The organism is Bacillus sp. 123MFChir2 (assembly GCF_000383235.1).
Taxonomy (GTDB): Bacteria; Bacillota; Bacilli; order Bacillales; family Bacillaceae_G; genus Bacillus_A.
Genome location: NZ_KB910932.1, coordinates 1 through 57,671 on the forward strand (window position 1 = coordinate 1; position 57,671 = coordinate 57,671).

A 57,671-nucleotide genomic window follows, 5' to 3' on the forward strand; every position below is an offset into this window, starting at 1 on the left:
TTACTCATATCTTCTTGAATTTCTGTAATTAACTTTCCAATCTCATTTGAAGATGAGCTCGATTGTTCTGCTAATTTACGTACTTCATCTGCAACGATAGCAAAGCCTCTGCCATGTTCTCCTGCCCTTGCTGCTTCAATTGCAGCGTTCAATGCTAATAAATTTGTTTGATTTGCGATATTTTGAATGACCTCTAATATATCCCAAATTTGCTTCGATTTATTATCTAACAATTGGATGATTGCATCAGATTCTGCAACTGACTGATGAATCGATTGCATTTGATTTACTGTTTGCACAACAAGCTTATCACCATCTTCTGCTTTTTGACGTGTATATGCAGATGAAGTTGCGATAACAGATGAAGTATCTGCCACACGTTGAATTCCGTCTGTCACTTCTAGTAGCAACATCGCACCTTGTTCAACACCTTTTGTTTGTGTAACTGCACCACTTGACACTTGATCAATTGCCATTGTTATTTGTTTAGTAGCTTCACTTGCTTGTCTTACACTTGCCGTTAATTCTTCTGATGCAGCAGCTACATGTCCCGCTGAAGAATTAATTCTTGAGATTAACTCGCGAAGCGACTCAGCCATTTCGTTAAATCCTTTTCCAAGCTGACCAATTTCATCGTTTGAACGAATTTCAATTGTTTCTGTTAAATCACCTTTACTAATTTTATGAGAAGAAACGACCAGTTGTTTTAAAGGTTTCGTAATAGAAAGAGTGATAAAATAAATAATTACTCCCCCTATAATAAGAGCGATTATTGCAATAATTAATGTATTGTAAAATATAGGATTTGCCGCAGTAGCGACTTCATTTGTGTACATCGTACCGCCAATTTTCCAACCCGTTTTCGTATTTGTCGCAAAAACCATTTTCTTCTCTGAACCACCATTTGAATATGTGAACGTACCATGCTTTTCTTGATACATAGGTTTCGCCCAAATATCTGGTGCTTTCGTACCTGATTTTTCTTGTGGATGAGCTATAATATTTTGACTTTGATCTAAAATAAATGCATAGCCTTCTTTACCGATATTGATCATTTTTGTTGTTTTTAATAAACTTTCAAGCTTTAAATCAATTGCAATAACACCACTACCATCATCTAATTTTTTAGAGATTGTAACAACAATATTCCCGGTAATTCCGTCTTTATATGGGGATGTTATTACAACTCCACCGTTTTGCTTCATTGCATCGATGTACCATGGACGCTCCTTCGGATTAAAATCTGCCGGCATTTGTTCGTTTGGTTCTTGAATATATGCCCCATTATCAGTTCCTACATAAGTGTATATAATCTCAGGATGCAAATTCGCATACTCTATAAATATTTTCCTAATACTTTCTCCATTTTCAGTCTCATGCATATTACGCTGAATTACTTTAGAAAAATGTGTAACGTCATGATACTTTGCATCGATCATTTGATTAATTAAACTATCTAGCACTTTAATATTTTGACTTGCACTACTTGTAATTTGACTATCAAAATTCTTTTTTGCATTTTGATAAGACATAGTACCAATTACAGACACAGCAGAGATTAAAATAACCAAAAATGAAAATAGGAGTTTTTTTCCTACATTCATATGCTGAAATGATTTAAACAACTTTGACATATAGCTCACCCCTTTATGTTCTATCAAAGATGATACTTTGATAGAACATATAGTAAACAAAATACGAATTCGTTAGATGTAAGACATTTTAAAATTATTATATTACAAATTCTATATAACTAAATTATTTTTGTCTATATACAAAATGTTACATTTCAATGTTCTAATATAAAATTTCAAATACATAAAAAAACTCCAAAAGCGTATATGCCCTGGAGTTTTCTTTTTTACTTTTTCTTCTTTATTTGTTTTGTTATGCTCTTCCACTTATTTCGCTCTGCACGAGCCAAAAGAGCATCCTGCTTTCTCATTGCATAAGCAATTTCTCTTTGTAATTTTTTATAATTGAATAATCGAGCTTTCTCCAATGTTCCCTCATCAATCGCAGCCCGAATTGCACAACCAGGTTCATTTTCATGTTGACAATCTCGAAAGCGACATTTTTGAGCAATTTCTTCAATATCAGAAAAAGTTGCGTGCATTGCGCCGCTTCCTTCCCAAAGTTGAAGTTCTCTCATTCCCGGTGTATCAATAACAAGTGCACCCGTTGGTAATTGAAACAATTCCCGATGTGTTGTCGTATGCTTTCCTTTACTATCACTCTCACGAATTCCACCTGTTTTGGCCACTTCATTTCCCATTAAAGCATTCAGTAACGTAGATTTCCCTGCTCCCGAAGAGCCAATGAGCGCAATCGTTTTTCCTCGTTGTAAAAATTGTTGCAATCTGTCCATCCCTGTTTGCTGCAAACTATCAACTGCAAAAATAGGTACTCCAATTGCAACCGTCTCTGTTTCCATGATTTTCTGCTCTACATTTGCACATAAATCACTCTTTGTTAAAATAACGACAGGCATCGCTCCGCTCTCATATGCTAACAATAAATAACGCTCAATTCGCCTTACATTAAAATCAGCATTTAAAGCATTAACTAAAAAGAGATAATCCACATTTGCTGCAACAATTTGTTCCACTGTTTTCTCTCCAGCTACTTTTCTAGAGAAAGAGCTTTTTCTTGGAAGCACAGTATGAATCATTGCTTTCTTTTCTTCTGGCAATTTCGTTATACTTACCCAATCACCTACTGCAGGATAATTACCCTTCTCAATTGCCTCAAAACGAAATTTCCCTGTTAATTCCGCTACATATTCACCATCTTCACATATAATCCGATACGTATGTTTATGCTCTAACAAAACACGTCCTACCGCATATTGCTCCGATAATTGATCTTCAAAATGTAAATCCCATCCAAATTCCATTAAATTATTATGATTCAATCTCGAATCCTCCCTAAAATGTTTACTGCGGAAGGATATAACGAATCTTTATAAAGATTCGTCCGTTCCTTCCTTATTTGTATTAACTGTATACATCTTATAAACAATTGCCATAATACATCACTCCGTTCTTAATAGACTTAATTTTATTATATGAAATTTCAAATAAAATATCCACTACATATGACGGAATTATCAGACTAAATCCCACTTAACAAAAATATTTTTAAGACAAACTTTCTCAATATACACATATACATTTTAAAAAGGAGTAAGTAGGTCAAAAACAGAATGATATTTACTAAAAGGAGTGGATTTGATGGATATGTATTCGTGGCTAACGGCTCTTCTCGTTGGTGGAATTACCGGTTTTGTTGCCCATCTTATCAATCATCAAGGCAAATTATTGCTTCCACGCCGATTAAAAACATTTTTTCATCTTGGCTTTTTAGCTGATATTATCACAGGTAGCCTCGCTGCACTACTTGGCCTTGTTTTATTCGATGCAACAACTTTAAAAGAAATCATTAAAGTTGCAATCGTCACTGCAATTTCTGGGCAAACATTTTTACTCCATCAAGCGCTTGGAGGAGAACAAGCAAAGAATATACAAGTGAATAAAGCAAACGAAAAAATACAAGAAATTGACAAATTATTAAAGCGTTAACTGTACTATAACTTGTGATTTGCTGATATAATGAAAAATAAAAATTCTGAATGAAAGCGTCTGTCAGAAGAAAGGGTGTTTCTTATGACAAACAAAAAGATAGAAAATTTCTTAACAGACTCTGAAAAAGAGGAGTTGATAGAAAATTACAAATGTTTACAAGAAGCCCGCACAAAGCGAGAAGCAAACTATTTTGGCGAAGCAGTAAACGATTTGTTAGATAAAGCAAAGCAACGTATTATTCAAGAAGCCGGCATTAAAGATGAAAATGCTGCAACAATCCAATCCAAGCGAAAAGCACTGTTTTAGTATGTATAAACAGTGCTTTGTTTTTAAGTTACCTGTTTGAAATAAGAAATAAGCGAAAAATAATGGTACTGTTTTTGATATATGTAATAACTGGTTATAACGACTAAAAATTGTTTGTTTATGAGATTCTTGTTGTAACGTTTGTAAATGAGGAAGTTTAAAATATATGAGTATCCCTAATATAGCGGAACAAATTCCCATTATAAAAAACGGAGTAGAGTAATGTATAGTTGCAAGATAAGTACCCTTTCTATTTATACATAAAAGCAAGGTATCGGCATTTATCTTATTCATCTTCTAAAATAGATTGAATCGTTTGTAAATCTCTTTTGAGTAAAGAAACTTCATTTACTTTTACATTTTCTTTTATTTGCTCTATGTGTTTTCCTCCTGGAATGACAAGATCAATCCCGTCTTGTGCAAGCAACCATGCTAACGCTAAATTCGGCAAAGTCGTACTTTTTTCAGTTGCAAATTCCTTTAGTTTTTCTACTTTCGCAAAATTCTTCTTGTATACAGCATTTTCAAATAAAGAAATACTTCTTCTCCAGTCTCCCTCACTCAATTGCAAATCTTCAGGATATTTCCCACCTAAAATTCCAAAGGCAAGTGGTCCATATGGAATAAATGAAATATTTTGTTCTATACAATACGGAATTAATTCTTTTTCCGCAGTTCGGTCTAACAAGTTATATGGTGATTGCAAAACCGCAATATCCCCATGCTGATTTGCTTCTTTTAACTGCTTAATATTTACATTTGAAATACCAATCGCTCCTATTTTTCCTTCTTCTTTTAAACGCACTAGTTCCCCCACTGACTCTGAAAATGGAGTTTCGGGATCTGAAAAGTGCAAATAATATAAATCTATATAATCTGTCTGTAACCGTTGTAAACTATTTTCTACAGCGGCTCTTATGTAACTAGGTTCATTGTTTATACGAGTAGTAGCTCCTGATAACTTTTGAATTCCACCTTTCGTAGCAAGTACAATATCCTTTCGTTTATTTCGTAACCCTTCTCCTAATAACTCTTCTGAACGCCCAAATCCGTATACATCTGCTGTATCAAAAAAGGTAACTCCTTGATTCAAAGCTTCTTCTATCATTTGCGTTCCTTCTTTTTCATCAATATTTGCAAATAAGTTATAGCCTCCAACCGCATTTGTTCCAAAACCAATTTGTGAAACTTCCAATTTCGCCTTCTGTAAAGTTACTAATTTCATTTTTCCATCCCCTTTATATTTCTATTGTTCGAATATATTCGAACAATAGAAATATATCATAGTGTATGTTATATTGCAAATAGAATACACCTTCTCATGCAATAAGAAACTCTCACCAATTGAACTTATCTTATTTCATTTTTAATATTGCGATGTGGAGTTTTTTATCCATAAATAGAACAGAAAATACGTTATGAAAAGCAGGTGAAAAAATGCGAACTCTATATCATCCAAATCGTGAGGAAATTCAACTTTCCTCTGTGTTATATGCACTTAGTGATCAAATCCGATTACAAATTGTAAACGATTTACTGACATGCGGCGAACAATCTTGCGGTGCTTTAAACATCCCTATTGCAAAATCTACACTCTCTCATCACTTTAAAGTATTACGAGAGTCCGGTGTTATGTATACGAGAATCGAAGGAACACAGCGTTTCATTTCTATTCGAACAGACGACTTAGACAAGAGATTTCCAGGGCTATTAGACGCTATCTTACAAGCAACAGAACCTTATTAATAATAAAAAAGAGCATCCTTTATTAAGATGCTCTTTTTCGCTATTAATATGAAAATGTAATTGTTAACAATGAATAACCATTTTGCGCCTGGTAAGGAGTTACCTGATATGATACTCGTTTCGCTCCTTTTGGCCAAGCAACTTCATTCAGTACTTTTTTAACATCATTCATCGTGTTATTAACTGTTTGATGATAACGTAATTCTACCTTTTCTTGTTTCGTTGTAAATTTTTGCTGTAATTTTTGTTTTAACTGGCTATAATTTTCAGCTCCAAATTCTGCCGCTAAATAAACAAGATTTGTATCCTTTAAGATTTGTTGATAAACAGGCGCTTTCTTATTTCCTGCTTTAATTTTATTTGTTAACTCATTATAATAACTTGTATTTGCAACTGGATATTTACTACGATCCCATTGATGATCTTTACTCATTTGTTCATCGGACATGTTAAAATAAGAGTACGTAACACGGCCTTGTTTATCCGGAATTGGATCATCGAATGTCGTATCGAGGTGATACCATTTTCCATCAATATTTACAAGGTTCCATGCATGACACTGCCCATTTCCAGTTCCCGTTACGATCTGAGATTGAATCCCCGCTTCTTTTAATAATTGATAGGTTAATAGTGCATATCCTTGACAAACTGCCGAGTGTTTTGCTAGTGCATCATATGCAGTGTAAGAACGAAGTGATGTGTCATATGAAACATTTTTCACTACATAGTCATGAACAGCTTTTACTTTTTCATTTTGATCCATTCCAGCTGTAATGATTGAATTTACAATTGATTTTGCCTGCTTCATCACGTACTGTGATTGCTCTTTCGTTTCTCGGTATGAAATATTCACTGTAAATGAATAATTCCCTGGTACACCACGAATCGAAAATTTTGTACCACTTACATTATATTTTAAATATTGATCTTTTTCTAATGTCTGGTTATAAGCTTGCACCAGTGTATTCAAAACTTCTTTTATGTTTGAATTCTTTGTCTTATAGGCAATCGTAATATTTGTTTCATGATTATTTAAGTGCTGTTGTAATTCTTGTTGAAATGCTGCAATTAGTTTCGCATCACTTACAGAACCATTATCTGTTACTTGTTTTGTAGCAGCATATGAAACTGAAGGCATATGAAGAGTTCCACTTATAATAGACGAACAAAGTGCTATAGTTGTTATACATTTAATAGATTTCTTCATTTCATCACATCCTCATAATATTAAATTAAATTACATTTACTCTATATATAAATATACATTAATTCTATTGAAAAAGAAAATACATTTTTTTATATTTCGACGCATTTCCGAAAGAAATCCACACACAAATAATGCTAGACAGTCCGAACCCATTACCCATTAATACCACCTAAAATGTATTTGCTTAATCGTAATTCAAACAACAGTGAACTATTAATTTGAATTTATATAATACATCTATAAGAATCCATTTTAGTTTTTCGACATATGAGATTACAGTTATGCAGAAGAGCCCGCACTTGCTTCCTCCCTTTGTTTAAACCTTGCATGTGGCAAGAAAGGGGACTAACCGCTTCTATGCATGGCCAGATGCTCTCGCCCACCGAAAAAGAATCGTTTTTTAAAATTTGGATTTATATTACTTCATTACTCAATAAAAATTTAAAAAGCAATTTCCATTCACACATGAAACTGCTTCTTCTTCACTTATAAGCTTTGTAAAATACAACAAGCATTTTCAAAACGGCGTTGCTTTATATCTTCATTTGCAATACAGAAATATAACATTCCCATATCTCCCCACATCATGTTCAAATGTTGCTCATCAGAATCTACTTGAAATAATAATGTCATCTCACTGTGATGCACATTCATATATTCTTGTGCTTCCTCAAACACTTCTGTTTGAACGGAAAATGGTGTACCCAAAATTTGATGATTGTCATAGTAATCTGGGATTAATTCTTCTAATAGTTGTAAGAAACGATCTGAATCGTCCTCGTTTTCAATAAACAACTCAGGAAGTTTTTGCACCTTTTCAAATGTAATTTTACACTGAGAATATTGACCATTCATTTGATCGGTTTTTTGTAACTCCTCTGTTGCTCCTTCATAATATAAAACACGCCATCCTTCTTTTATGTTCGTATTTCCATACACTTCATAAAAGTCATCCTGCTCGTCATCAGCAAAATAAAAGAAATATAACATGCCCTTTTCAGGCAAATCATTTTTTATACCTACAGCTTGAATTTCAGCTAAATGAAACTGGGCAACAAAGTGAAGAGGCCGCCCTTTATAAGTAGGATATGCCAACTCTGCTGGTAAATCAGGTGATCCTCCCATTTTTGAACACCCTATCGGCAATACCTCTTCTTGTGTTGGCACTACTTTTATACATTCAAATGCTGCCATTAACAATTCATGTTTTATATGATTCAGTTGATACTTTTCAATTAATTCTTCAATATGTTTCGTCATACAAACTCCTTCTTCTACACGATTATCTCCATCATATCACAAATTGTAATTAAGCTTCTTTTGTTTTTTCTTTGTCTCTATCTCACTGCCCATTATGAAAAAGGGCTTGTTCAATATAATCGAAATGCCTTCCTAACACATAATATACAGTGTTCCTACAAACATGCAAACTTATCATCCTTTGTAAGACATCCTCATGATTCCCACTTTGTTTACCCAAAATTTTTATAGCTAGGAGGAAATTAATATGGGTTATGGATATGGCGGTTGTGGATATGGTTACGGCGGTGGAGGATATGGCGGTTGTGGATTTGGCGGCTTTGCTTTATTAATCGTTTTATTTATCCTTCTTATCATCATTGGAGCGAGCTGCACCGGCGGCTTTTTCTGCTAAGTAATCTTTAACAACTATTGTAAAAAAGCACGCATTTGTCGTGCTTTTTTATTTTCATTAACTTTATAAATTATACATGGATGGGCGGTACTTTTATGAAAATAGATGGTGTCTTTGAAGGAGGCGGCGTTCGGGGAATTGCACATGTTGGAGCAATTTGTGCATTAGAAGAAAACGGTTATACATGGGAACGAGTTGCTGGTACATCAGCTGGTGCTATAATAGCAGCACTCCTCGCATGCGGCTATACAGGAAAAGAATTAAAAACCATTATAAATAACGCTGATTATACAAACTTCCTAACAAAAACATGGTTAGATAAAATCCCCCTGATTGGAAAAGGAGTAAATGTGTGGTTTAAAATGGGCATATATAAAAATGATTTCATAGAACAATGGTTAGAAGATTTATTATCCAAAAAGGGAGTTTCTTGTTTTAGTGACTTACCTAACCCCGATAGTTTAAAAATCATTGCTTCTGATATCAGCAATGGTAACATGGTAATTTTCCCCGACGACTTACCGCATTATGGATTTTCAAATAAAAAATTCTCTATTGCAAAAGCAGCAAGAATGAGCAGTACGATTCCTTTCTTTTTTCAACCTGTAAAATGGAAAACTCCTAAGTGGAAGCAATCTTGTTATATGCTTGACGGGGGCATTCTCAGTAATTATCCGATATGGATTTTCGACACACCAAACATTCCACGCTGGCCTACTTTTGGATTTCATTTCATAAAAGACGAAATTCAAGCAGAACCTATGCATTATGAAGAACCTGTTTCCATGTTTAAAGGATTATTTAAAACAATGATGCAAGCCCACGATTTACGCTATCTCAATACAGAAGCAAGGGCACGCACAATTAAAATCCCTACTGGAAATATTACAAGTACAAACTTCAATTTAAGTGATGAAGAAAAAGAATGGCTTTTTTATTCTGGCTACCAGGCAGCTGAAAAGTTTCTAATCTCTTGGAATTTCAATCAATATATATACCGATACCGTCGTGACTCTTCCGCTTCACATAACCAAAACAAACAATAAAATTGTTAACTCAACTTCTTTTTTCTTTCAAAACTTACTTATACATGTTCAAACTTTTTTCTTACACAAAAAGTAATTGCTTTTGTCCTTAATGAAACGGGCTGCTCATCCCTTACAATCCGATACTCTAGCGGTTTTACTACTACATGTAATTCTTCCCACCCTTTATACACCCTGCGCAGCATACAAAGTATTTCTTCTGTTGAAAGATTTACTTCAAATAAAGGATCCAATCTTACATTTGTATCCATATCCATTTCTTCCACACTAGAATTTATTACAATATAATTAACTCCGTTATGTTCCGTCCCTATTTCCATATGATTCAATACTTTTTCCAGCTCACTTTTAGAGGGTACATGCTCTAAACTAGATATTGCCACAATATAATCGTATTCATTTGCTGTGATAGAATAATCTTCAATCGTACTTTCTACAGTTTGAATCCGATCTGCAACGTTAAATTCATAACTATATCGCTGTAACCGTTGCAATGCGAATGAAAGCATGTCTACACATATTACCTTTCCTGCTTTCATTCTTTGCGCAATCGGTATACTATTTCTGCCAACCCCACAGCCTAAATCTAATGCCGTAACACTTTGTTGGTCTTGAAATACATTCATTATCTCAATAACACCCAAAACTGGCTTATGTAACCATGATCCTTCTTCAAATAACTTATGATTAGCATAGCAATGTTCGTGATACTCTTTTTCTTTCTGTCTTATATGTTGAATTCGGCTCATTTTCCTCTCCCCTTTGGCATCTATTCTTCTATGGATAGTTAATATCTCCGTCAAAATTCAACTTCTCTTCGTACAAAAAAATTTACTCATGGTTTCTAATTCATTTTCACTAAAAAAACAAATATCAAATCCTACTAAGTAATATCATGGAGAGGACTTTCATAACACCTTTTATCATGGTATTGGGTTTAACATCCAAGCTAACATAAATGAGAAAAAGATAAATATAAGCATAAACGCATATAAACTAAACGCCCATATCGCACGTTTCCAACTCTTTTACTTTGTAATCATTCCTATTACGGAACACACTAATCCAACTTGGATCATCACATATGCATATTCTCCTATAAATACATCTTCTAACATCATAGTAATATTTATATATAATAAAGTCATTAACGCTAACAACAAGGAAAATGTTCCTAACCACGTTTCTTGTTTATATATACCTGGTTTTCGTTTTCTTAAGAATGCCAATTCCATCCCCCTTTCACATATAACACGTTCTTACATCACGAAAAGTTGCAGAAAATACAAAAATTTTATGCGTAATCTTCCAAATAATAACTATTTATTATAATATCAAAAAATATTTACGTAAGGAAAAGTGCTACTTTCGTTAATAAGGGCTGTACAGACAATTGTTTCCTTTACCTTTCATCATAGGAGCCTTACTACAAACAAATAAAAAACGGTAGCCATAATAGCTACCGTCCTGTTACGGATATTGCAATCCCTCTGCTTCTTCCTCCGTAATAACAATATAACGTTCTCCAGTTCTTAATCCTAACAGTTCTGCTTTTTCAATTGCTTCTTGTTTTGTTTCTGCATAAGCAGCTAAATATTTGGTTCCATTTATCACTTGGCAAATGACATAGTGTTTCATTTTCTTTCTCCTTTTATATATAAATCCAACTTGACTTTCCAACACACAAGTTGCCGCCATGCTGAACAAAAAATAACCTGCTACTCTTTCTCTCTTTGTTTGAACTTCGCACGTGAAAGAAAAAAGGTCCTGACATGGCCAGATGCTCAGGGCCATCTAAAAAGAAAGGGGATATGTCAGGTTCTAAATTTGGATTTATATATTATCGTATTTATTGTTTTATTTCTTGTATAATTCGTGCAAGTTTTTCAATTCCTCTTTCAATGTCGTGCAGCGATGCATAGGAGTAGGAAATTCGTAAATGTTGATTAGCATGCCGATCATACAAATTTCCTGGATTAAGTAAAATCCCTGCTTGTAAAGCCTTATAAAATAGTTCCTGCATAGAAAACCTCAAATTTATATGTAACCAAATGTAAAAACCACCTTCTGGTACATTCCACGTTGCAATATGTGCAAAATGTGTTTCCAATGCATGCAATGTAATATCCCTACGCATTTGTAATTGTCGGCGAATACGCTCTAAATGTTCTTCGTACAATCCGCTTAAAAACCACTGAGCAGCAACTCGTTGTGACAAAGAACTTGATCCATAATCTGTTTGCATTTTAATATCTGCTAATCGATTAATAACGGCCTCTGGTCCTACAATCCAACCAATTCTCAAACCTGGACTAATTGTCTTAGACATACTTCCTATGTAAAGGACACTCCCACTTTTATCATATGCTTTTAATGGCTTTGAAGATGGCAAGTCGAACCACAAGTCTTGATACACCCCATCTTCTACTATAGGTAGTCCACTTTCATTACAAGTTTCTACAAGAACCTTTCTTCTCTCTTGACTCATCAAAGTCCCAGTTGGATTATGAAAAGAAGGAATGGTATAAAGAAGTGAACCATCAAATTGCTTTTTATATTTTGAGATAAGTGTTGGTTGTATTCCATCCTGATCCATTGGAATACCAATTAAGCGTATCCCTGCTGACTGAAAAATGTTAAGAGAATATAAGTAAGAAGGTTTTTCTACTAAAATTGTTGCTCCTTTTTGTAATAGCCCCATAGAAATTAACTGTAAAGCTTGAATGCCACCTGAAACAACTAAAATAGTTGAAGAAGATGCTTGTATACCTAATGTTTGTAAGTACTTTGTTATCTGCTCACGTAGTAAAATATCTCCTTTTGGTTCTTCATATCCTAAAGGTATATCCTGCCCTGAAAGCATACTCATAATATGTTTGGTCTTCTCTTGCGGCAAAAGTTCTGACGAAAGTTCACCTGTCCCTAATCGAATGATATTTGGATCAAACTCTGCGCGGTTAATTTCTCGAATTATAGGTAAATTAGGATAATGCATGCTAGTATCAACATAGGAATTCCAATCTAGAGGTTCCGAAGAAGTTAATAACCCCCATGTATTATTTATTACTCTCGTTCCTTGTCTTCCTTTTCCTTCAACTAATCCTTGAGCAGCTAATTCATCTAGCGCAGTGACAATTGTACTTCTATTAACTTTAAATGCATCAGCTAACGCTCGTTGAGACGGTAATTTCGTCCCGATTGTCCATTCTCCATTTGCAATTTTCTCTTTTATATAATCTTCAATTTGCTTATATAAAGGAATTGGAGATAAAACATTTGGTTGCCAATCAAACCGTTCCATAACACCACTCCAATTATGTTTTTACAATTGTAGTATACACTTTGGTTGGGCTGCTATCCATCCATATGGATGGATACAATTGATATTTCACTTTTTATACTAGACACCAATAGATAATTATTACACGCAAAAACATACTTTTACGTAGGAGGCGAAAAAAATGAGTGAAGCATTTCTTCACGGCATCATTCTTGCATTTGGACTTATAATTCCTTTAGGCGTTCAAAATGTGTTTGTGTTTAATCAAGGTGCCAGTCAATCTACATTATTAAAGGCTGCTCCAGTTGTTATAACGGCGGCAATCTGTGATACTATTTTAATTTTAGTTGCTGTGCAGGGCGTATCCCTTGTTCTATTAACATTTTCCTGGTTAACAACGGCGCTCTACACAATAGGATTTTTCTTTCTTCTTTACATGGGGTGGGCGATATGGAAAAGTGAACCGACCGCGTCCCAAAATGAAGAGCAAACAATTACAATAAAAAAACAAATTGTATTTGCAGCTTCTGTCTCTTTATTAAATCCACATGCTATTTTAGATACCATTGGCGTGATTGGAACAAATTCCATTCAATACATAGGGGCTGAAAAATGGGCATTTACCCTGGCAACAATTTTCGTTTCTTGTCTATGGTTTATCGGATTAGCTATCGCGGGACGAATGCTAGGGAAAGTGGATTCATCCGGAAAACAAATACAACTATTAAATAAAATTTCCGGTGTTATTATTTGGACAGTTGCATTTTATATGCTTTTCCAACTCATATAAACTCCATGTAAAAAAAACCATGAAAACATTATTTTATAGCATGTTTTCATGGTTTTATTCTTCAAAAAACATTACAAATCACTTACATATTTTTATTCTCACGAACTATCTACTCTCAACTTCCACTGAAACAATTCGTTCTATCTCTTTTAAAGAACTATACAAATCCGTTGTATATAGCTTTTCAGGAGCTGATATCATCATTTCTAATTGTTGATGCCCTTTATCTATATCTTTAACTTTCACACGTTTCACTTGCAAGTTTAATTCCTTAATTTGTTTAAAAATCCGATTAAGCTCTTGATGTTTATTAACGATTATTTTTACTGCTAAATCCCTTTGTCTTAAAGAATAAGGGCCTGCTAATTTTACAAGATACGGAAATACATTAATCGCCAAAATAATTAAGATCATTGCTACAGTTGCTTCCGCGTAAAAACCAGCACCAATTGCAATTCCTAATCCTGATGCCGCCCAAACCATAGAAGCAGTTGTTAATCCAGAAATCACATCGTTATTTCTCCGTAAAATAACACCTGCCCCGAGAAAACCAACCCCACTAACAATTTGCGCTGCAAGACGCATAGGATCCATGTTCGTATGCCCCGGTGAAGAGTATACATTTACCGATTCAATAGAAACAATTGTAATTAAACAACTTGCTACTGAAATCACCATACTCGTTTTCACACCAAGTGGTTTATTTTTCAGCTGTCTATCAATTCCAATTAATAGTCCAAGAAAAAGCGCAAGGCCTAATTTGAGTAAAAATTCAAATGTCATGTTCATTTCCCCTTACATTTTTAATTGTTATTTTTTTATAATAAAGTAATAACTATAACTGTTTTATACTTTCATTACTAGGCCTTTTTCTTCCCTTCTAACTTATTTTGTCAAAAATATATATCGAACTTTTTTCACGGGCGGTGTTTGATAACTTCCGTTCAAAATACGAAAATTCGGTTGATAGTAACGCATAACTAAATTGAAGTTTCCTTTTGGAACTGGTAACCAATTTGATTCCTCCCCTTTATTACTAACAATGGATAACCATAAATATATAGATACAAATTGAAAAACTAACATAAAAACCCTTTTCTTTTTATGTGGGCGAGAGCAACTGGCCATGCATAGAGGCGGTCAGTTCCTTTTCCTGCCACATGCAAAGTTTAAAACAAAGATAGACAGCAAGTAGCGGCCATGTTTTGTTCTGCATAGCAGCGACTTAGATGTTAAAAAGTCAACTTGTATTTATATATAAACTTGTAGGCCTATACTATAAGCTAAATTTTCAATAGAGAACATGGTCCCCCTCCTAAATAAACTAGTTTTATACCCATTATTCTTTCCGTATTCCATACCTTTATAAATATATTACTTATGATGTATAAATAATCATGACCACACTGTATTTTCTAAAGTTCGTATATAATGGAGCATTACTTATGATCATAACAAATAAAAAAGGTTAGCAAAAAGCCAACCTTTTTTATTACTTATTAGATTCTGATTTCTCAGCAATTCCAAGATGATCATTCAATTGTTTTGATATTTCTTTTACATTTTTCTCATCTGGTTGATAATAATAAATACCTTTAATACGTTTGTCTGTACCTTGTACTTGTATTTTTTCTAACTTCAAGTCAGTTCCTGCCACATTTTTCGTAATTGCCATCATATCATTGAATGTTAAGTTTGTTTTCAAATTTTGATCCACTGCATCTAATAATGAACTAAGTTTTGTAATGGCATTAACTGATACTGCTTTTTTGATAATTGTTTCGATTACAAGTTGCTGTCTTTGACCACGCATTGCATCGCTATCAATTTTCCGTGTTCTCGCCAATGCAAGTGCTTGTTCTCCATTTAAATGTTGGTATCCTTTTTCAAGGTGGATCGCACCAGCTTGGTCTTTACTATCTTGTTCCGTAAAAGTAACCGGGACATCAATATCAATCCCACCAAGTGAATCTACTATTTTAATAAATGATTCAAAATTAAATTTCACATAATAATCAACAGGTACATTTAAAAAGCGTTCAACCGTCTCACGTGTACTTTTCACCCCGCCAAAAACGTGCGCGTGCGTAATTTTATCTAATTTCTTTTTTGACGGTATATATACACGCGAATCACGAGGAATGCTCACTAACTTTACCGATTTATCATTTTTATTAATCGTTGCCAATAATAACGCATCCGTACGCACCGCTTCACCATATTGGCTTTTTCTTTTCTCACTTTCATCTACACCCATAATTAAAATAGAAATATTATCTTTTAACGGCGCCACCTCTGTATCACGTTTATCAGATTTATCTATTTCTGCATAAGAATTACTAACAACTGCTTTTGCTTTGCTATATATAAAGGAACTGTAGCTTATTCCTCCAATGACAAGAAATAGCACAGAAATCATCAAAAACCATAAAAAAACTCTTTTTTTGGAGCGCTTCTTTTTCTTTTCACTTCTACTTGTTGCTTCCATCTCCATTTCACTTCCCCCTTCAAAACATCTTCTATTAGTTTAATTGAAATGTAACATCTATAGAATCTAATTACATTTCACTAACCTTACATTTTCGTAATAATTTCCAATGCATAAATAATAGCTTTTTGCTACAAAAAAATCACAATATATCATTGTAATATAATCATATTATAATATAAAAACAAATATTTTTTAAAATCATAAATAAATATTCTCTCATTGACATGATTTTCGCCATTCTTTTAGAAAGGCATTTCCTACATTACCTTTTTCCTATACAAAAAAACTAGCCTTCAAACATTTGAAGGCTAGTTTTTTTAACTTACTTTAAAGCCGCCACCTAATACATCTCTTACATCATGAATAACAACAAATGCATTTCTATCTTTTCGGCTTACAACTTGTTTTAATTGAACGAGTTCTTGTTTATTAATAACAACATATAAGACTTCCTTATTATTCCCTGTATAACCGCCTCGTCCTTCTAATACCGTTACACCACGTGTCATATTTTGCATAATGGACTCTCGAATAGTATCCGGATCATTTGAAATAATTGTCACTGCTGTTTTTGTATCTAATCCTTCCACAATAAAGTCAATAACCTTCGCACCGATAAAGACCGCTACAAGTGTATACATTGCTTTTTCTTGTCCAATAATAAATACCGAGCCAGCAATAACAACGATATCAATAATGAGTACACCTTTCCCAACACTCCAGCCTAAATATTGATTTGCTAACCTAGCAATAATAGCTGAACCACCTGATGTACCACCTGCACGAAACATAAATCCTAAACCAATACCAACAAAAACTCCTGCAAACAGAGCAGCTAATAATGTATCATGATTTACCGGGCTTGCCACACCTTCTGTGATATATAAAAAAAGAGAAGTAGCTATAATACCAAGAATTGTATATACCATCGTTTTCTTATCAAAAAATTTATAACCAATTGCAAGTAAAATAGCATTCATTATAAGGTTTACAGCACCAGGAGACCAGTCAAACAAATAATAAGTAATTACCGTAAGACCGATAATTCCTCCTTCTGATAATCGGTTCGGGATAGCAAAAAAGTTAATTCCAATCGCGAATAATAACGATCCAACTACAATAAGTATAATCTCTTTCATACGTTCATTCATTACGTTTTCCTCCCGTCTATTCCTATATAAATCCAAATTTTTTTACATATAGATTGCTGCTATGAAAAAAGGAACCTGCACTTGTTTGCTCTTTTTGGTTTTTACTGCGCATGTGGCAGAAATAGTCCTTGACCGATTCTATGCATGGCCAGTTGCTCTCGCCCACATAAAAAGAAAAGGGTTTTTATGTTAGTTTTTCAATTTTCATCTATATATCCTAGGAATTTAAATTGTCTCTCTCCATTTCTCCGCATGTTTCTCGATCATTTCTATTAGCTTCTTCATCGCTGGAGTCAACCATTTATTTTTATGGTACGCTAGTTCAGTTGTAACAAAATCCTCACTATGCATCCATGGCAGGGCAATTAACTTTCCACGCTCAATTTCTTCTTTAACTGTAATAAGCGGTAAATACGATAATCCTAACCCGCACATAACAGTTTGTTTAATTGCCTCTATACTCCAAAAATGGATACGTGAACAACTAATCCCTTCTTCTTTTAGCCATTTTTCTAGTAAGTCTCGATAACTTCCTGGCTCAGTAAGCAATAACATTTCTCCTTCTAAATCAGCAGGAGTAACAATTTTTTGCTTCGTTAGCGGGTGCCCTGGCGGAGCAACAAGCACAATGGTTTCTCTAACAAGCGAACGAGTGATAATGTCTACACCGAGTTTTTCTGGATTTGTAAATAAAGCAAAATCAAATTTCCCTGACTTTAATTCATTATGTAACTCCTGACTCTCTGATGGCTGTAAAATGATATGGACTTGCGGATACTTCTTTTTAAATTCATATAAAATAACAGGTAATCGATATATCATTAAAGACTCATTTGCCCCAATACGTATCGTTCCTGATGGTTCACCGTTCATTTGAGATGATTCCAATGCTTCATTCGATAATGCTAATATTTTTTGCGCATAAGAAAGCATATGCTTTCCTACTTCAGTTAAAACTATCTTTTTACCGAGGCGATCAAACAATGGACTTCCAATTGCTTCTTCCAGCGATTGAATGTGATTTGTGATTGTTGATTGTGTATATCCGAGCCTCTCTCCAGCCCGTGTAAACCCTCCGCTCTCTGCTACAATAATAAAAGTTTTCAAATAACGCAGCTCCATAATAATGCCTCCTGTTGTACAATCATTATTTCATCCTCAATAGCATAAATTACGGTTTATGTACGTATAAAGATTACAAGATTTTCGTACCATCAATTTATTGTTATAAATACATTATTATGAAAAGTAATATTAAAAATATATATCAAATAAAGTCTTTTCTAAAACATTTACGAAGCTAACTATTCTGAAATAGTTAGCTTCAAAGGTAAACTTTATACAGTCTTAATTTTTCAAATCTAAATTAAAAACAAAAAAAAACGATAATAGTCTTATACACTCACCTAATCGCTATTATATATTTTTAATAAGAATAAATAAAATGAATTATTTTAATAGAAACCATTAGAAAAAATGATGGATAGATTGAGCCCTATACTTTTCAGCATAATTCCACGAAAATTACATCAAAAATTCAGGATATTCTCATTCATACTCACTCCATCAGTAATTATCAGTTCCAAGTGTATTTAACTTTCCAATATATCTAAATTACCATATATACCCAAATTAAAAACCGATATAAAAACCTCTTTCCTTTTAGGGGAGAAGACGAGAGCATCTGGCCGTGCATAGAAGCAGTCAGGGCCTTTTCCTGCCACATGCAATGTTTTCGCAAGCGAGTACAGGTCGTGTTGCAGTCTGCATAACAGCAACTTATATGTCGAAAGATTAAAATTGATTTATATATTTCTATTTTAGAAAGTTACCTTTACAAACTATACAATCATCTGGTATTATTACCTGGTACTTAATATTAGTTATACTAGTCTAGTAAACATTAAAAATAACTTAATTTATATAATTCCATGATTATGTTCTGACCATAATCAGCGCCTAAGCTTACTTGTGAAAACAACATTCTAGTAGAATTTACTTTCTTTTTACTACGATAGATTTGAAAGGGGCATACTTTTGCAAACAAAAAAAGATTTTGAGAAAAAAACGATTATATTCATTCATGGATTAGTTGGAAATCGTCGTGCATTTAAAAAAGAGTGTAAACTATTTTCATCATCTTATAACATCATCACGTATGATTTACTTGGCCATGGTGATGATAAAGGACAAGCCATTGATTTTTCTTTAGATCGACTAGTAGATCAATTGTCAGATTTATATGAAAAAGAAGGGATCCAGCAAGCTCACATTTGCGCCCTAAGCTATGGTTGCTATATTGCCACTTTATTTGCTCATAAGTACCCAGAAAAAGTATTAAGTCTTTGTCATATTGGCGGTCATTACAATAACCCATCTAAGTTGTTTAATGTCTTTCAAAAATTTTGGGACAAACGAAATCATGAATACTCTTCTTGGCTTTATCAATATGCAAATACTATATTTCCAAGTGGCATTCTAAAAGCAAACCCCTTTGCGATCGTTTCCAAAAACATTTACTATCGATTTGGATTACAATTACACTCATCTATTATTCGAGAGTCACTAAGACATCGTTTGGAATTCGATTTAAAATCCCGATTACGAGAACTTACACAACCAATTTTATGGGTAATGGGAGAACATGATCATCTATATAAATCTTGTTTATTTGATTTAAAATCCATTCTTCCAAATGTTTCATATAAAGAAATCCCATTAGCTGGTCATGCTGCAAATATCTTTCGACCAAATTATTTTCACAATTTATACTCTCAATTTTTACAAAATACACCATCATAATATAAAAAGAGAGTCGCATACTAACGTGACTCTCTTCTCATTTGGAAACTCTATTTAAGTCCTACCTCAACCGTTTGTTTTTAATGTCAATTTTCTATTCGTTTACTTATTTATACTCTTCACTACAAGCGAAGTATAGGCCTCTTCTCCCGCTTTCGTCAAATGAACTCCATCTGGTTCAAAATATTCCTTCTTTCCAGCACTTGCTGAATACCAATCAACAAGCATAATATTTGAGAATTTTGACGCTGTTTCCTTTAACTTGTTATTCACCAATGATTCCCATGGACGCGGCACTCTTGTATTTACCAACATAACTTTACGTTCATTACCTATTGATTGCATTAATGATGTTATTTGCCCAGTAGTAAATGCTCCGTTCGTACCCAATCCAATAATAACAGACTGACCTAAAGTACCCTCTTTTTTCATTCTTTCTACCGCAGCAGTCGCTTCAGACATTTGCCTACCAATCTTCGCATCAATATTAATATTAGGAAAAGCTTTTTTAAAATGAGGAGTGACGTCGATCATAATTGAATCTCCAATAGCTGTAATTGTCTCAGATTCTTTAGACTCCGTAGAATGACCTTCCTCTGTGTCTTCGGTTGGTTTTTCACCTGGCTCTTCCCAAGTAACATCTGGATGGTTAGGTTGATCTTTTCGCTCCGTTTGTACCGACTCTACTTTATTACTAGTATTCTCTTTTGCTTTACCTGCTGTTGATAAACCAAAACTAGCTGTAACCGTAACAAATATTGCAAACGCTAAAACGAACTTACCACCTAACGCTAAGTTTCTTAATCTAACGTTACGCAATTGAAAATTCTTCAATGCGCCTTTGCGAATTGGATTTTCGATAAATTTCCACGAAATTTGCGCCATAAACAAAATTAGAAAAAATTGAAAAATAGCTCTTGTAAGCTGAAATTCCCCAGCACTTCCTTGCGGGTTTGTTAGTGTGATAATCGGATAATGCCAAAGATATATCCCATAAGAACGAACACCAATCCAGCGTAAAGGTCTAAACCTTAAAAAAGTACTAATACGGCTAGCTGGGTGAGCAAGATTCGCTACTAGTATTGCAGTAGCAATCGATAAAAGGAACATTCCTCCGCGGTATAAGAATGAATCATATTGATTCGTTTTCCAAAACATAACGAGAATAACAATAAGAGCTATTCCTCCAATTACATCAAGAACGAATCGAGCCTTTGGAAGAATTTTATGAGCCAATCTACTGCTTGGCCAAATGAAAGCAAGTGCTGCACCAATTAGTAAGGAAAACGCTCTTGTATCAGTACCATAATAAACCCTACTTGGATCAGCGCCTGGTTCATATATCATCGCCATCGCGACAGCTGAAGCAATTGCTCCAATAAAAATATATAGAGTCAAACGTGATTGTTTTTTTACACAGGAAAGTCCTAAACCGATGATAAGTGGCCAAACTACATAAAACTGTTCCTCAACAGCTAATGACCAAAAATGATTTAGCGGCGAAACTGTACCGAAACTTTCAAAATATGACAATTTGTGATAAATATACCACCAGTTACTAAAATAAAATAAAGCTGCTACCGAATCTCCACGCATTTTCCAAAGTAATGAGCTATGAGAAATGGTAATCCACGCTAAGGTTATAACGAGCATGACTAGCATTCCTGGAAGCAATCTTCTCACCCGGCGCAACCAGAAATTTTTCAAGTTAATGCGCCTTTTTTCCTTCCATTCAACAACAAGAATATCCGTAATTAAATAACCTGAAAGTACAAAAAATACAGTAACACCTAAAAACCCTCCAGGTAACCAGTTAAAATTGATATGATATAGAACAACAGCTAGTATGGCTAGCCCTCTTAAACTATCTAATCCAACCATATAACGGCTATTTTTCTTTACTGGTGTGGGCATTCATAGTCACCCCCATCTTTCTCTAAAAAATATGTAAATGTTTACATTACGAAATTCTACTAATTTACACTTACCAAGTATAAACGAAATTCATAATAAAAGGTTTACAAAAATAGTACATTATTATATATAAAAATATCCATCTTATATAATAACGCACACAGCACATAAAATTTTACCATATCATCCATTATTATAAAATTGTTTAGGCAAATAAAATTGGACAATTTATGATACTTCTTTCCTCTTAAACACAATGGTAAATAATGGAATATATTATTAAACCCTTTAAATAATCCTTAACAAATAAAAATAGTCTAAATCAAATTACATGACTTAGACTATTTTTGTATAAACAATACCTTACTGATTTATTTCACTATACTTCTTTTTTACAATTAAAATAAATTGCAATCCAATCGCTACTACTAATATACTTGCGTAATTCGAGGTTCTTTTTCACTCGTGTTTTTATCATTGGCTTCCTAACCTATGAAAGATGCTATTGTCTTTACTTATGATTGACAATATTGTTGAATTTGCTTTACACAGAGTTCTCTCATATTCATATTATAATTTTTATACCATTCCATCGTACTGTCTAATGCCTGTTGAAGAGACCACCTTGGACTCCAATTCAGTTTGAATTTTGCTTTACTAGTATCAAGATTCAATAATGTTGCTTCATGGAACTCTTCCTCTTGTGCATTTGATATTTCCCAACTACCAGAACCCCAACTCTTTATGATCCCAATAACAACTTCTTGTACTGGGACAATGCTGCTTAGTTTGGGGCCGAAGTTCCATGCTCCCGAAAAACTAATTCCCTCTGTTAAAATCTTTTCCGTTAAAAGCAAATAACCACTTAACGGTTCCAAAACATGTTGCCAAGGGCGCACTGCATGAGGGTTTCTTATTATAATTTTTTGATTCGCTTCCAACGCACGTATACAATCAGGAATGATTCTATCTACAGACCAATCGCCTCCACCAATTACATTGCCTGCTCTAACACTGGCAATAACTTTCTGATGACGCTCATATTTTTTCTCTCGAAAGTAAGAATTTCGATAAGAAGAAATTAAAAGTTCACAACAGCCTTTACTAGAACTATATGGATCATGCCCACCCATAGAATCATTTTCTCGGTATCCCCAAACCCATTCTTTATTTTCATAGCATTTATCACTAGTAACCATAATACATACTTTAACCGATTCATGTGTTCTAACTGCTTCTAATATATTTAGCGTTCCCATAACATTTACGTCGTACGTATATTTTGGATGATGATATGAATAGTTAACAAGTGATTGCGCAGCCATATGAAATACAATTTCGGGTTTATATTTACTAAATACATCATTTAATTTATTAAAATCTCTAATATCTCCCCGTAAGTCAATTATGTCTCTTTGGAGATCTGTTACAACAAAATTATCCTTTTTATTTTTAGGGTCCAAGGAGTATCCAATAACGGTCGCACCCAGTTCCCTCAACCATATCGATAACCAAGAACCTTTGAAGCCTGTATGTCCTGTAATGAGAACCCTTTTTCCATGAAATACATTATTAAAATTATGATTTAACAAACGGTTCACACCTTTAAACTATAAATTTGGATATAAATGAATGTTATGTTTATACCATCTAATTGTTCTAATTATTCCTTCTTCAACACTTATTTTCGGTTCCCAGAAAAGCATTTTTTTAACTTTATTAATATTCGGCTTAGGAACCCACCTCTCATTTTCTCTATAAGGAAGCGCACCATAATTTGGTTTTCCATCTGTCTGTAAGTGCCTAAAAAGTAATTCTACATAATACTTTAATTGATGCACCTCACCACTCCCAATATTAAAAATATCGTTCTGCACAGAATCATTCTCAATTGCTAGAATACAAGCGTCCACAATATTATCGATATAACAATAATCTCTCAATTGATTACAAAGAGTTAAATCCACATTCCTGCTTTGCAATGTTTGTAAAATGATGTGAGCAAAAAGTTTATTTGGTGCTTCCATTTCTCCAAATATGCCAAAAGGTCTAAGGGTTATTATGTTAATATTATTTTCACGAGCAATTTGATGAGCTATTATTGTAGCCGCCGCTTTACTGCTTCCGTATATATCTACAGGAGTTAATACCATGTTTTCATCAATCCATTCACTCTTATCTCCATATTCTGAACTACTTCCTAAATTAATAATTTTTTTACAATCTACTAACTTAGCAGCTTCAATAACATTTATAGTCCCTATAACATTCGTTTCAATTGCACTCATATAGTCTTTATGAGTCGGATTCACACCGTATGCAGCAAAATGAAAAATATAATCCGGATGAAATTTTTTTATTATATTTTGAACTTGCGTTTTATTTCGTATATCTGCCTTATACACTTCCACACTACTTAATGCATTATTAAGCCGCCATGAATTTGATGATTCTCTTGTCAAAATACCTACATTTGCCTGAAGGTTTAATAACCTCTGTATTAAATGGGAACCAATAAATCCATATCCACCAGTAACAAGTACCTTACAATCTTTAAAAAGGATATTCATTATTATTTTCTTACACCCTTTTTTATAGTTTTTATATGAGCTAACGTCATATTTTAAAATTTCAATTGTAGTTTAAATTTAGTAGGGAAGTATACTGATAATAGTTTTTCACTGAAAATTTATGCAATGCTTCAACATATAATGGGGTGAGGTGCATTATAAGACTACTGTAGAGTATATGGCATGTGTTTCTTATGCTTTCGATGTAAGGAACGTAAATTTCTTTTAAAATTAATGGGTCAATTTTAAGATGTTCATGCTTCCATAAATCAAACTCATTCATATTAAAAATTTGCATGCTTCCAAAATGAAAGGCAATTAATTCATCGTTATTTACAAAAATCTTTTTGTTTTCCATCCTTATCGTATCTTGATTATTTAAAATTACATTCCACGGGGCTGCATTAATCCCTTTTTGATTTATGATTTTAATATTAGAGTATATATTAGGAATATGGTTTAAATATTTTTGGTCTCCCCATCTATTAAATTCAACATCATACTTATCTTCGCAATACTCAAGACACTTATCTCTCCACCATTCTAAAATTTCCTTACCATTTTTATCATTTTTAAATCCAATTAAACCGGCTTGATACATACCATGTATATTTTCAAGTTCTGTTGTGCCCCTTTGCGGGCATAGAAAAACGGAATATTTCCACCATTCACGCAAAATTATGTTAGGGTTAGAAAAAAAGTACATATCTGCATCACAATATATAATGTGATCCACTTCGGGGTAATGTTGCAATATATGAAGACATAATGGGGCTTTTAACGTCCAGCAATACTCTTTCAAGCTTCTTTTATTTTTTACATTTAGGAATTCTTGATTTTCTACCTCCTTAACATGAATAAGAATAGCATGTTTTAACTGCAACTTTATTAAAGCTTGGTAAGTGAAATCATCCATACAACAAATCCACACATTAAAGTTTTCTACCTGGTTTACTAGTGAATAATAACAGGTTAGCCCTTGAATAATATACTTTTGACTTATAATGAATGAAAAATTCAAGAAATTATCCCACTGATTCATTTTTCTTCTTAAATTTGAATTCTTATATGGGGTCATTGCTTCATTAATATGTTTACTACTTAAAAGTTTATTTGATTCTTCACCAATTTTTAATTTTAATTCACTAAGAATGGAGTGTAGTCGACTTAAATAAGGAGTGTAAATACAATCTAGTATATTATTAGGTATGTCAATTTTCCCTAAAGACCAAAGATCAAATTCATTTTCACTAAAAATTGTAATACATGCAAAATGATAAACAACTAATTGATCCGCTTCAATATATACTTCATTTAAATTTTTAGAAATACTAAAATTATTATTGTAAATACAATTCCATGGGGCTGCGTTTACTCCTAGATTTTTGGATATCTTTACCCTCGGAAAATAAATGGGAATATAATCCAAATATTTTTGATCTCCAAATCTTTCATTGTCAGGATTTGAACTACACCAATCCAAACACTTTTCTTTCCACCATCTTACACTTTTTAATCCGTAAGAATCATTTTTAAAGCCAATTAACCCTGCTTGATATTTACCATATGCTTGTTCTACCCAATCACGATCCCTCTGCGGACAAAGAAAAACAGAATCCCCTCCCCATTCATCAAATATAACAGCAGGATTAGAGAAAAAACACAAATCACCATCACAGTAAAGAACGGATGGTAATTCAAAATTCACAAGTAAATATTCTATGAAAACAGGCTTCAAAGTCCAACAATACTCATTAACTTTTCTTTCTGCCTTAATACTTTTTAAGCGATTATCCTCCAGTTCTTCTACCCGTATAAGCATGACTTGATTCAAATTCATTTTCTTCAATATTGAATAAGCAACTGAATCAATACAACAAATCCACAATGTACACTCTTTGGTGTTCTCCATTAAAGATTGTTGTAAAGCAATTACTTTTAAAACATATTCTGTTCCTACTATGACGCAAAGATGATTTCCGTGTCTAACGTTCTTATTAGAATCTAATTGAATATTTGTATTCACTGTAGAATGTGTAGACCTATTTTTGGAAGGAAGTTTTCGAGATAGTTGAAAATTTATTTTTTCTTTAGAGGGAATAAATGGACGAGGTACATTCTCTTTTCTATCATTAGAGTTCAATATCTTTTCACTCCTTTGAATTACTTTTTATGAGGATCCCAATTTTCATTTACATCCTTCAAATCTTTTGGTGTATCCACACTAATCCAGAAACCATTATATTCGTAAACTGCTAGTTCGTTATTTTTTATTAAATTGTGCAATGGTTTTTCCTCAAGAATACACGTATCTTCATCACTTAAGTAATTAAATATCGCTTTATTAAATACAAAAAAACCTCCATTTATTAAACTATCAAGTAAGGGTTTTTCCTTAAATTCTGTAGCAATTCCGTTTTCAACCTGCAATAAGCCATACTGACTATTTTTCTTAATGCCAGTCAGTGTTGCAACTTTTCCTTTTTCTTTATGAAATTTTATAAGCCCATTAATATCTATATGTGCTAACCCGTCACCATAAGTTAATAAAAACAGTTCATCCTGCACATGATTTTCAAGCCTCTTCAGCCTTGCTCCAGTCATTGTTTCCATTCCTGTATCAATGAATTTTATATTCCACGATTTTTGTTCCTCAAGCAATTGATACTGATTTTTTTGAAGATCTAAAACAAAATCAGACTCTTTCCAATTATAATTCATGAAATATTCTTTAATTTGTTCCCCTTTATATCCTAACGGCAATATAAATTCCTGATGTCCAAATTTACTATACCAATTCATAATATGCCAAATGAGAGGCTTTCCCTGTACCCGAACTAATGGTTTGGGTACACCTTCTAAAACCCCCTGCATCCTTAGTCCTTTCCCCCCACACAAAATTATAACTTTCATAAAATCTCTCCTGACACGATTGGTTTATACAGTTATTTTAAGATATGCGACCAATGTATAAGCTGTATACACTTATGTACCATAAGGACAAGTTTCACGTTTTCTTTTTATCTGAAACATCTCATGTTTAATTTAATTCATCCCCCCTTACCTTTTGGATATTATCATTACAAATGACGAATTGTACTTAAGTGCGACACCTAAAGAAAAACAAAAAAGCCCACCTCGCTCTATTGGGATTTTTACTTGAAGCTTTGTTAGACTAACTAAATCTTTGTAAACATATCATATACAAAGAAAGATTTTTCTATTTATTTATAGCGAATGTATTATTAACATCATGATAGGAATTTATAACAGTATCCTTTTTCGTATACCTTATGCTTTCTTATCCAAATACACTCTATATAAGGTGCCCTATTGGTATTACTAAAGAAGGTGTTTACATACAGGCACTCTTTAGTTTCAAATCACATAATATAATGTAAATCCACCGAAATTTCCGTAACCATTGCTACCATTTTTTGTTTCCTCACTTAAAGGAGGGCTAAATTATGGGTTTTGGATCTGGTTGTTGTGGCTTCGGTGGCGGATTCGCCTTACTGATTGTGCTATTTATCTTATTAATCATAATCGGTTGTAGTTGTTTTGGAGGTGGATTTGGCTGCTGATGCTAAAAGAATGGCACTCAATTTGAGTGTCTTTTCTTATTGGATTCACCTGCATAACATCTAAAATTCTGCACATACTACAAACAAGCTACCCTTTAAGTGATACACCTTTCCTAATGTATTTGATGTTTCTATTAATCCCAGAGCACTACTTACTTGTTTTTCATTCTGAAACATATCACCTACACAAGGAATGACAACAGGCATTGCACCAGCCGAACCAATTCCTTGAATAATTCTTCCAATCAAAATCCACACATAAGGATTTTCAAACCTCCATGATACCCACCCTGTAATAGTGCCTTCTATAGCTGCTATTAATAAATTTGGGATAATCACTTCCCCCCATTTATCAGATAAATAACCGGCTATAGGGATTAAAATAATAGCAACAACAGAATAAATCGTGATAATAAGAGAAACCTGAAATCACTAATTTTTAATTTTTTTTCGATTAACGGTAGCACTGGATTTAACATTGAATTCCCTAATGTATAATATATGTATCATAAACCTATATAAATCAAGGCACATAATCTACTTCATCTAAATATGAACAACATTATTTCATTAAAAAGGAGAGACATTTACTATATAAAATTAGCGAGTAAATCCAATACCAATCTGTTGTTCAGCCATTGCTACTAAACGTTTTGTAATTTCTCCACCAACAGAACCGTTTGCACGAGCTGTTGTATCTGCACCAAGTTGTACGCCGAATTCTTATGCAATTTCATACTTCATTTGATCAACTGCACTTTCAGCACCTTGTACTAATAATCGATTACGACTTCCGCTATTAGCGCCGTATTATTGATGATATTAGGTATATTCCAAAACATTTCACTTTCTAAAACATTACTGATTTCATTACTAATTACAGGAACAGCCTACTTAATAGGAGATTTATTTGTTCTACCTAAGTATGGAAATATGATTGCTACAATTGCAGATTTCGGGTTAAATTTTTTAGGAATCTGGGTATTGGCTTATCTTCTTACAGAGGCTGATTTCATTCGCAACATTTTCGCATCCTCATTTTGGGCGGTACTTCTTATCGGTGTGATAGAAGTATTTTTTCACATTTATATGAAAAAAGTGGTTTTACATAAAAATAATGATCTACGAGAATCAACTAACATACATCAGGATAGATATGCTATGGAGATCTCACATGAATATTTAGTTCTGAAATAGAAAAAGTAAGATCCATTCAAAATGAAAATGATACAAAGAATAAAATGAAATAAAAAAAGTGGCTTCTGCCACTTTTTTTATTAAGCTTGTTCAGTATTTTTAACATGTAATGGTGGAGGAACTATCCAGCCTTTTTTCTTACTTAGACGTAGTAAAGTTGCTCCAGCTTGTGCCTTTTTCATATGAAATTGTCCAAAAAGCATTCCCACATCTTCTCGAAGGCATTTTCCCATTACTTGACTACAAATTACTAATCCTGCGGCTAGACCTGTAGAAACAGCTGCTGCAATTTCAACATCATTGATGCGTGCTCCAGGAGGGATATCTTCGATAGATGCAACCGGTCTTTCTGGAGGTGCTGGTGGTAAAGCTACTCCATTTACCTTTAAAAGAGCTTTTAGTTCTTCTATTTCAGAAGTCATATCATTCTCAATTAGATTTTCTAAGAACTTCTTTAAATCTTCATCACCCGTGTGGTTAATGTAAACCTGGTGGCCAGCAACTGCTCCTTGTGCTGCAAGCAAATAACTCCAAATATCAAATATTTCTCCATAATGTAAAGGTTCATTTTGAGGATTTCCACTTAATACACCCATTTTAAGATGCCTCCCTTTTATAAATATTATAGTCAGTATGCTTTTCAATACTGAAAATAAACTTTTTAGTATATTTGTTCCTATAAAAGACTTTTTAATATTCATGGGAAACACCTTCCCCACAAGATATGTGCTTGTAATCTAGAAAAGAAGTTTTTCAAATAAAATACCCAAAGATTATTTATTTACAATAATCAAGAATCTTTGAGTACAAATGCATTTTATGAGAGTTTATTTTATAAATTGAATACAGACCATATAGAAGAGCTAGATGTGTTAACTACTGTAACCTGCTATACTTCCAATAATCAATCATATCGTTTGCCCTAATCTTTTCTATTTTAGGATGAAGTTAACGAGTAACTCCACCACCCAATTGTTGTTCAGCCATTGCTACTAAGCGTTTAGTGATTTCACCACCAACAGAACCGTTTGCACGAGCTGTTGTATCTGCACTAAGTTGTACGCCGAATTCTTGCGCGATTTCATATTTCATTTGATCAAGTGCACTTTCAGCACCTTGAACCAATAATTCATTACGATTTCCGCTATTATTATTTGCCATATTGTATCACCTCCTATGTTTTTAATATGCTACTAATCCTAAAAAATTAATTATTCCTTTTTATGGTATTTTATTCCACCTGAATTTGAGTATACGTTTTATTTTTCTACTTAAAATATGGCTGAGAAAGCCAAGAAGAGGCACTTTTCTAACACCATTTCATAAAAAGGTTTGTTTGAAATAATTTTGTTATTCCTCCTTCTCTTCTCCTCTTCTCTTATTTGAATTCATATGAAAAAGGAGTGATAAGTAAATAGAATCTAATACAAAAGGTGTTCATGAAGTGAATGAGTTACATGAAATGTTAACATTTAAAAATGTATGTATGACAAAATCAGCTGTTATGGCTGGCGTAGCTCAAGATCCGGCTCTACAAAGTTTATTACAACAAGATGTGAACATGGCTATGAAACATTGCCAAGACTTAAAAAACTTACTATCTTAATAACAAAAAGGTGTAATAAATGAATGAATCTATACAAAACATTACAGGTATGGGACCTATGACAGATCAGATTATCGCAACGGATTTATTACTTGGATCTAAAACAGCTGTAAGAAATTATGCTTATGCGATTACAGAAGTTACTTCTGATCAAACTCGTGAAGTATTACGTCAACATTTACAAGATGCAATTGATACACATAAGCAAGTAAGTCAATATATGATTGATAAAGGATATTATCATCCAACTAATGTACAAGAACAACTACAAGTAGATTTAATGACTACACAAACAGCTCTAAATGTAGCACAAAATCAACAACACCCTCTTTAAAAACTAAAAAATATACGGAATTCTATCTGCTACATAAGAACATACCCTGCTTTTTACCAAAAGCAGGGTATGTTCTTTATTAATTATCTATTTTAAATACAGCATTAGAGTATAAAAAAATATACAGGAATAAATTACCTTAATTTAGGGGATTTTATAATTGTTGTTTATCTAAAAAAAGAGAGGTATTTTCTATGTATTATTACAAAGAAGAATTGATTAATATTATTAAGCCAGACAAACCAGATCCCGCCGCTGCAAAGGTCTTACAAGAAATACTTGGTGGCCATTTTGGTGAAATGCGTACGATGATGCAATATTTTTTTCAAAGTTCAAACTTTAGAGGAAAAGCGAAGCAATATCGTGATTTACTTCGAGGGGTTTTTCTTGAGGAAATTAGTCATGTAGAGCTTGTTCAAAATACAATTAATCAATTACTAAATGGAGCTGGTGAACCTACGCCAGGTAATGCTGGTAAGGATAGAGCACCGCTTGATGAGGCGGTTAAACATGCAAATCCTCACCATTTTATTGTAGGCGCTCAAAGCTCATTGCCAGTAGATGCAGCCGGTAACCCCTGGAACGGCTCTTGGGTATACAGTCATGGAAATCTAATAAGTGATCTAATGGATAACCTAGTTCTTGAATCAACTGGAGTACTTCAAAAGACAAGGATTTATGAAATGAGCTCAAATCAAACTTTTCGTGAAACACTTGCCTTTTTAATTGTGCGTGATAATGCACATCAAAATGCATTTGCAAAAGCATTAGAAACTTTAGGCGTTGAATGGGGAAAACTCTTCCCAGTACCAAACTACGATATCAATAAATATCCTGAGTGTAGAAAGTACGTAGAAATGGGATTTCATAATACTCAATTTAATTTCAGGTTAGATGAAACAAGAATCGGAGAGATCTTTCAGGGTGAATCACCAAGTAGAAACAAAGGAGTCTTAAGTGTAACGGAGCCACCAAAAGGTTTTCCTGTTCCAGAACTTCCTGAAATGCCAAATGAGCATAGTCCGGGATTAAGGGATATGGAGCTTTGAGATTATTGTGACCAACCATTTATAAAGGGTTGGTCATAAATCTAAATTAGAAAATCTTTATAAGGTGGATTAAAGTCATGCAGGAGCTTTCCTGTATCGCAAAATCTTTTTGTCCAAAGTCAATTTCACAAGCGGATTCATTTTTAAGCATTTGTTGTACTTTTGTTTCAATAAGGACTGATACAAAATACTTACCACTCGTTTACATCGAATTATTGCATACAAGATAAGTCCTTTTAATTCATGAATTTTGGAAAAGCGAACTAGAACAAATTTGGATAATTTCATTTTGTTATCTATAATGGCAATGTTTCCGTTCATTTTCGGTCGTGTAAGATTAAACTTTATTCTATTTAGACTTGAATCGAAGAATAGCATTTGCGAGGTTTTTCGATGTTGATTGAAATGTAACACTATCAACTTCTTTTAATCAAATTGTATCCGCTTGCTTCTTTAATTGAGTCAGCGCAGCAGGACATGTATTAATGATTTTAAATATATATTTACATTTAAAATTTATTCAATATTTACTTTTCAAAGTAAAAAAGATAAGATCATCGGAATTGAATCTTATCTTTAGTATAAAAAATAATTAAAACGGATTAATGAGAAAGGACGAATTTTTAAGGTTTCAAAATAACTTTTATACAATTATCCTCACGATTATTAAAAATCTGATAACCAAAACTCGCTTCTTCAAGAGGGAGTTTGTGCGTAATGATTTCCTTTGGATCAAATTCATTTTTTGTTATTTTTTCAAACAGTTCAGGCATAAAATGAATGACCGGAGCTTGTCCCATTCTAAGGTTAATATTCCTACTCCAAAATGCACCTAGTGGAAATGCATTATAGTTGCCGCCATAAACACCTGTCATTTGAACCGTTCCATATTTTCGGACGGCTTTTGTAGCAATTTGTATAGGACCAAGGGTTCCTCCTTGTAATTTTAATTTTTGTTCAACAAACTCCAAAGGCGATTTTTTCCCGTCCATACCTACACAATCGATGACAACATCCGCTCCACCATGCGTGATTTCTTTTAAATGTTCTCCCATATCCGGGTATTTTGTAAACTCAAATACCTCAACATTATTAATCTTTTTTGCATAATTTATTCGATAATCCAAATAATCAACTGCAATTACACGCTTGGCACCCTTCATCCAAGCAAATTTTTGTGTCATTAATCCAACAGGTCCACAACCAAGCACGATAACAGTATCGCCTGATTTTACACCTGCATTTATTACACTCCAATATGCTGTCGGTAAAACATCGGATAAAAAAAGTAATGACTCATCCTCAAGCTCGCATGACTCTGGTATAACAAAGGGAGTGAAGTTACCAAAAGGAACTTTTAAATATTCAGCTTGACCACCTGGATGGTTACCAAATTTCTCTGTATAACCAAAGTAGCCACCAGAATCATAATGAGGATTTGAGTTATCACATTGACTTTCCATTTCATGTTGGCAATAAAAACAATGCCCACAAGCAACATTAAAAGGGATGACAACACGATCTCCTTTTTTTACTTTAGTGACATCAGGACCCACCTCTTCCACAATCCCCATTGGTTCATGACCGATAATGTATCCTGGTGGTAAAGGCATATTACCTTGGTATAAATGTAAATCGGATCCACAAATAGCAGTTGAAGTAATTTTTACAAGAATATCATCTTTTTTTTCTAATCTTGCATCATCAACTTGTTTAACCTGTACTTGATTTGGCCCTTGATAGGTTACAGCTTTCATATTCACATGCCTCCTTTTTTAACATTTCTTCAAAATATCTTTCATATTTATGATACAAAAATTATTTTCTAAGTTATTAAAGAGAGTCAGGAGGAATGCATGACCTTGTTATGAAACGTTTTCATAATGCCTTCTCTTCCCTATGTCTTTTAGCTATATTTTAAGACGAAAATCAATATTTATGCATGTTAAAGCGAATTAAATTTTCATATAAAGGAAGAACAAATCGTCTCTTCTTTTAAAAATATTTAATTTATTAATAAATTAAATATTTCTACTGTAAATTAAGAAAAAATTAGACGTTTAGTGTTTTATATAAGGATTACTGTTAAATATATCTTCCGTAATCAGGAATAGCTACTTTATCAAAATTCTTCACTAAACGACGCAATTCATTTCTTAATTCTTCCCCAGTCATAGGTAGACCGTGCCCTGTCACTACAAATTTAGGATTTAACTTCTCAAGTGTTTTTACAGACTCCCAGGCGCTCTCCCAATCGGTCGTAAGATATCTCGGTGGACCATTTAGTTCTTTTTGTTGAGTCAATACTTTATACAACGAATCTTGTCTGACAGTAACAAAAGCATCTCCAGCTATTAAGAAATGGTCTCTCTTTCGAAACAAAGATACATGCCCACGAGTATGTCCAGGAGTGTGTATCCAACTCCATTCAGGCATATAGGGAACACTGCCATCCAGTGGTAATTCATGTATGTATTCCCCTAAATCAATCCCCTGATTTGGAAACAACGGGGAAATTTTTGCTATAACTCCACCTTCTACGGTTCCATCTGGATTTGGATAATCTTGTTCACCATTTAAGTAGGGTATCTCTAGCTTATGCGCATAAACCGGAACATTCCATTGCTTAACTAATTCAATTACAGAACCAACATGATCAAAGTGACCATGAGTCAATATAATCGCTTTTGGTTTACTATGCTTACCAAACTTCTCTTCTGCCAATTCTGTGATAAGATCCACTGATTTGGGCATTCCTGTATCAATTAAAACCCATTCATTTTGTTTTGTAGGATTACCAACGAAACATACATTTACAATTTTTATACATAAACAATAAATATATGGCGCAACTTCCAGACTACTTCCACTACTAAGTGAAGTTAAAGGTAAAATTGTATCATCTAAATTACTTTTTAAGTTTTGATTCATCTTCTCATTCATAAGAGCAAACCCCTTTTTCGATTATGCTCTTTAGTATGTAGAGTTACTAAAAAATTATTATCCTTATAAAATTCTGTATCCTTTCATACAGCGTGATTAAGTTTCCTACCAAACCTCACTTTACAAAAAAGGAAATTATCTTTAAATAATTATTTATATTACTTCGTTCTAATCACTTAATCGTAATGGTTCGTATCAAGAGAAAAAATAGCAACAGGAAACTTCCAATTAAATTCCAAAAACATTGATTTATTATAATGATCCTAAAAACATAAATTATAATCTAGTCAGTCACCTATTCTTCAAGTGATTAATACGCTATATATCATTGCTCTTGGAGGGAATAAAGTATGATTACACTTTACGATAAAAACTCTCTACAAAGGGACATTACTACTCTTCCAGCTTGGCAACAAAATGTATTCCATTCTTTCATTTTAAAAATGACTGACAAAGGTAGGCCTTTTCCTTGTATCCCTGCACAACATGGTTTTACATTCAATCACCTTAGATATGGATTTATAGATGATCCTAGAACACCAAATGCTAGCGAACAATTCGCAAAGTTACTCAAGGAATATACAGAATGTTCTAAGAAAACAGGTAAATACACCTCTCTTATTCTTTTTATCGAAACACCAACAGAGCTTGTTGAAAAAGCTACAGTTCAAAACTTTGAACATATTTATTGGTCGCTTCTTAATCAAACTAGCATATTAGACGAGAAAGAATGGCCCAAGCATATCCCTAATGATCCTTTGGAAAATACATGGGAGTTTTGTTTCCATAATGAATCGTATTTTGTTTATTGTGCTACTCCTGCCCATGTTAAGAGACAGAGCAGACATTTCCCCTGTATGATGCTTGCTATAACTCCTCGATGGGTGTTACAAGAAATTATGAAATCTCAAAAATATAGTCAAAAACTAAGAAGCTTGATACGCCAACGTTTAACTACCTATGACAAAGCTCCCATTCACCCCTCTCTTAAAAGCTATGGCCAGCAAGAAAATTATGAATGGCAGCAATATTTTTTGCGTGATGACGAAACAATCCCATCAAAGTGCCCATTTTTCCGAATCATAAATTTTTTGCAAAAAAAATAAATCATAACCACAAATCCCTTGATTAGGTTTATGAATTGCTACATTCGTTTTAAATTAGGTAATTACTCAATATTTCGAGCTCCTGTAAACTGCAAGAATTATATGCTTAATATCAAGACATTTATTATTTAGTTGTACAAACATTGACTACTGAATAGATTAAGTAATAGATAAAGATTTAGTGGGAGGAGCTTGTTATAAGTGGGCATATTTTTAAGCTACGTTTTCTTAGGGTTATCATTATCTGCTCCAATCGGGCCGATTAACGCTGCACAATTAGAAAAAGGTATTAGAAGTGGGTTTTTTCACGCATGGATTCTTGGCATAGGTGCCTTAATAGCAGATATTTTCTATATGATACTTATTTATTTAGGTGTCATTCATTTTCTTGAAGAAAATATTATCAAACTCTTCCTATGGTGTTTCGGAGCTTTTATTTTGATTTATACAGGTATAGAAAGTTTGAGGGGTGCTAATGAAATTAGTATCACAAGATCTCAAAATAATGATTCCATTATTAAAACCTTTTTTTCTGGCTTCTTTATGTCCTTATCTAACCCACTAACCATTTTATTTTGGCTTGGGATTTTCGGATCTATATTAGCCAAGGCTGCTTCCTCTTATAATAAAGAACAGCTTTTGTTATACAGCATAGGCATCATTTTAGGTATACTTTTATGGGATCTTACCATAGCAAGTACTTCTAGTATTTTCCGTAAAATGTTAGATGCACGTTTGTTATCTATAATTACAGTCATATCTGGAATTTCACTTATTATTTATGGCATATACTTTGGTTTTCAAGCATTTCAAATTATTTTCTAATAAATTGAGACTTCCATCAGCGGGGGTTCTTTAGCCTCCACTGATGGAAATCCCACCCAACCGGACTTTTCCGGGCATTTGTCCTCCTACCAATTTCCTTCGTTTTTCTTTAAATTTTGAGGTGGGAGTCTTACTGCCTACGAATAGCGGGATAAGTAACTAATTGTATGTGAATCGTTTAAAGAATAAAGAATCGATACATATGTAAGCTACTCGCATTTAATTATGAATATAACCTAATATAATTATTACTTTGAAAAAGAAGACGACTAAATCTACACTGCTGTATAATTCAACATCTTATCATTTCATGCAAACTACACAATTCCTTTTCTCTTCCATAAAAAATGCATGAAGATTGTCGCTCCTATGATAATAGCTAGGAACAGAAAACTGACCATAAAGCCTAACCGGATTGTTTTTTGAAATATTGTTCCACTTATAGCCAATACAATAACAGTTAGAGCTATGATGCTTTTGAACCGTCCCCATCCTTTAGGATTCATTAACTTCTTAAAAGATAGGAGAATTAAAATCCAAGTATACAACAACATCAAACCAGCCGCTGTTGTTATGTACTCATATATACTTTTTGGAAGCAATAAAGCTGTAATAATTGAAGCTCCTAGCCCAATTACGATAAGTATGAAAGCAGGTAAAGAGATATTCCTCTTCCCCTTTTTGGAAAATATAGCTGGTGCATCTCCTTCTTCAGCTAGATTTATTAATACACTATTTACCGCAAACAAAGAACCAACCAATGTTGAAAATCCAGCTAAAATTAAAATGATATTAAAAATGAAAGGAATATACGGTAAATTATAGTCCTGTAAAGCTATTACAAAAGGGCTCTCTTTCATATTAAATTGATTAATTGGCACCATTATTATAGCCAATCCTATAGATAACATATAAACAATTGTCAAAAGGAACAACATTACCTGTCCTGATTTAGTTGCATCTTTAGGATCCTTAAGTCTCGTTGCCATTAGCCCCATAATTTCGACACCTCCAAATGCATAAAAAGCATAAATCAGCGCTGACCAAGAACCTAGCACACCTTTTGGAAAGAATTCCTTTATATTTTTAGGAAATTGTGGCCTATGAATTCCGCCATGAATGAATCCAAAGATAAGCATAATTGCTATTATTATAAATCCTACAATAGCTACCACCTTGATTATTGCAATCCAATTTTCCAAACGTTCAAAAGCTTTAGTACCAATAAAAATGACCATTAAAGCCGCTATTCCATAAATAGAAATAAATATCCAAAGTGGAATATTAGGAAACCAATATCGCGAAAATATTCCTAATGCACTTAGTTGACTACCCATGATTAATAGTTCGGAAGACCAATATGTCCATCCGTGTGAAAATCCAGCCCAATGTCCAAATGCTTTTCTGGAGTATGTACGAAAAGAACCTTTTTGCGGATCTGCTATTGTCATTTTTGCTAAAGCTTCAAATACAGTATAGGTAGTAAACCCTGCTAAGATAAGCACGAGTACAATTGAAGGTCCACCTAGTTTAATTGCTATACTTGACCCTAGAAAAAAACCCGTCCCTATTGTACATCCAATGCCAATAAGAGATAGCTGCCACCATGTTAAATCTTTCTGCTCTTTCACTCCATTCTCACTATCATGACAAGCCATTTTTTATCCTCCTCGAAAATACCTACTCATTCTCCCCTTATATTTCATAAACATCGCACCCTTTATACAAACTCCTCAATATTCAAATTTATCCAATATAATCTTATCTTTATCTAAATATTTTTTTGAAAGTTTTCTAATGACTTCTTCAATATCATGAGCCTTAATATTATGATTTACTACTAATTCAGTACCTACTAAAATTTCAACTGTATATACTGCTTCATATTTCATTCATTTCACTCCTTACTATTTCAATTAATAAACATTTTTGTCCTATATTCATTCTAACTTTATAAATTGTACAAAATTAGCTTTGACACATATATTAAGTTCTCCATGGCTATATCTCTTATCTAGACTTTTGCCTCATCCTAATTTAAAGGTTGCTTTAAATTAAACTCTTTGTTACGAAAAAGACATACATAGCAAGTAAGTAATCAACGGAGTTAAATTAAAGCACATTTAATGTGGCGTTATAAACTGATGTTTATTTCTAACACCTATATATTGTTGTAACAGAGTTGGCATTATTCTATGTGAAATATTCTAGCTTTGCATTGGGAAAGAACTTCTCCATATAAGAATAAAGATAATTTTTTATATCTTCCTCTTCTTCTTTTTGATAAATGTATTTTCCAATTCCGTATTTTCCCCATTTATATCTTCTTTTCTCTTCATCTAATTCCAATTTCGTCATTGGGTAATTTTTTTCAATCACTCTCTTCGCAGGCTTTGTAAAACGATGTTGAATAAATTCAAACGTGATATCCTCACGTGCATCACGGGGTAATTCAGCATCAATGCGCTCAAACATCTGATAGTATCCATCTTTCCAACCTTCATGAAGATAAATAGGAGCAACAATGAATCCAAGGGGATATCCTGCTCTTGCCACTTTTCCAGCTGCCTCAATCCTTTTAGCTAATGGAGAAGTTCCTGGCTCAAAATTTTTAATAACATAATCAGCGTTTACACTAAACCGAAATCTTGTTTTTCCATTATGTTTTGCATCAAGTAAATGATCTACATGATGAAATTTTGTAACGAACCTCAATTTTCCATATTCAGATTCTCCAAAATGCTCAATTGCACGTTTGAGGGTATGAGTCAAATGATCTATTCCCACAATATCGGATGTACAGGAGGCTTCAAACCTTGTCAGTTCAGGTGCACGTGCCTCTATATATTTGTCAGCAGCTTCTAGAATTTCGTCGACATTTACATAGGTACGGATATATGGCTTACTCCCCATTGTTGTTTGTAAATAACAATAATGACAATGCCCCATACAGCCTGTTGCAAACGGAATAGCATACTCTGCTGAAGGCTTTGAGGTATCAAATTTTAGTGTTTTTCTAACGCCCACGACAAGGGTAGATTTTGCTACTCGATATTTTTGAAAATCGTTTTCTCCTGGGAGATCTCTCACTTGATTATGAGAAGTAGTATGCCGAATTTCAACATCCATCTTTGCAAATTTTTCATGAAGCTCTCTCCCTAATGGATAATCCAGTGCTTTGGGTTCAAAGTATACAAGTTTAGGCAGAAATGGATTATTCATTCTAGCATCCCTTCTGAAGCATCTCCATAATAGTAGTTGTAAGCTTGGTTTGCCTCTTCTTCTGTAGAATAAACAGCCATTTCATGTGAAAGTGGATAATAAGTTTCATAAAGAAACAATGCTAATTCATTAGGAGTATTAGGGTTATTTACAACAGCTGCGGCTTGTATATTTGCTACATCCTGAGTGTGGGGGTTGCGATAAAAAACATAGACAATATCTCCAGCACGATAAGTTTTACTTTCGTTAGACAATTCCATTCCATCACCTTTTCTTTTTATAAAATTTACTGCATAAAGTTATTCATTAATAAAACTTTCCCTTTAAGGTTTAGAATTATGTCATCTTTATTATAGAAAAATTAAATGAAGTCAATTAATTTTGGATTAAAGTCAATATTTTGGACGCAAAAAAGTTAAATCTAAGCTACTTTTTTAGTTAGATCTTCTATCGCTTGTGTTTAGTGCAAAATAAAAGTGGTTCTTACGCTAATTTGGAGAAAGTTGATATAACACTTTAGAAATGTAATCCTTGTTTTTTACAATAGGTAATTAGAGTTTACATAATTTAACAAATAGCTTGTTAATCTAAATTTAAATAAACGCTTACTGAGGATGGTCTTCCCTTATCAGGTAGTCCTTTTCATTAAGCAGCCATACCTTTCTGAATATCACATACATATTGACCTATATTTTTAATATCTTTATAACTAATCTAATAGGTATAAAAAAGAGGATATATGCTCAAACATAGAACATAATATCCTCTTATTAGTTTAGTCTATTTAATAAAATTGCCATATTTTTTATCATATATTTCGTAACAAAATTGTATTAGTCTGCAACTTTTTATAACTATACAACAATTCATTCTTTTGCTTACTGACTTTTTTATATTTAAACAATGTGATTTATTCTTATCGCTTCTTTTTCCTAACTTGACATTTTATCAAAATAATAACCAAAAACTTATTATTTCCTTTTAAGTCTTTTCTAGTCTAATTAATTTTTCCTCAACACACTTTTATCCAGTAAAGAACCTTTTTGTTCAGTAAAGGACTTTTTTATTTTTTGACAATCTCACTTCTCAAACACAAAATTAATCTTATTCCCTTTCCACTCTAACTTTGCGTCAAATGTTTTATCGTTCTTCTTAAAACCTTTCATTAATTCTGTTTGTTCACCTTTTAGTAGCTTGTTCATGTTCTTTTGCGAAATCGTTTTTCCTAATATCTTTTTAGAGATTGTGAAATCACATTTCGTTGTATTATAGTTTGAACATCCATAAAAAGTAGATTTATCAATTACATCTCCATCACACTTTTTACATTGCCCTACTTTTTTACCGACTGTAAATTTTGAATTGGATCGCTCAATAGACTCAACATGTAACCCAGTAAAATCCCATTTCTCAGACATTTCAATTGCATCTTCAATAATTTTTGCTGAGAGCTTTTTCGTTTGTTCCATAAATGTAGCTGGCGAAGCTGTCCCTTCCCCTATTTCTGCAAGGCGCTGCTCCCATTTTGCTGTCATTTCTGGTGAAGCTAATATTTTATCACCAATTGCAGTTATGAGTACTTTTCCTTTATCAGTCGCATACACTTGGTTTTTCTTTACTTCGATATACTTTCTGTCTTTCAGCATTGTAATAATACCAGCCCGTGTTGCTTCTGTGCCTAAACCTTCTGTCTTTTTTAATACTTTTTCCAGTTCTTCGTTCTCTAAATACTTTCCAGCTGTTTTCATTAATGTAATAAGCTGACCTTCTGTATATCGTTTTGGCGGCTGAGTTTTTCCTTCTTTCACTTTCACCTTTACAACTTTACCTTGTTCCCCTTCCTTCACAATAGGAAGGATTGTTTCTTCATCTTTATCATCTTGAAAAATGACTTTACGCCATCCTTCTTGAATTTGCTGCTTTCCTTTGGATACGAATTCAGCACGGCCATCAACAAGTGTTGTAATAGTCGTGTAATCAAAAATTGCCGCTTCATAATGCGCTGCAATCAATCTTCTTACAATCATATCGTAAATTTTTCTTTCATCGCCTGATAATTTATTTGGATTCGTTACTTGTTCTGTTGGAATGAATAGGAATAGGTAACTTTCTACTTCGGCATTCCCCGTTAAGTTTACTCGTTTTCCCCTCCTCCACACCGTACATGAGAGTTTCCCCTCATACGGCGTTCCATCAAATACTCAATAGTTTAATTGGTTCAAGATGACAATGTCTTCGAAGTTTATTTAGCTTATTTAGGGCTTTTTTATCTTCAATGATATGTTTATATTTCTCAATCGTTTCGGTTGTTGTTGCGTGTATCAATTTATGCACATGCTTATGGACAATGCGTAGGTTTCGATAATCATCTTTTCCGCCCATATTTCTTGACAGTACATGATGACAGTGTAATTCTTCTATGGTTAACTGTTTTTCTGTTACTTCACATTTCATTTGTGTCATGGAAGCTCTTGAAATTCGATTATCATTGTATTCAGCACTTTCGTATGGATTATACATTTTAGCTAGTTGAATAATATCACCTCTTGTTTGACTCTTAAGACTCTTCGATGATTTTATTCGTCCTTCTTTTGTATAATCACAAATATCTTGACTGAAGTTCATTACTTTTTTATGCTGAACGTAGTGAATCGGATAGATACACACATTGTGGATCTTCCATGTTTTCGATGCACATTTCCCATAGAATTTCTTGTACACTGGTGACTTGTCGGTGTCAATTGGTATCAAGAATCTCCCTACTTGCCTTAGCTTATGATACATAAATAGTGTCAGCGTGAAGTTTAATCTTGCAAAATCTAAATTGCAGTAGGTGGCACAACTGTAGTATTCATGCCAACCTAAAATCATACTGTTTAGTTTTGTGACATGGGATGATTGAATGTTTTCGTGAATAATCTTGACTTGCTCTTTTACTTCCTTTTTCATTCGCTCTAACGCTTTGTCTGCAATATGCGACTGAGCCACATATCCTCCAAAGGTTTTTCCCTTCTTTACAGCTTTGATTTTTACTCCTAAAAAGTCAGAGTAGCTTTTCCGCAAATTGATGATTTTCGATTTTTCTTCACTAATATCCAACTTCAATCTAATGTTTAACCAATCTTTTACTGCACTTAATATTCTTTTGGCACTGTTGTAGTCTCGGCACATAATTTTAAAATCATCCGCGTACCTCACAATATACATCTGTTTAAGATTTGTTTTCTTTTGTTGATTGTACTGGCTTTGGTGCGATTTGTACGTCCTTTGTGTTTCGAATGTTTCCCATTGTGAAGAAATCCACCAATCTAATTCATTTAGTACTATATTAGAAAGGAGTGGTGAGAGAATTCCTCCCTGTGGTGTTCCTTTATTTGGAATACCTTCTCCTTGAATAGGTGCTTTTAACATAGCTTTAATGATACTAATTAATTTCCTATCTTGAATACCTAATGCATACATTTGTTTAATTAGTTTTGTATGGTTCACATTATCGAAGAAGCCTTTGATATCAATATCAACTGTGCAATAAAATTTCCCAATATTTATAAGGGTCATCATACGTGATATTGCGTGTTTGGTGCTTCTATTCGGACGGAAACCGTAGCTATGTGGATGGAACTTCGCTTCACATATAGGTTTCTAACACTTGTTTAATGCATTGCTGTACAAGTCTATCAATGATTGTGGGTATTCCTAATGATCTTGTTTTACCATTTGCTTTCGGAATATGAACTCTTCTTACAGTATCAGGCTTGTAATGATTGAACTTATCCTTTACTGCTTGGATGTAGGATTCCAACGATTTATCTTTCATATCCTTTATTGTGATTTTATCTACGCCAGCCGTTTGACTCCCTGTATTACTTTTGATTGTTCGATATGCCAATCGAATATTATTTTCACTTGCGATGATTTTCATTAGATTACGAAACGAATTTTTATTTTGTGACTTTTTGTATAAGTCATCAAATGTTTGTGTCATATCATAATAGTCATTGTATCTAAATTTGTTCGTCACTCTGTTGGGACAACTCCTTTACGTGAATTGTTTTCCCTTTCTTACCCGAAAAACAGAGTTGATTTTGAATCAATTAATCTTTTCATATTTGACTTGTGCCTATCCCTCCACCACTTATTATCATGGTTTCATCGGTACTGTGGCACTACTTTCACCAAGATGAAGTAGCTTATGATACCCGAAGGCTTTTCGTCTACAACCGTCCTCGACTATGAGTTTTTCTGTTAAACAGATACAGTTCTTGGTTTCCCACGTTCCAAAGATTCCCGTTGATGTAATACTTAGGTGCTTCCTTTGAGCCTGTTAGCTTGATACCGTCATTAGCTCGGTATAGAGACTTTCATAACGCAAAATCTTACTCATCTCCACTAACTTACCAGATTCGATAATACCCTATCATCCCAGATAAGATAACCACTTATAGACCCGTACATTCGGAAGTTCGTCAATACATTCGTACATTCTCACCATATATTACAACCACCCGACTACTCTAAATGGCAGTTCTGATTCCTGCTCATTTTCGCCGACTTCACCCCGCTTTAAACAGTTCCACAACAGTCTGCTTTCCTGCTTAGGGGAGTATCAGTGTGAGGGTTTCAGCACAGCATGACGGCTTTCATTCCCCTCAAGGATTCTTTAGTTTTCTAATAAATCTTCCCAACTAATATTTCTATTAGGATTTCAGATTAACGTGTCGCACTTGCATAATGATCTGTAACCTTCTTTTCATTTACATAGCGCTTATTATTCATAATAGAAGGAATTGGAGCTGGCAATACATCTTTATATTCTTCAAACTGACTTAATTTCTGTAAAATATCAGGAAACGTGGCAGCTTCGCCTTCCGTTACATAGTTTGAGTCCGAACGCGGATACGAGACAATTCCTTTTTGATATAAAGCTTGTGTTATATCAAGTGTTTTCTTTGGCGAAAATTTAAATGCTTTATTCACCGTTGCTTGTAAGGATGACAAGTTAAATAAAAATGGCGGCTGAAACTCTTTCCGCTCTGTTTTCATTTCTTTCACTTCAGCCGGTTTATTTTGACAAAATGCAGCAATTTTATTTGCCATATTTGGATCTTTTAAGCGAGATTCATTATCTTGTTCCCACTTACCATCATATTTTTTTCCTTCTATATGAAAGGTTGCAAATACTTCCCAAAATGACTCTGATTTAAAGTCTTCAATTTCTTTCTCTCGTTTCACAATTAATGCAAGTGTTGGGGTTTGCACACGCCCAGCGGAGAAAACATCATTCATTCCTTTTTTCTTTAGTAAAATGCTAAAAACACGGGAAGCATTCATCCCAACGACCCAGTCAGCACATGAACGCGTATATGCTTCGTAGTATGTATTGATTGTATCTGCTTCATCAAGTAAGTTTTTAAATCCTTGATAGATTGCTTGCTTCGTTAAAGAGGAAATCCAAAGACGTTTCATCGGCTTTTGCACATTACAAAGATGAATGATATTCCGTACAATTAATTCCCCTTCGCGCCCAGCATCTCCCGCATGAATAATTTCCGTCACTTGCGGATTATGTAACAGTTGTTTCACAACATTAAATTGCTTATACTTTGACTTTGTTACTTCAAACTGAAAACGTTCCGGAATCATCGGCAACGTATCTAATGACCATTTTTTCCACTCTGCATGATAATGTTCCGGATTACATAACTGTGTTAAATGACCAATTGCCCATGTACAATAAGCACCGTTTGGAAACAGTTCGTTCGCTTCTACTTCTAAATAGCCATCTTTCCGCCTGTATTTAAACTGAGAAACAAGCGCCAAACCTTGATCTGGTTTCTCGGCAATAATTAATTTCATTTTAAAACTCCCTATCTAAATTCCAGTATAGCTTCAATAATATCTCTTCATTTTTCATATAAACCTTTAAAGAATTCACAAATTTTCACATATAAGTATAACCTATAATTCTGTATACTCTAGACTTCTAATATTATACGCTTAATTTTAGTACCTTCACAATAAGAACTCATTATATAACATATTACATAAAATTCTAAAACAACATGAAGAAAGACGCCACAAATTAGGCGCCTTCGTTTCTTCTTATTTTGCAACAATCTGTCTATCTTTCACGTTCGGATTATGGACTCTCATGAAATCCTCAATCTCTTCAACCGTTCTTATTATGTCTTTTGACAAGTTTTCATATCCATTTTCGGTAACAAGAATGTCATCTTCGATACGAATTCCAATCGCTTCTTCCTCAATATATAATCCAGGTTCCACTAATCTTTTTCGATTTCCAATAAAAAATGATTGCTTCATAACAATCCCCTTTAAACTGACTACCCAGTTTAGTTCATTGTATTATTGTTGTAATTTTCCGTCAATTAACCGGTTTATTTTATTAAGCTCTACTTACTTTTAACATAAATACAAGCATCATCTATATTACATAAACAACGTATGGTGAAATTCACAGGTATCAGTGATATATATCACTACGTAAACTCAAATTTATTGATATTTTTAATCTAGATACAAAATTTAATTTTATGGAGGCATTCATATGGAACATGTATTTACTGAGACTTCTGTAATTGGTGATATTGTTACGAAATTCCCAAAAGCAAGCGACCTTTTTAAATCATATAGAATAGATTTTTGTTGTGGAGGTAACAGACCACTTATCGATGCAATTCATGAGAGAAATTTATCGGTAGAAGAGGTTATTACAAAATTAAATACTCTTTATCATGAAACAAAAGCATTAAATGAATCAAAAATTGACTGGACAATCGCCTCTTATAGTGAATTAATTAACTATATTGTGAATAAACATCATCGCTATTTAAATGAAGAATTGCCACAGTTAAGTCCATATGTGACAAAAGTATTCCGTGTTCATGGGTCAAAACAGCCTCATTTAGCTCAAATTCACAAGCTATTCAATGAACTAAAAACAGAATTAGAACAGCATATTATTAAAGAAGAAACAGAAGATTTCCCGTTGATTTTAGCATTTGAGCAAAATCCAACTGATGAAAATTATACAAAATTGCGCAAAGTGGTAGAACAACTGGAAAGTGAGCATAGTCATGCTGGTGATATTATAAAAGAACTTCGTAACATTACGAATGACTTTACTCCTCCAGAAGGAGCTTGCGGTACTTATCGTCTTGTCTATCAACGACTTGCATCTCTTGAATCCGATCTATTCCAGCATATTCATTTAGAAAATAATATTTTGTTCCCACGTGCAATTGCACAGGTTTAATTACAAAAGGTGAGTCTATAGATATCAAATTAAGGCTCAAAACCAACATTTTTGATCTTGAATAAACAAAAATTTCTTAAATAGATACCGCTTATACGTAAAAAATAGAACATAAGCACTTTTTGCTCATGTTCTATTTCTTATGTATTTTTCTATTATTGATGAAAGTTTCACTTTATCAGTAATATGACTTTGATCACTGCTTTATTTTTAAAAATGGTATAAATTAAATATAGAAATTTGTCTGGAATTATTAAGGAGTTGTATATATGAAAGCAAAAATGATAAAAAGGCATTTACAGGAAGTCACTCTCTTTAAAGAACTTTCAGAAGAAGAACTTCAGCCTATTGTAGATATTTCACAATTACGAACTTACAAGGAAAAATCATTTGTATTTATGCAAGGAGACGAACTTGATCGCGTGTTTTTTATCCACTCCGGTAAAGTGAAAATTCAAAAAACAGATGCAACCGGAAAAGAACAAATTGTTTCTGTGCTTCAAGCTGGAGAAATGTTTCCTCACGCTGGCTTTTTCCAAAAAGGTAACTTCCCAGCACATGCTGAAATACTTGAGACTGCACAATTGATCGTTACTCCAATCGCTGACTTCGAGAACATTTTAATTCAGCATCCTGAATTATGTATTAAAATGTTTAAGGTTCTAGGAGAAAAAATTGTGGATCTTCAGAACAGATTAGAAGAACAAATTCTTCACGATACTTACGAACAAATTATTATGTTATTGCTTCGTTTATGTAAGTCAAATGGTGTAGAAATGAATGGTACATATACTTTAACGACCCAGTTTACGAATCGGGAACTCGCCAATATGATTGGAACGTCAAGAGAAACGATTAGTCGCACTATTAATCAGTTAAAAAGAAAAAAATTAATTGCTGCTGATGAAAACGGTTGTTTCATTATTATTCCAGACGAATTAAAAGCAGAAATCTGTGACCCCTACTAAAAACAAATTGTAACTACTCAGTCACTCTATGAAAAACCGATAGAAAAGCATTTTTTTAAGTGGCCCTGAGGGACTGGCTATGTATAGTAGCGGTCAGGGCCTTTTCCTGCCACGCGCAAAGTTTGAAAACAAAGAAAGGCAGCGAAGTGTAGATTCATTTTGATCTTCATGGCAGCAATTATAGGGAAGCGTATTTTCGCTAGAATTATACTTCTTACTAAACTTCGAAATGAAATGTATGGTTGCGTAGTTACAACACATTAAAAAATGCTACCTCAAAATAAAGAAGTAGCATTTTTTGTATGAATTGTAAACCATAATCAATGTTTTTATCATGTACCACAATACGTTTGATAAGGACAGGATGATGGTTCAGGTAGCGCCGCATACTCCTCCTGTTCAGGGGTGTGTGCGTAAGGGTTTGAAAGGACATTCAGAAGGCGCTCCATCACACTGTAATCCTCATGCTTCACAGCAGCTTCTAATGCTTCCTCTACCCTGTGATTCCGAGGGATTATCGCAGGATTATTTTTCCGCATCAATAAATGTGAAGAGTCTTTTGATTCTTCCTGTCTACCTAGTCTTTTCTGCCACCGTTCATGCCACTCGGCAAACTCTGGCGTTCCAAACAAGTCCACACCCTCTAGCTTATCAAAAGTTAACGCACAGAAGGTATTCGTATAGTCCGCGCGATACTTCTCCATAATAGTAAGGAGATCTTCAATAAGGGATTTATCCTGCGCTTCTTCGTTAAATATCCCTAATTTTGCTCTCATTCCAGCGAGCCAATTTGATTGATATAACTCATTAAAATTTAAAATTGCATTTTGAGCCATTTCCATTGATTTTGCATAATCACTATGCAATAGCGGTAATAATGTTTCAGCTAATCTTGCAAGATTCCATCCACCAATATATGGCTGATTTCCATAAGCATAACGCCCTTGTATATCAATAGAGCTGAATACTGTTTCTGGATCATAAGTATCCATGAAAGCACAAGGACCGTAATCAATTGTTTCCCCGCTTATCGTCATATTATCAGTATTCATTACTCCGTGAATAAAACCAACTAGTTGCCATTTCGCAATCAACGAAGCTTGACGCTTAATTACTTCCTCAAGCAGGAAAAGATAGCGATTTTCTGCCGTCTCACCGCCGGGATAATGTCGCTGTAAAGTATAGTCAGCTAATATTTGGAGCTCTTCAACAGTCCCCCACTGAGCAGCATACTGAAAAGTGCCAACGCGCAGGTGACTTGCAGCGACACGAGTTAAAATTGCACCAGGTAGTTCCGTTTCACGAATGATTGACTCCCCGGTTGTCACCACCGCAAGACTACGGGTAGTAGCAATACCAAGCGCATGCATTGCTTCACTAATAATATATTCACGTAACATTGGTCCTAATGCCGCTCGTCCATCTCCTCTGCGGGAGTATGGCGTACGGCCAGAACCTTTCAGATGGATATCAAACCTTTCATCTAAAGGCGTTATTTGCTCGCCAAGTAGTAAAGCCCTGCCGTCACCTAACCTGTTAAAATGCCCGAATTGATGCCCTGCATATGCTTGAGCAAGAGGCAACGCACCTTCTGGAATACTGTTTCCTGCAAATACCGCTACTCCCTCACCACCCTCTAACTCCTGAATGTTCAATCCTAGAGATGTCGCTAATGGGTGATTGAGAATAGCCAATTTTGGTGCACGTACAGGAGTTGGACTCAAGCTAGAAAAAAACGATTTTGGTAGACGGGCATAACTATTATCAAAGTTCCATCCTGCTTCTATTCTTTCTTTCTTCGTCATCGTATCACCGTCTCTTCTTTTATCTTTTTATATTAGACAAAATTCAAATGGAATGATAATTATGTATTTCTACACCAATACAAAGCAATCTCCTATAATGTCTACTTCTTCCATTTTATTATACCCTTTCTACAGAAATAAGGAGAAAACAAATCATGTTTTATTCTGCATTACCCTACTATATATAAATTTAAATAAGTTTATGTTTTTATAAATAGATTTGGATATTGAAGTACACCTCTATAAAAAAAACATACAACCTTACCAACAATTACAAGGTTGTATGTTTTTAATATTATTTACATGTATTCAGGAGCAATCTGGTCCTATTTGTATATTCCCTCTTATTGGTTCTCCTATTTGTACAATTTCTTCATTTTGTGCAATCTTAGCACCTTCATATAATTTATCCGCATAATTTTTAAGGTCCTGCCAATTATCCTTCGCTGTATTCAGATCTGCTCTTATAATCTCATCAAACAGGTCTATACTAATATTGTTAACACTGTCAATCAATGATTTATATTTTTTCTCCACTGTCCCCCACCTAGTCTTTATATTTTCAAGAGAAGTAACAGCTGTACCAACTGTTGCAGCCATATGTTCCGTTTTATTTTTGGCATCAGTCAAAATAACTAATTCTGCCTCTGCTCCAGAAATTCTGGACTTTAATTGTTCTATTTCTTGTTGTGCAGATGCGATATTCTTGTCAGCAGTGACAATCAATGGTATACCAATTGGAGGCATAAATACAGATAAAGCTATATAGCCACCACGTTTATCATAGTTTTCTTTAATTGTATTATTACAATAATCGATTTGTTGTTTTAGAACCGGAATACCGGCGTTCGTACTTTCTAAAATATTCTCCAATTGATTGAAATCTTCTTTGAAATTTCTTGTATTTTCTGCCATTTCACCTTGGAACCTTTTCAAATTTTCTAACAGTACATCTAATTCTTGACTATTTTTCAAAATACTATTATACAATTTTTCTAGTTCATATTTTAATTTCCCTGTATCTTTTTGATCTAGAGCAGTTAGTAAAAGATTATAACTTGCTTGAAACGTATCATTATAACTTACAATATTCTGATTCGCTCTCATAATATGAGGTTTTAAATCCCCTGACCAAAATCCGGCATTCGCTTTTGCATCCCATTGATGCTTAATCATGTTTGCTCGTAAATCACCATTTATAGAACTTATTTTACTTAAATCTGTCTGTTGTTGTTGAAAGATTGTTTGGGCATATGAATCCATTGTAAGGATACTTGCCGCCATTTTCTCCATTACTTCTTTATAGTTATCAGGACCAAGAGAATAGCTCTTAATCTCTTCTTGTTGTTGGGACACAGTTTGTTCTGCTGCCAAAGTATGAAGTGGAATTACATTACTCGCTGCCATTCCCGTAATGATTGTTGACAAAATAATTTTCTTATATAAATTCTTATTCATCTTTTTCACCTACTCTTTCACATGCATCACATATTTTATTAAATTCATAAGCTTCTATTCTTTACTTCAAATGAATTACGATTATTGCAAATAAAACAACATATTAAAATAGAGATTCTCGTACTTTCTTATTCTATAATCTTTATTAAGTTTCATAACTATGTAGGAAGTCTCCTGCTCAAACTTGAACAGGAGACTCAGTATATATAGATGCAAATTGAAAAACTAACATAAAAACCTTTTCTTTTTCGGTGGGCGAGAGCAACTGGCCATGCATAGAGGCGGTCAGGACCTTTTCCTGCCACGTGCAAAGTTTAAAACAAAGATGGCCATGTTTTGTTCTGCATAGCAGCGACTTAGATGTTAAAAAGTCAACTTGTATTTATATATTATATTTTCCATTACTTCGGCAATTTCTTGAAGTAATATTATTATTTCAAGAAAGAAATCTCACTACTCTGAATATTTTCAGCATACTTTCTAATCTGCTCCCAATGATCCTTCGCTGTATCCAGATCTGCTGTTATATCCATAGCAAGGAATTCTGGGTCAACGGCTTTAGCACTCTTAATCAATGCGTCGTATTTGTTCCCCATTCCATCCCACGCAGTCTTTATATTTTCAAGAGAAACAATAGCTTTATCAATTGTATCTGTTAAATTTTTAATATCACTTTGCACTATCGTTAACCTAGCTGACTGTAGTTTCGCCATTGAAATACTTTGTGTTAGCTTTATAATTTCTTCTTGTGCCTTGATTATCTGCTGCTGCGATGAAACAACTCCGAATATCGAGCCTCCTAATCCAGCTGCACCAATAGGCGCAAAAGGTGAAAGAATTAAGTATACACTAAAAGCAGTTGCAACCGACGATCCAATATAAATTTTGTTATTTTCATCAATTAATGCTTTATTTGCTTCGATTTGTTGCTGAAACAGTGGAATTCCAGCTTCTTGACCAGTTAAAATATTTACGATATTTTCAGCATTCCCTTTTAAATTTTGTGTATCTTTTTCTAATTTGCCGCGAAAGCTTTTCAAATCATCCACTAATTTGGTCACTTGATCTTTATTCTGTGAAATTTCACCATTCAACTTTGTAAGCAAAGCTGTTAGTTTGACTGGATCATTTTTATATTGTAATAAATAACGAGAATAATTTTGGAATTTTGTATCATAACTGATAATATTTTGATTCGTCGTAATTATTCCTGATTTCAAATTATTCAACCAGTATGTTGCATTTTCTCTAGTAAGATTTTGGTTGGCTTTAATGTCTGTTTTTAAATTATCGTCAACTGAAGGTAAACCATCCAAATTAATATCTGCTTGTTTAAGTATAGTTAAAGCATACAGGTCCATTACCAACATATTGGATTTAGTGTCCCTCATCGCATGATCAAGCCCTGTTGGTCCAAGGTAATAACTAGGGTATTTAAGGTCTTGATTTGCATAAATAGGTGCTGGTTCCTCTGCCGAGGCATATGATGGCATAATGCCACCCGCTACGATTGTTGCTATTAATGTAGATAAAGCCATTACTTTATAAGGTTTTTTCATCACATTTTTCTCTCCTTACATTATATTATTAAGAATTATTGTTCTTCATTCTACAAATTTCATCCTGTTACTTTTATTTTTGTAACACTCTCTTGATATTCCGTTGTTTGTTTTTTCAATTCATCCGTAAACTGTTTAAGCTCTTTTAATCGTGCTTGTAATGAATTAGAATCTATTTTCGCATCAGTATTAAGACTTGTCCCCGTTTCAATCATTATGTTATTAAAGGTGTCCCAACTACTTACTAGATTGTCAAAACTCTGAGTTTGCTTTTTAACTGTTCTTGTAAAGTTATTTAATTGCTGCTCAATAAGTGTCATTTGAGTTGCTTGCACTTCAATATTCGATAAATTTTGTACCAATTGAACTAGTTTCTGTTGCTTCTGAGCAATATCTTTATTCAGTTCTGTTACTTTATCATTTTTGAGTTGTCCATATTGGTTATAAATCGCTTCCAAATTAGACACGTCTACAGTTTTCTCCTTAACTCCGTCTTTCAAAATATTAATAACCGACTTTGTAATATTTAAAGAACCGTCTAGATTTTCTTTTGGTAGAGCTAGAAGTTTTTCAAAATCTTCTTGAATGCCTGCATTAAGTTGTCCCATTTCTGCTCTTAATTTTTCAATGTCTCCGTCTGAACTCTTATAAGATTCAAACGCTCTGCTAACTTTACTAGAAAAATTATTACTATCTTCAACCAGTTCGTTTTTAAAATAATTTAAGTCTTCTGAATTTACCTTCATATTATACTGAATTTTTTGCACGTCACCTTGAAGTAAATTAAAAATACGTACAAATAATGCTTTTGCTTCCGAATCTTCATTCATTTTTCCAGCTAGTTCAACTAATTTATTGTAATAATTTGTAAATCTTATTCCGAAACTCTGTATGTCTTGATTTACAACGGATAATTTGTGGTTATTTACATCCAGGCAGTCTCGAACATGGTTTCTTACAGTACCTTGATCAGTTGTTATTCCATATATAGTATTTACATCAAGATCTGGTTGCTGTAATATGATTAGCCCATATCCTTGAATTAATGGCGTCTGTGATCCTAATTTCGTAATCGAATTTGATAACCTATCCATAGCGGGTTCAAGTATACTACTTGGTTGTAAATAAGTTGTATTACTTTCTGCAAAAGTATTTACAGGTAAGAAACAACTTGTAGATACTGCTGTAACTAATAACCCTGCGACTAACGTTTTTTTCATAGTAATTCCTCCTATCAATTGGTGTTTTCTGATAAAAGAGTTAGACTAATTTTTAAATGTTTGATTTTTATTTCTATGAAAACTAGTCTCGAAACTTTTTATCGTTATAGTTTGTTACAAAGATGTTAATTGTGGGAATCTGATCACAGATTATAAATACTTGTACCTAATGCCCTACTATAGCCTTATTCCCTAAGAAGTCACATAAAAAATACGTCGAAGTTAGACCTTGCTTATGTATCTCATACAATGTAACGATCTTATGCCCTTATTAAAACATTATGTTTTTACCAAGTAAATCATAAAATTTTGTTCATCGCCAAACAATAACCGAATATTCTCATAACATAATTTAAAAATAATTATATTAATAAAAATTTAGTAAACCTATTTATTATGGGAGTTATTAATTTTCATTTGATATTTCTATTTAAAATTATAATTATTATAATTTAATAAAGGTTTTTATTTCCATAAAAATGTTTTTGATATAACAAAATACTATTCTATTTAAGCGTTCCCTATATTTGGGTATGTAAAATTGCATGAAAATAGGGAGTAATTTGTACTGTAATAAGCTATTCTTTCACAGAATAATTATTTATATTATTATTTTGAAAGCAACGAATATATAAACTTAGCACTAAAGGAACTAGCTTATTATGAAGAACCCTCTCACCATTTTGATAACCCGTTAATACAAAATAAAGCGAAACTATGAAAATACAAAAAACCCCGAACCATAGACTTTTAAGCGTCCACGACTCGAGGTATAGTTCAATTAGAAAAAAATTTCGTTTATAATTTTCAAATCATACAATACTTATTTTAAATCATCTATCGAAAATGCACCTGGCAACAATTGTTCAACTGTTACTTCTTTTTCATCACCTTTTTGGTTCGTTAATAATACCGGCATTTGCGGATCGCAAAATTCCGCAATCACTTGTCTGCAAGCTCCGCATGGTGAAATTGGTCCATCAGTATTACCTGTTACGACCAAATAACTGAAATTACGTTCCCCTTCTGACACTGCTTTAAAGATTGCTGTTCTTTCGGCACAATTACATAAACCGTAAGATGCATTTTCTATGTTACATCCTGTATAAATTTTACCATCTTTCGTAACGAGTGCCGCTCCAACAGGAAACTTTGAATACGGAATATAAGCTTTTGACAACATTTTATTTGCTTCTTCAATATATTTTTGTTTATTCATATCAATTCCTCCTCAAAGTAAGTGTGATTATTAAGTATTAATCAGTGATAACAGTATAGATTAATTTTGGAGCTTCCGCCTTTTCTGATATAGAGATATTTTCATAAATTTTTGCTTTTACCTCTTCAACGTCCTCGCGATTTGCATAAATTGTTACTAATGGCTCTCCCTCTTTTACCGCATCGCCAACTTTTTTACGTAACATTAAACCAACAGCTAAGTCTATTTCATCTTCTTTCGTAGCTCGGCCTGCTCCTAGAAGCATCGCAGCAATACCAATTTCATCAGCAACAATGTTAGACACAACTCCTGAAGTTTTAGCAGGTACATCAATTACATATTTCGCTTGTGGTAATTTTTCTGGCTGATCAACAATAGAACTGTCTCCGCCCTGATTATGTAAAAATTGTTTGAACTTCTCAATTGCTTTACCATTTTTCATAACTTCTTTCAACATTTCACGTGCTTCTTCTAACGTATTTGCTTTTTTAGCAAGTACAACCATTTGGCTTCCTAATACAAGCACCAACTCTGTTAAATCTTCTGGGCCTTCTCCTTTTAATGTATCAATTGCCTCTTTCACTTCAAGAGCATTACCAATTGCAAACCCAAGTGGTTGTGACATATCAGAAATAACAGCCATTGTTTGACGACCAACATTATTTCCGATTCGCACCATTGCATGAGCTAATTCGATTGCATCTTCTTCTGTTTTCATAAATGCACCTGCACCTGTTTTTACGTCAAGAACAATTGCATCAGCACCTGCTGCAATTTTTTTACTCATAATGGAACTTGCGATTAATGGAATTGAGTTTACCGTTCCTGTCACATCACGCAAAGCATAAATCTTTTTATCAGCAGGTGTTAAATTTCCAGTTTGTCCAATGACTGCAACTTTATCCCGGTTTACGATGTCAATGAATTGTTCTTTCGTAATTTCAACATGGAAACCTTCTACTGCTTCTAATTTATCAATCGTTCCACCCGTATGTCCTAAACCGCGCCCAGACATTTTTGCAACTGGTACATCTAAAGCCGCCACTAACGGTCCTAAAACTAATGTTGTTGTATCACCGACACCGCCAGTTGAATGTTTATCTACTTTAATTCCTTCAATCTCTGACAAATCAATTGTTTCCCCAGATTCAACCATTGCCATCGTTAAGTCTGCACGTTCACGGTCAGTCATATCTTGGAAAAAGATAGCCATCGCAAGTGCACTTGCTTGATAATCAGGGATTGTTCCATCTGTATATCCTTTAATAAAAAATTGAATTTCTTCTGTTGTTAGTTCTTTACCGTCACGTTTTTTCGCAATGATATCTACCATTCTCATCCTGATCACCAATCCTTTTTATTTTTAGTGAATAAAAATTAGTTCTTTTAAACTCTTAATATATTAAGCCAACAATAGCCGCTGATAAAAAGCTTACTAATGTTGCTCCAAATAGTAATTTCAAACCAAATCTTGCGACAACATTCCCTTGTTTTTCATGTAAACTTTTAACAGCATCAGCAGCGTACTTTAATAATTGGCCAAATCCATCTGCAATCCCACTTATTAGGATGTTCCCTGCGCTCGTATTTAAAAGCAAAAACCCTAGCATACATTACAGAACAATCATTAGTTACAATAAGACGGAATTTTACTTTACTTCGATTATTACTAGCAAGCCAGGCGATACCTAAAATAGTAACGAGGCCTAGAATACCGACTAAGTACTTCATTACATTCTCCCGCCTTTTTGTATTCGCT

50 protein-coding genes and 8 pseudogenes are annotated in these 57,671 nt (G+C 33.6%); 16 read left to right on the forward strand and 42 right to left on the reverse strand.

The window, feature by feature from the left end; all coding sequences use genetic code 11:
- Both H280_RS0107095 and rsgA read right to left on the reverse strand, forming a co-directional pair.
- The coding region (locus H280_RS0107095; protein WP_020060424.1) for a methyl-accepting chemotaxis protein at window positions 1-1,634 on the reverse strand (1,634 nt) is incomplete at its 3' end.
- Window positions 1,635-1,861: 227 nt separating this feature from the next.
- The gene (gene rsgA, locus H280_RS0107100) at window positions 1,862-2,914 is read right to left on the reverse strand and encodes a ribosome small subunit-dependent GTPase A (RefSeq protein WP_020060425.1); all 1,053 of its coding nucleotides are present in this window, start codon (window positions 2,912-2,914) and stop codon (window positions 1,862-1,864) included.
- 319 nt (window positions 2,915-3,233) lie between these two features.
- On the opposite strand from rsgA, the gene H280_RS0107105 reads away from it, so the two are divergent.
- Complete coding sequence (locus tag H280_RS0107105) at window positions 3,234-3,581, forward strand: DUF4257 domain-containing protein (RefSeq protein ID WP_020060426.1); 348 nt, start codon at window positions 3,234-3,236, stop codon at window positions 3,579-3,581.
- Between the two features lie 84 nt (window positions 3,582-3,665).
- Complete coding sequence (locus H280_RS0107110) at window positions 3,666-3,890, forward strand: hypothetical protein (RefSeq protein ID WP_020060427.1); 225 nt, start codon at window positions 3,666-3,668, stop codon at window positions 3,888-3,890.
- 286 nt (window positions 3,891-4,176) lie between these two features.
- Here H280_RS0107110 and H280_RS0107115 read toward each other — a convergent pair whose 3' ends face one another.
- On the reverse strand, window positions 4,177-5,115 hold the full coding sequence (locus H280_RS0107115; protein ID WP_020060428.1) for an aldo/keto reductase: 939 nt from the start codon (window positions 5,113-5,115) through the stop codon (window positions 4,177-4,179).
- Window positions 5,116-5,327: 212 nt separating this feature from the next.
- Here H280_RS0107115 and H280_RS0107120 point away from each other — a divergent pair, with 212 nt between their 5' ends.
- Window positions 5,328-5,636: an ArsR/SmtB family transcription factor gene (locus H280_RS0107120; RefSeq protein WP_020060429.1), complete on the forward strand. Its 309-nt coding sequence runs from the start codon at window positions 5,328-5,330 to the stop codon at window positions 5,634-5,636.
- Between the two features lie 43 nt (window positions 5,637-5,679).
- On the opposite strand, the gene H280_RS0107125 is transcribed toward H280_RS0107120, so the two are convergent.
- Window positions 5,680-6,843: a transglutaminase domain-containing protein gene (locus H280_RS0107125; RefSeq protein WP_028411138.1), complete on the reverse strand. Its 1,164-nt coding sequence runs from the start codon at window positions 6,841-6,843 to the stop codon at window positions 5,680-5,682.
- A 486-nt stretch (window positions 6,844-7,329) separates the two neighbouring features.
- Window positions 7,330-8,103: a YwqG family protein gene (locus H280_RS0107140; protein ID WP_020060433.1), complete on the reverse strand. Its 774-nt coding sequence runs from the start codon at window positions 8,101-8,103 to the stop codon at window positions 7,330-7,332.
- Between the two features lie 247 nt (window positions 8,104-8,350).
- On the opposite strand from H280_RS0107140, the gene yjcZ reads away from it, so the two are divergent.
- Both yjcZ and H280_RS0107150 read left to right on the forward strand, forming a co-directional pair.
- Entirely contained in the window at window positions 8,351-8,497 is a 147-nt protein-coding gene (gene yjcZ / locus H280_RS0107145; protein WP_020060434.1) for a sporulation protein YjcZ, read from the forward strand.
- A gap of 95 nt (window positions 8,498-8,592) precedes the next feature.
- Window positions 8,593-9,543 (forward strand): patatin-like phospholipase family protein, encoded by a 951-nt coding sequence (locus H280_RS0107150; protein ID WP_020060435.1) that lies wholly within the window; start codon window positions 8,593-8,595, stop codon window positions 9,541-9,543.
- 38 nt (window positions 9,544-9,581) lie between these two features.
- Here the strand turns inward: H280_RS0107150 and H280_RS0107155 are convergent, their stop codons facing one another.
- The 4 genes and pseudogenes from H280_RS0107155 to H280_RS0107170 all read right to left on the reverse strand — a co-directional run bounded on the left by H280_RS0107155 (window position 9,582) and on the right by H280_RS0107170 (window position 12,844).
- Entirely contained in the window at window positions 9,582-10,292 is a 711-nt protein-coding gene (locus H280_RS0107155; RefSeq protein WP_020060436.1) for a class I SAM-dependent methyltransferase, read from the reverse strand.
- Between the two features lie 174 nt (window positions 10,293-10,466).
- Window positions 10,467-10,778, reverse strand: a pseudogene (locus H280_RS23205) (hypothetical protein).
- A gap of 235 nt (window positions 10,779-11,013) precedes the next feature.
- On the reverse strand, window positions 11,014-11,181 hold the full coding sequence (locus H280_RS24840; protein ID WP_020060438.1) for a DUF3933 family protein: 168 nt from the start codon (window positions 11,179-11,181) through the stop codon (window positions 11,014-11,016).
- Between the two features lie 211 nt (window positions 11,182-11,392).
- A complete protein-coding gene (locus H280_RS0107170; RefSeq protein ID WP_020060439.1) occupies window positions 11,393-12,844 on the reverse strand; it encodes an aminotransferase-like domain-containing protein in 1,452 nt (483 codons plus the stop codon).
- A 160-nt stretch (window positions 12,845-13,004) separates the two neighbouring features.
- Between H280_RS0107170 and H280_RS0107175 the strand changes: the two genes are divergently transcribed.
- Entirely contained in the window at window positions 13,005-13,613 is a 609-nt protein-coding gene (locus tag H280_RS0107175; RefSeq protein WP_020060440.1) for a LysE/ArgO family amino acid transporter, read from the forward strand.
- A gap of 105 nt (window positions 13,614-13,718) precedes the next feature.
- On the opposite strand, the gene H280_RS0107180 is transcribed toward H280_RS0107175, so the two are convergent.
- The 5 genes from H280_RS0107180 to H280_RS0107200 form a co-directional block, all read right to left on the reverse strand.
- Complete coding sequence (locus H280_RS0107180) at window positions 13,719-14,396, reverse strand: MgtC/SapB family protein (RefSeq protein ID WP_020060441.1); 678 nt, start codon at window positions 14,394-14,396, stop codon at window positions 13,719-13,721.
- Window positions 14,397-14,498: 102 nt separating this feature from the next.
- The gene (locus H280_RS0107185) at window positions 14,499-14,699 is read right to left on the reverse strand and encodes a DUF1214 domain-containing protein (RefSeq protein WP_020060442.1); all 201 of its coding nucleotides are present in this window, start codon (window positions 14,697-14,699) and stop codon (window positions 14,499-14,501) included.
- A 406-nt stretch (window positions 14,700-15,105) separates the two neighbouring features.
- Window positions 15,106-16,107: an LCP family protein gene (locus tag H280_RS0107190; protein WP_020060443.1), complete on the reverse strand. Its 1,002-nt coding sequence runs from the start codon at window positions 16,105-16,107 to the stop codon at window positions 15,106-15,108.
- A gap of 314 nt (window positions 16,108-16,421) precedes the next feature.
- On the reverse strand, window positions 16,422-17,255 hold the full coding sequence (locus tag H280_RS0107195) for a YitT family protein (RefSeq protein ID WP_020060444.1): 834 nt from the start codon (window positions 17,253-17,255) through the stop codon (window positions 16,422-16,424).
- A 225-nt stretch (window positions 17,256-17,480) separates the two neighbouring features.
- A complete protein-coding gene (locus tag H280_RS0107200; protein WP_020060445.1) occupies window positions 17,481-18,377 on the reverse strand; it encodes a LysR family transcriptional regulator in 897 nt (298 codons plus the stop codon).
- Window positions 18,378-19,292: 915 nt separating this feature from the next.
- Between H280_RS0107200 and H280_RS0107205 the strand changes: the two genes are divergently transcribed.
- Window positions 19,293-20,057 carry an alpha/beta fold hydrolase gene (locus tag H280_RS0107205; protein ID WP_020060446.1) on the forward strand — a complete coding sequence of 255 codons (765 nt, stop codon included), beginning with the start codon at window positions 19,293-19,295 and terminating at the stop codon, window positions 20,055-20,057.
- Window positions 20,058-20,159: 102 nt separating this feature from the next.
- Here H280_RS0107205 and H280_RS0107210 read toward each other — a convergent pair whose 3' ends face one another.
- The 5 genes from H280_RS0107210 to H280_RS0107230 form a co-directional block, all read right to left on the reverse strand.
- Window positions 20,160-21,971 carry an acyltransferase family protein gene (locus H280_RS0107210; RefSeq protein ID WP_020060447.1) on the reverse strand — a complete coding sequence of 604 codons (1,812 nt, stop codon included), beginning with the start codon at window positions 21,969-21,971 and terminating at the stop codon, window positions 20,160-20,162.
- A 515-nt stretch (window positions 21,972-22,486) separates the two neighbouring features.
- A complete protein-coding gene (rfbG, locus tag H280_RS0107215; protein ID WP_020060448.1) occupies window positions 22,487-23,563 on the reverse strand; it encodes a CDP-glucose 4,6-dehydratase in 1,077 nt (358 codons plus the stop codon).
- 18 nt (window positions 23,564-23,581) lie between these two features.
- A complete protein-coding gene (locus tag H280_RS0107220; protein ID WP_020060449.1) occupies window positions 23,582-24,541 on the reverse strand; it encodes an NAD-dependent epimerase/dehydratase family protein in 960 nt (319 codons plus the stop codon).
- Between the two features lie 61 nt (window positions 24,542-24,602).
- Entirely contained in the window at window positions 24,603-26,684 is a 2,082-nt protein-coding gene (locus H280_RS0107225; RefSeq protein WP_020060450.1) for a putative nucleotide-diphospho-sugar transferase, read from the reverse strand.
- Between the two features lie 20 nt (window positions 26,685-26,704).
- Window positions 26,705-27,454, reverse strand: a complete 750-nt coding sequence (locus H280_RS0107230) for a sugar phosphate nucleotidyltransferase (RefSeq protein ID WP_020060451.1) — start codon at window positions 27,452-27,454, stop codon at window positions 26,705-26,707.
- A gap of 554 nt (window positions 27,455-28,008) precedes the next feature.
- Here H280_RS0107230 and H280_RS24845 point away from each other — a divergent pair.
- Window positions 28,009-28,125, forward strand: a complete 117-nt coding sequence (locus H280_RS24845; RefSeq protein ID WP_020060452.1) for a YjcZ family sporulation protein — start codon at window positions 28,009-28,011, stop codon at window positions 28,123-28,125.
- 105 nt (window positions 28,126-28,230) lie between these two features.
- Here H280_RS24845 and H280_RS24850 read toward each other — a convergent pair.
- Window positions 28,231-28,604: pseudogene (locus tag H280_RS24850) on the reverse strand (MFS transporter); the annotation flags it as partial.
- A gap of 121 nt (window positions 28,605-28,725) precedes the next feature.
- Window positions 28,726-28,869: pseudogene (locus tag H280_RS24855) on the reverse strand (small, acid-soluble spore protein, alpha/beta type).
- A 72-nt stretch (window positions 28,870-28,941) separates the two neighbouring features.
- On the opposite strand from H280_RS24855, the gene H280_RS0107245 reads away from it, so the two are divergent.
- A complete protein-coding gene (locus tag H280_RS0107245) occupies window positions 28,942-29,322 on the forward strand; it encodes a DUF2512 family protein (protein WP_051094748.1) in 381 nt (126 codons plus the stop codon).
- Window positions 29,323-29,402: 80 nt separating this feature from the next.
- Here H280_RS0107245 and H280_RS0107250 read toward each other — a convergent pair whose 3' ends face one another.
- Window positions 29,403-29,918, reverse strand: a complete 516-nt coding sequence (locus H280_RS0107250; protein WP_020060455.1) for a DUF3231 family protein — start codon at window positions 29,916-29,918, stop codon at window positions 29,403-29,405.
- 352 nt (window positions 29,919-30,270) lie between these two features.
- Window positions 30,271-30,483 (reverse strand): alpha/beta-type small acid-soluble spore protein, encoded by a 213-nt coding sequence (locus H280_RS0107255; protein ID WP_020060456.1) that lies wholly within the window; start codon window positions 30,481-30,483, stop codon window positions 30,271-30,273.
- Between the two features lie 283 nt (window positions 30,484-30,766).
- On the opposite strand from H280_RS0107255, the gene H280_RS0107260 reads away from it, so the two are divergent.
- The 3 genes from H280_RS0107260 to H280_RS0107270 all read left to right on the forward strand — a co-directional run bounded on the left by H280_RS0107260 (window position 30,767) and on the right by H280_RS0107270 (window position 32,311).
- Window positions 30,767-30,928, forward strand: coding sequence for a hypothetical protein (locus H280_RS0107260; protein ID WP_020060457.1), 162 nt, complete (start codon window positions 30,767-30,769; stop codon window positions 30,926-30,928).
- A gap of 19 nt (window positions 30,929-30,947) precedes the next feature.
- Window positions 30,948-31,262, forward strand: coding sequence for a spore coat protein (locus H280_RS0107265; protein ID WP_020060458.1), 315 nt, complete (start codon window positions 30,948-30,950; stop codon window positions 31,260-31,262).
- A gap of 194 nt (window positions 31,263-31,456) precedes the next feature.
- Window positions 31,457-32,311 (forward strand): manganese catalase family protein, encoded by an 855-nt coding sequence (locus H280_RS0107270; RefSeq protein ID WP_020060459.1) that lies wholly within the window; start codon window positions 31,457-31,459, stop codon window positions 32,309-32,311.
- A gap of 623 nt (window positions 32,312-32,934) precedes the next feature.
- On the opposite strand, the gene H280_RS0107280 is transcribed toward H280_RS0107270, so the two are convergent.
- On the reverse strand, window positions 32,935-34,068 hold the full coding sequence (locus H280_RS0107280; RefSeq protein ID WP_020060460.1) for a zinc-dependent alcohol dehydrogenase: 1,134 nt from the start codon (window positions 34,066-34,068) through the stop codon (window positions 32,935-32,937).
- 328 nt (window positions 34,069-34,396) lie between these two features.
- The gene (locus H280_RS0107285; RefSeq protein ID WP_028411143.1) at window positions 34,397-35,242 is read right to left on the reverse strand and encodes an MBL fold metallo-hydrolase; all 846 of its coding nucleotides are present in this window, start codon (window positions 35,240-35,242) and stop codon (window positions 34,397-34,399) included.
- A gap of 362 nt (window positions 35,243-35,604) precedes the next feature.
- Between H280_RS0107285 and H280_RS0107290 the strand changes: the two genes are divergently transcribed.
- Entirely contained in the window at window positions 35,605-36,360 is a 756-nt protein-coding gene (locus H280_RS0107290) for a YqcI/YcgG family protein (protein ID WP_020060462.1), read from the forward strand.
- A gap of 201 nt (window positions 36,361-36,561) precedes the next feature.
- A complete protein-coding gene (locus H280_RS0107295; protein WP_020060463.1) occupies window positions 36,562-37,185 on the forward strand; it encodes a LysE family transporter in 624 nt (207 codons plus the stop codon).
- 317 nt (window positions 37,186-37,502) lie between these two features.
- Here H280_RS0107295 and H280_RS0107300 read toward each other — a convergent pair whose 3' ends face one another.
- From H280_RS0107300 to H280_RS0107335, 9 genes and pseudogenes are all read right to left on the reverse strand, one after another.
- On the reverse strand, window positions 37,503-38,843 hold the full coding sequence (locus H280_RS0107300) for an amino acid permease (RefSeq protein ID WP_020060464.1): 1,341 nt from the start codon (window positions 38,841-38,843) through the stop codon (window positions 37,503-37,505).
- Window positions 38,844-38,918: 75 nt separating this feature from the next.
- Window positions 38,919-39,077 carry a hypothetical protein gene (locus tag H280_RS26055; protein ID WP_020060465.1) on the reverse strand — a complete coding sequence of 53 codons (159 nt, stop codon included), beginning with the start codon at window positions 39,075-39,077 and terminating at the stop codon, window positions 38,919-38,921.
- 301 nt (window positions 39,078-39,378) lie between these two features.
- A complete protein-coding gene (splB, locus tag H280_RS0107310) occupies window positions 39,379-40,407 on the reverse strand; it encodes a spore photoproduct lyase (protein ID WP_020060466.1) in 1,029 nt (342 codons plus the stop codon).
- Window positions 40,404-40,667 carry a transcriptional regulator SplA domain-containing protein gene (locus H280_RS0107315; protein WP_020060467.1) on the reverse strand — a complete coding sequence of 88 codons (264 nt, stop codon included), beginning with the start codon at window positions 40,665-40,667 and terminating at the stop codon, window positions 40,404-40,406. Before H280_RS0107315 ends, splB begins: the two co-directional genes overlap by 4 nt.
- A gap of 819 nt (window positions 40,668-41,486) precedes the next feature.
- Window positions 41,487-42,506, reverse strand: a pseudogene (locus H280_RS23215) (DNA topoisomerase); the annotation flags it as partial.
- Between the two features lie 94 nt (window positions 42,507-42,600).
- Complete coding sequence (locus H280_RS23220; protein ID WP_442852818.1) at window positions 42,601-44,043, reverse strand: reverse transcriptase domain-containing protein; 1,443 nt, start codon at window positions 44,041-44,043, stop codon at window positions 42,601-42,603.
- Entirely contained in the window at window positions 44,036-44,428 is a 393-nt protein-coding gene (locus H280_RS26965; protein WP_020060470.1) for a hypothetical protein, read from the reverse strand. Before H280_RS26965 ends, H280_RS23220 begins: the two co-directional genes overlap by 8 nt.
- A 704-nt stretch (window positions 44,429-45,132) precedes the next feature.
- Window positions 45,133-46,263, reverse strand: a pseudogene (locus H280_RS23225) (DNA topoisomerase); the annotation flags it as partial.
- Window positions 46,264-46,509: 246 nt separating this feature from the next.
- Window positions 46,510-46,692 (reverse strand): annotated as a pseudogene (locus H280_RS0107335) (aminopeptidase P family protein); the annotation flags it as partial.
- A gap of 283 nt (window positions 46,693-46,975) precedes the next feature.
- Between H280_RS0107335 and ric the strand changes: the two are divergent.
- Both ric and H280_RS0107345 read left to right on the forward strand, forming a co-directional pair.
- Window positions 46,976-47,683: an iron-sulfur cluster repair di-iron protein gene (gene ric, locus H280_RS0107340; RefSeq protein WP_020060473.1), complete on the forward strand. Its 708-nt coding sequence runs from the start codon at window positions 46,976-46,978 to the stop codon at window positions 47,681-47,683.
- Between the two features lie 269 nt (window positions 47,684-47,952).
- On the forward strand, window positions 47,953-48,651 hold the full coding sequence (locus H280_RS0107345) for a Crp/Fnr family transcriptional regulator (protein ID WP_020060474.1): 699 nt from the start codon (window positions 47,953-47,955) through the stop codon (window positions 48,649-48,651).
- A 332-nt stretch (window positions 48,652-48,983) separates the two neighbouring features.
- On the opposite strand, the gene H280_RS0107350 is transcribed toward H280_RS0107345, so the two are convergent.
- The 8 genes and pseudogenes from H280_RS0107350 to H280_RS26370 all read right to left on the reverse strand — a co-directional run.
- Entirely contained in the window at window positions 48,984-50,456 is a 1,473-nt protein-coding gene (locus H280_RS0107350) for a protein adenylyltransferase SelO (RefSeq protein ID WP_020060475.1), read from the reverse strand.
- Window positions 50,457-50,765: 309 nt separating this feature from the next.
- A complete protein-coding gene (nheC, locus tag H280_RS0107355; protein WP_020060476.1) occupies window positions 50,766-51,914 on the reverse strand; it encodes a non-hemolytic enterotoxin subunit C in 1,149 nt (382 codons plus the stop codon).
- 431 nt (window positions 51,915-52,345) lie between these two features.
- Window positions 52,346-53,473, reverse strand: a complete 1,128-nt coding sequence (nheB, locus tag H280_RS0107360; RefSeq protein WP_020060477.1) for a non-hemolytic enterotoxin subunit B — start codon at window positions 53,471-53,473, stop codon at window positions 52,346-52,348.
- Between the two features lie 59 nt (window positions 53,474-53,532).
- Complete coding sequence (nheA, locus tag H280_RS0107365; RefSeq protein ID WP_020060478.1) at window positions 53,533-54,693, reverse strand: non-hemolytic enterotoxin subunit A; 1,161 nt, start codon at window positions 54,691-54,693, stop codon at window positions 53,533-53,535.
- A gap of 823 nt (window positions 54,694-55,516) precedes the next feature.
- Complete coding sequence (locus H280_RS0107370; protein WP_020060479.1) at window positions 55,517-55,912, reverse strand: cytidine deaminase; 396 nt, start codon at window positions 55,910-55,912, stop codon at window positions 55,517-55,519.
- Between the two features lie 37 nt (window positions 55,913-55,949).
- Complete coding sequence (locus H280_RS0107375) at window positions 55,950-57,251, reverse strand: pyrimidine-nucleoside phosphorylase (protein ID WP_028411144.1); 1,302 nt, start codon at window positions 57,249-57,251, stop codon at window positions 55,950-55,952.
- A 55-nt stretch (window positions 57,252-57,306) separates the two neighbouring features.
- Window positions 57,307-57,432, reverse strand: a pseudogene (locus H280_RS26970) (NupC/NupG family nucleoside CNT transporter); the annotation flags it as partial.
- Window positions 57,420-57,643, reverse strand: a pseudogene (locus tag H280_RS26370) (Na+ dependent nucleoside transporter N-terminal domain-containing protein); the annotation flags it as partial. The pseudogenes H280_RS26970 and H280_RS26370, both read right to left, overlap by 13 nt.
- Window positions 57,644-57,671: the final 28 nt, after the last annotated feature.

What these genes read in the sequence shown, in the direction of transcription:
- yjcZ (WP_020060434.1), top strand. Translation starts at nt 8,351, where the DNA reads ATGGGTTATGGATATGGCGGTTGTGGATATGGTTACGGCGGTGGAGGA.
- H280_RS0107285 (WP_028411143.1), bottom strand. Translation starts at nt 35,242, where the DNA reads ATGAATCAAAACTTAAAAAGTAATTTAGATGATACAATTTTACCTTTA.
- H280_RS0107300 (WP_020060464.1), bottom strand. Translation starts at nt 38,843, where the DNA reads ATGGCTTGTCATGATAGTGAGAATGGAGTGAAAGAGCAGAAAGATTTA.
- H280_RS0107125 (WP_028411138.1), bottom strand. Translation starts at nt 6,843, where the DNA reads ATGAAGAAATCTATTAAATGTATAACAACTATAGCACTTTGTTCGTCT.
- nheA (WP_020060478.1), bottom strand. Translation starts at nt 54,693, where the DNA reads ATGAAAAAAACGTTAGTCGCAGGGTTATTAGTTACAGCAGTATCTACA.
- H280_RS0107170 (WP_020060439.1), bottom strand. Translation starts at nt 12,844, where the DNA reads ATGGAACGGTTTGATTGGCAACCAAATGTTTTATCTCCAATTCCTTTA.
- H280_RS0107230 (WP_020060451.1), bottom strand. Translation starts at nt 27,454, where the DNA reads ATGAAAGTTATAATTTTGTGTGGGGGGAAAGGACTAAGGATGCAGGGG.
- H280_RS24845 (WP_020060452.1), top strand. Translation starts at nt 28,009, where the DNA reads ATGGGTTTTGGATCTGGTTGTTGTGGCTTCGGTGGCGGATTCGCCTTA.
- ric (WP_020060473.1), top strand. Translation starts at nt 46,976, where the DNA reads ATGGAACATGTATTTACTGAGACTTCTGTAATTGGTGATATTGTTACG.
- H280_RS0107250 (WP_020060455.1), bottom strand. Translation starts at nt 29,918, where the DNA reads ATGGGTGTATTAAGTGGAAATCCTCAAAATGAACCTTTACATTATGGA.
- H280_RS0107220 (WP_020060449.1), bottom strand. Translation starts at nt 24,541, where the DNA reads ATGAATATCCTTTTTAAAGATTGTAAGGTACTTGTTACTGGTGGATAT.
- H280_RS0107110 (WP_020060427.1), top strand. Translation starts at nt 3,666, where the DNA reads ATGACAAACAAAAAGATAGAAAATTTCTTAACAGACTCTGAAAAAGAG.
- H280_RS0107200 (WP_020060445.1), bottom strand. Translation starts at nt 18,377, where the DNA reads ATGGAGCTGCGTTATTTGAAAACTTTTATTATTGTAGCAGAGAGCGGA.
- H280_RS0107185 (WP_020060442.1), bottom strand. Translation starts at nt 14,699, where the DNA reads ATGTTAGTTTTTCAATTTGTATCTATATATTTATGGTTATCCATTGTT.
- H280_RS26055 (WP_020060465.1), bottom strand. Translation starts at nt 39,077, where the DNA reads ATGAAATATGAAGCAGTATATACAGTTGAAATTTTAGTAGGTACTGAA.
- H280_RS0107180 (WP_020060441.1), bottom strand. Translation starts at nt 14,396, where the DNA reads ATGACATTTGAATTTTTACTCAAATTAGGCCTTGCGCTTTTTCTTGGA.
- H280_RS0107350 (WP_020060475.1), bottom strand. Translation starts at nt 50,456, where the DNA reads ATGACGAAGAAAGAAAGAATAGAAGCAGGATGGAACTTTGATAATAGT.
- H280_RS0107375 (WP_028411144.1), bottom strand. Translation starts at nt 57,251, where the DNA reads ATGAGAATGGTAGATATCATTGCGAAAAAACGTGACGGTAAAGAACTA.
- H280_RS0107195 (WP_020060444.1), bottom strand. Translation starts at nt 17,255, where the DNA reads ATGAATGAACGTATGAAAGAGATTATACTTATTGTAGTTGGATCGTTA.
- H280_RS0107155 (WP_020060436.1), bottom strand. Translation starts at nt 10,292, where the DNA reads ATGAGCCGAATTCAACATATAAGACAGAAAGAAAAAGAGTATCACGAA.
- H280_RS0107140 (WP_020060433.1), bottom strand. Translation starts at nt 8,103, where the DNA reads ATGACGAAACATATTGAAGAATTAATTGAAAAGTATCAACTGAATCAT.
- H280_RS0107115 (WP_020060428.1), bottom strand. Translation starts at nt 5,115, where the DNA reads ATGAAATTAGTAACTTTACAGAAGGCGAAATTGGAAGTTTCACAAATT.
- H280_RS0107265 (WP_020060458.1), top strand. Translation starts at nt 30,948, where the DNA reads ATGAATGAATCTATACAAAACATTACAGGTATGGGACCTATGACAGAT.
- H280_RS24840 (WP_020060438.1), bottom strand. Translation starts at nt 11,181, where the DNA reads ATGAAACACTATGTCATTTGCCAAGTGATAAATGGAACCAAATATTTA.
- H280_RS0107270 (WP_020060459.1), top strand. Translation starts at nt 31,457, where the DNA reads ATGTATTATTACAAAGAAGAATTGATTAATATTATTAAGCCAGACAAA.
- H280_RS0107290 (WP_020060462.1), top strand. Translation starts at nt 35,605, where the DNA reads ATGATTACACTTTACGATAAAAACTCTCTACAAAGGGACATTACTACT.
- H280_RS0107120 (WP_020060429.1), top strand. Translation starts at nt 5,328, where the DNA reads ATGCGAACTCTATATCATCCAAATCGTGAGGAAATTCAACTTTCCTCT.
- H280_RS0107280 (WP_020060460.1), bottom strand. Translation starts at nt 34,068, where the DNA reads ATGAAAGCTGTAACCTATCAAGGGCCAAATCAAGTACAGGTTAAACAA.
- H280_RS0107245 (WP_051094748.1), top strand. Translation starts at nt 28,942, where the DNA reads ATGATATTAGGTATATTCCAAAACATTTCACTTTCTAAAACATTACTG.
- H280_RS0107255 (WP_020060456.1), bottom strand. Translation starts at nt 30,483, where the DNA reads ATGGCAAATAATAATAGCGGAAATCGTAATGAATTATTGGTTCAAGGT.
- H280_RS0107150 (WP_020060435.1), top strand. Translation starts at nt 8,593, where the DNA reads ATGAAAATAGATGGTGTCTTTGAAGGAGGCGGCGTTCGGGGAATTGCA.
- nheB (WP_020060477.1), bottom strand. Translation starts at nt 53,473, where the DNA reads ATGAAAAAACCTTATAAAGTAATGGCTTTATCTACATTAATAGCAACA.
- splB (WP_020060466.1), bottom strand. Translation starts at nt 40,407, where the DNA reads ATGAATAATCCATTTCTGCCTAAACTTGTATACTTTGAACCCAAAGCA.
- H280_RS0107105 (WP_020060426.1), top strand. Translation starts at nt 3,234, where the DNA reads ATGGATATGTATTCGTGGCTAACGGCTCTTCTCGTTGGTGGAATTACC.
- nheC (WP_020060476.1), bottom strand. Translation starts at nt 51,914, where the DNA reads ATGAATAAGAATTTATATAAGAAAATTATTTTGTCAACAATCATTACG.
- H280_RS0107315 (WP_020060467.1), bottom strand. Translation starts at nt 40,667, where the DNA reads ATGGAATTGTCTAACGAAAGTAAAACTTATCGTGCTGGAGATATTGTC.
- H280_RS0107210 (WP_020060447.1), bottom strand. Translation starts at nt 21,971, where the DNA reads ATGCCCACACCAGTAAAGAAAAATAGCCGTTATATGGTTGGATTAGAT.
- H280_RS0107190 (WP_020060443.1), bottom strand. Translation starts at nt 16,107, where the DNA reads ATGGAGATGGAAGCAACAAGTAGAAGTGAAAAGAAAAAGAAGCGCTCC.
- H280_RS0107345 (WP_020060474.1), top strand. Translation starts at nt 47,953, where the DNA reads ATGAAAGCAAAAATGATAAAAAGGCATTTACAGGAAGTCACTCTCTTT.
- H280_RS0107370 (WP_020060479.1), bottom strand. Translation starts at nt 55,912, where the DNA reads ATGAATAAACAAAAATATATTGAAGAAGCAAATAAAATGTTGTCAAAA.
- H280_RS0107175 (WP_020060440.1), top strand. Translation starts at nt 13,005, where the DNA reads ATGAGTGAAGCATTTCTTCACGGCATCATTCTTGCATTTGGACTTATA.